Source organism: Vibrio sp. 1874 (genome assembly GCF_033344395.1).
Lineage (GTDB): Bacteria > Pseudomonadota > Gammaproteobacteria > Enterobacterales > Vibrionaceae > Vibrio > Vibrio alginolyticus.
In genome coordinates, this window is the sequence record NZ_JAWPOR010000003.1 from 346,029 (window position 1) to 403,699 (window position 57,671).

Consider the following 57,671-nt stretch of genomic DNA (forward strand, 5'->3'; position numbering starts at 1 on the left):
TGTTGCAAAGACGCCTTGGGTTCTAGAGAAGGCTTCGCCTAAACGTGTGAATGAACTGAATAACTTGGAAGAACAAGTAATAGATGGTGCTGATGCGCTGGTGAACAATGCGGTAGAATGTGGTGATCTTAAGTTTTCTCCCGCAATTGGTTCTGATGCTATTGTATTCGCCAACTGGTCTATTGCATTCGGTTCAAACGCTTTGGCGCAAAATGCATCGAACAGTCGATGTATTCAGCGAATTCAAGACCCATTCTCAGTACTGCACAACGCGAATATGTTACTTGATGGTTTAGGTTGGTCGCCTTTATCTACAGAATGGGACTACCGTAAAACCTGGCGTCGAGTGGAGCAGGAGTTATTTAGTGAAGAGCTTGCTTATTTAGAGTCAGTGAATCGCTGATAAACAGGAAAGGCCAATCTGACGTTATGGTTGGCTTTTTTATCGCACCATTGTGACGAATCGTCATTAAATCTCGAAGGTTGGCGTTCAGCCAATGATCACGAGAAGCATAGGAAGTTACTAAAAACTAACTTATGTAGCCAAATTCATTCGATCTAAAGTTTGCATGTCGAGTTTGTCTGGTTATTTACAGCATTTGCTGTTTTTTTTAGTTTTTAAATTTGACGAAACGTCACAAAAGGAGAGTGTGATGCCACATCACAACGTTCAACAATACGCCCGTTCAGGGTGGGGTAAGCTACCAACGAATTACAGTGTATTGGTGATGCTTGCTACCGTTTTATTGATTGTCATAGCAACTATTGGAGGAAAAAATCTTTACTTTAGAGGAGATTACGACATCTTCTTTGATGGAACAAATGAGCAGTTACTTGCGTTTGATGAAATTCAAACCACCTTTGCAAAATCTGACAGTCTTGCTTTGGTTATAGCGCCAAAGAGCGGCACTGTTTTTACTCCTAGCACATTATCTCTTATTCAGCAGATCACTGACGAGGCGTGGCAAGTTCCATACTCGACCCGCGTTGATTCCCTCGCCAACTACCAGCATACCGAAGCGTTTGAAGATGATCTTCTTGTCGAAGATTTACTGTATAGCGAATATGAATTGACACCTCAACGAATAGAGAAAGTCAAAAGTATTGCGTTGAGTGAGCCGGTTTTGAAAAGTTCACTGATTTCTGAAAAAGGAGATGTCACGGTCGTAAACATTACGGTCCAACTCCCTGAAATAGATAAAACTGCTGAAGTACAAGAGGTGGTTGCTTACATAAACGGAATGATTGAACGTTATCAGCAAGTGTACCCAGACACGGAATTCCACAAGGCTGGTATTATTGCAATGAACTACGCGTTTATGACCGCAGCCCAAGATGATAGCGCAACATTAGTGCCTACTATGTTACTAGTGATATTGGTGTTTCTGACCATCATGTTGCGCTCATTGCTTAGCGTCATCGCGACGCTCATCGTTATTATCGGCTCGGTTATGGTGACAATGGGCTTGTCAGGATGGGCTGGTATGTTCTTAAGCACGGCGACCGTTAATGTGCCTACCTTGGTGATGACGCTTGCCGTCGCAGACTGTGTACACATCATCGCGACAATGCGTCAGTCTATGCAAAACGGCTTTAGTAAAGCCCACTCTATTGAGCGAAGTATTGCGCTCAATTTCATTCCTATCTTGATTACCTCCATTACCACCGCGATCGGCTTTTTAATGATGAATATGTCGGATTCTCCAATCCTGAGAGATTTCGGCAACCTATCAGCCCTTGGCGTCATGGTTGCTTGTTTCCTTTCCATCACGTTACTTCCCGCCTTGCTTAATATCCTTCCGGTTACGGTGAAGTCGGATACTTCTGATGAAAGAAAGCACTTTATGGATCATTTAGGAGATTTCGTGGTGTCAAAGCGACATGCTTTATTGCCGTTGTCGGTGCTTGTTATTGTCGCGAGTGCGAGCTTGATTCCACTGAACAAAGTCAATGATGAATCCGTCGAGTACTTTGGCCATAGCAATGAATTTCGCCGAGCGGCTGATTTTATGGAAGAGCGAATCAGTGGCATGGCGAACATCAGTATCGCGATAAAAACCAACGAATCGCAGGGTATTGCGGATCCTAATTTTCTCAATACCGTGGGTAAATTTACTGACTGGCTAAGGTTGCAGCCAGAAACGGACCATGTTGCGACCTTGAGCGATGTTTATAAGCGCCTAAACAAGAACATGCATGGAGATGATCAGGCTTATTACTCGCTCCCTCAAGACAGAGAATTAGCGGCTCAATATCTGCTGCTTTACGAAATGTCACTACCGTATGGTTTAGATTTGAACAACCAAATCAATGTAGATAAGTCGTCGATCAAGATGGTTCTCACCGTGGAGAACTTGGGCAGCGTCGAGCTTGTTGATTTGGAAAATCGCATTTACCAATGGTTTAACGAAAACGCGCCTCAATATGATGTTGTTGCTTCTAGTCCTTCATTGATGTTTGCGCATATTGGTGAAACGAATATGGCCAGCATGCTGTCAACCTTGCCCATTACTCTTGTCTTAATCTCTGCATTACTGATCTTTGCCTTGCGTTCGTTCAAGCTTGGCTTAATTAGTCTTGTCCCGAATATTGCTCCTGCGCTTATTGGTTTTGGTATTTGGGCGCTGGTTTCTGGCGAGATTAACTTGGGATTGTCTGTCGTTGTGACATTAACGCTTGGTGTTGTTGTCGATGACGCCGTTCACTTTCTTTCTAAATATCAACACGCTCGTAAAGATGGCCACAGTGCGGAGCAAGCGGTTCGCTACGCCTTTCGCACCGTGGGGCGCGCGCTTTGGATTACGACTGTCGTGCTTGTTGCTGGTTTCTCTGTTCTGGCGATGTCGAGCTTCCGCTTAAATGCCGATATGGGACAGTTGAGTGCCATTGTTATCTTCATTGCTCTTGTTGTGGATTTCATCTTTCTACCGACTCTACTGATGTTGTTTGACAAAGGCGTTTACGACGAGGTGGAGCGCCGAAATAAGCTTAAATCAACTGACTCTCAAACCAAGACTGTTACTCAGTCATAACGAATTAAAGGATTGAACATGAATTTAGTAAAAAATGCCTTAAAAGTATCAGTACTTTCTGTCTCGCTTATTATGAGTCATGCGGTGTTGGCGGATGAAGCCAAAGGACTAGAAATTGCCCAAGAGCGCAAAGCCCGTGATGAAGGGTGGGGGGATTCTGTTGCTACGATGCAAATGATTCTGCGAAACGCGCAAGGAGAAAGCAGCACACGTTTAATGCGCTTACAATCACTCGAAGTTGATGGCGATGGTGACAAAGGGCTCACGATATTTGATGAACCGAGAGATGTAAAAGGCACGGCGTTTCTTAACCATTCTCATACGGTGGGTGCCGATGACCAATGGCTTTACCTTCCTGCACTGAAACGTGTGAAACGTATTTCCTCGCGTAACAAATCAGGTCCTTTTATGGGCAGTGAATTCGCGTATGAGGATCTCAGTTCCTTTGAGATTGAAAAATACCGTTTCAACTACCTAAAAGATGACAGCATAAACGGGCAAGATGTTTTCGTCGTAGAGCAAATTCCGACCGATAAGAACTCAGGTTATACCAAGCAAACGGTATGGTTAGATAAAGCGCATTATCGTCCACTTAAAGTTGAGTTTTACGACCGCAAAGGCTCTTTGTTAAAAACGCTTTCTTTTTCCGATTACAAGCAATATCTCAACCAATATTGGCGAGCGCACACTATGGCGATGACAAACCATCAAACAGGAAAAAGTACTGAGCTAACGACTAGCGAAATGCGTTTTAACACTGGATTACAAGACAATGACTTTCATAAGAATGTGTTGAAGCGAGTGAGGTAGTGGAGGAAAAATGAAGCGATTAAATGCTGGGTTGTTGCTTAGTGCAGCAGCTTTTTTTTACTCGATGCCTCTGACTGCCGTCGAGCTCGCAGGACAAGTCAATATTGAGCATCGTCAGTTTTTTGAAACGGGCTCTCAGGGTCAGAGCAAAGCGCAAACGTCATTGGTTTTGCAGCCAGAATTTTACTGGGAGATGCAAAATGGTGATGCAAACTTTACTTTCACACCTTTCTATCGTCTGGATGGTCTAGACGATGAGCGAAGTCATGGTGACATACGAGAGGCACTTTATCTGACTCATTGGGATGATTATGAGCTTCGAGTTGGGATTAGTAAGGTCTTTTGGGGAGTGACTGAATCAGCCCATTTAGTTGATGTAGTAAACCAAACAGATGCCATTGAAGCCGTCGATGGTGAAGATAAACTCGGTCAGCCGATGTTACATTTTACCTCTTTCAAAGACTGGGGCACCGTCCACGCAATGTTGTTACCTTACTTTAGGGAACGAACGTTTGCGGGTACAGATGGCCGCTTGAGAACCGACCCCGTTGTCTCTGATGATGCTATCTATGAGTCAAGCAGAGAAGAGAAGCACGTAGATGTGGCTTTTCGATATTCGAAAATGCTTGGCGATTGGGACGTAGGCCTGAGCTATTTATATGGAACAAACCGGGATCCTTACTTTCGTTTTGAGTACGGAGAATTAAAGCCTTACTACGCTCTGATGAGTCATGTCGGTCTGGATGTGCAAGGAATCGTTGGCGATTGGTTATGGAAACTGGAAAGTATTTATCGAGATAGTGCTGATAATCATGTCGGTCTTGTGACGGGCTTTGAGTATACCTTCGTCGGTGCATTTGACACGGTTTGGGATGTGGGGGTTATTGGTGAGTACCTCTATGACAGTCGTGGGAACAACGCACAAACTATCGGTCAAAATGATGTGTTTGCAGGTATTCGTTGGGCGCTCAATGATGAGGACGGAACGGAAGTATTGACGGGAATTACGAAGGATTTAGATAACGATGATGTTTACAATGCTAAGTTAGAAGCATCGAGCCGAATATCGAATCACGTTCAGTGGCAAATTGATGCTTGGTTGTTTAAAAATGAAACACCAAATGATTTGCTCTACTTCGCTAGAGATGACGATTTTATCGAGCTATCTATTCAATACTATTTCTAAAACAAAAGGGCACAACTAAACGGCAGATTAACTAAAGATGACATTTTTGACGTTTTTGTGCTCTTTTTATTCAATAACCTCTTCTTTTCGTAATTCAATTTGGCATTGGTGCCCGGTTTGGCTACTATGTACAGCTATCAAAAAACCAATCACTCCCTTATGGACACTACCTACAGGTAGATGAGGAAACGATGCAACATCTAGAAGAGATCATTGCTAGCGCGAGCACTGCAATTGAAGCTGCCGAATCGCTAGTCGCACTTGATGAAGTGCGTGTTCAGTATCTGGGTAAAAAAGGTGAGCTAACTGCTCAACTTCAAAGCCTAGGCAAACTACCACCAGAAGAACGCCGTGAAGCTGGTCAAGAGATCAACAAAGCGAAAGGCGTAGTTCAGCAAGCTATCGCAGCTCGTAAAGATGCACTACAACGTGCTGAGCTTGAAGCGAAACTAGCAGCAGAAACAATCGACGTAACACTACCAGGTCGTCGTATTGAAAACGGTGGTTTACACCCAGTAACTCGTACTGTAGAGCGTATTGAGAAGTTCTTTGGCGAACTTGGTTTTAACACCGAGGCTGGCCCAGAGATCGAAGATGCATTCCACAACTTCGATGCGCTAAACATCGCAGCTGATCACCCAGCGCGTACTGACCACGATACTTTCTTCTTCAACCCAGACTTGATGCTTCGTACTCATACGTCAGGCGTACAGATCCGTACGATGGAAAATGGTAAACCACCATTCCGTTTCATCGCACCAGGCCGTGTATACCGTAACGACTACGACCAAACGCACACGCCAATGTTCCACCAAGTGGAAGGCATGCTGGTTGATGAGAACGTAAACTTTGCTCAGCTGAAAGGCATCCTGCACGATTTCCTATGTAACTTCTTCGAAGAAGAAGTAGAAGTACGTTTCCGTCCATCTTACTTCCCATTCACTGAGCCTTCAGCTGAAGTAGACGTGAAAGGCAAAAACGGTAAATGGTTAGAAGTGCTAGGCTGCGGTATGGTTCACCCGAACGTGCTACGTAGCGTAGGTATCGATCCTGAAAAATACTCTGGTTTCGCATTCGGTATGGGTGTTGAGCGTCTAACAATGCTTCGTTACGGCGTGAACGACCTACGTGCGTTCTTCGAGAACGATCTTCGTTTCCTAAAACAGTTCAAGTAATCCAGAGGGTTCATCAACATGAAATTCAGCGAATCATGGCTTCGTGAGTGGGTAAACCCTGCGGTTACTACTGACGAGCTAACTCACCAAATTACAATGGCCGGTCTAGAGGTAGACGACGTTCTTCCTGTTGCTGGTTCTTTTACTGGCGTTAAAGTCGGTCACGTTGTTGAATGTGGTCAACATCCAGATGCAGACAAACTGCGCGTAACTAAAGTTGACGTGGGTGAAGAAGAGCTTCTAGACATTGTTTGTGGCGCACCTAACTGTCGCCAAGGTCTGAAAGTAGCAGTAGCAACAGTTGGTGCTGTTCTTCCAGGTGATTTTAAAATCAAAAAAGCGAAACTACGTGGCCAGCCATCTCACGGCATGCTTTGTTCGTTCACTGAACTAGGTATCGACGTTGAGTCAGACGGCATCATGGAACTAGCAGAAGACGCAGTAATCGGTACTGATTTCCGTGAATTCCTAGGTCTAGACGACGTAACAGTAGACGTAGACCTAACAGCAAACCGCGCTGACTGTTTCAGCATTCGTGGTCTAGCTCGTGAAGTTGGCGTACTAAACCGTGCTGACGTGACTGAGCCATCAGTAGAAGCAGTTGCCCCTTCAATCGACGATAAAGTGTCTATCGAAGTGAAAGCTCCTGCTGCGTGTCCTCGTTACCTAGGTCGTGTTATTAAGAACGTAAACGTTCAAGCTGAAACACCACTATGGATGCAAGAGAAACTGCGTCGTTGTGGTATTCGCTCTATCGACCCTGTAGTAGACATCACTAACTACGTTCTTCTAGAGCAAGGCCAACCAATGCACGCATTCGATCTAGCGAAGATCGAAGGTGGCATCGTAGTTCGTATGGCTGAGCAAGGTGAGAAGCTAACGCTTCTTGACGGCAACGAAGCAGAACTAAACGCAGATACACTAGTAGTTGCTGACCATAACAAAGCACTTGCAATCGCAGGTATCTTTGGTGGTGAAGAGTCTGGTGTAACAACTGAGACTAAAGACGTTCTACTAGAGTGTGCATTCTTTGCACCTGACCACATCCGTGGTCGCGCACGCAGCTACGGTCTGCACACTGACTCTTCAATGCGTTTTGAGCGTGGTGTGGATTACGCACTACAAGTGAGCGCAATGGAGCGTGCAACACAGCTTCTTGTTGAAATTTGTGGCGGTGAAGTAGCACCTGTTGTTGCAGTAGAGTCTGAAGCAGACTTACCTAAGCCAAACAAAGTTGCTCTACGTCGTACTAAGCTAGACAACCTGCTAGGTCACCACATTGCAGATAGCGACGTAGTAGAAATCCTAGAGCGTCTAGGTTTGACTGTTGAAGCTTCAGAAGAAGGTTGGATGGCAGTAGCGCCAACATGGCGTTTCGATATCGCTATCGAGCAAGACCTGATTGAAGAAGTTGGCCGTATCTACGGTTATGACAACATTCCTAACCAACACCCAGCAGCAGCACTTAAGATGCACAACCACGTTGAAGCGGATCTTCCACTGAAACGCGTTCGTGATCTTCTTGTTGATCGTGGTTACCACGAAGCAATTACATACAGCTTCGTTGAGCCTGAGCAACAAAAGCTAGTTGTACCTGGTGTTGAGCCTCTAGTGCTTCCAAACCCAATTTCTGCAGACATGTCAGCAATGCGTCTTGGTCTTATCCAAGGTCTGCTGAACACGGTTGTTCACAACCAGAAGCGTCAACAGCCACGCGTTCGTCTATTCGAATACGGCCTACGTTTCATCCCATGTGAAACTGCAGAAAACGGCATGCGCCAAGAGCCTATACTTGCAGGTGTTATTGCTGGTACTCGCGGTGAAGAACATTGGGATATCGAAACTAACACGGTTGATTTCTTCGACCTTAAGGGCGATCTAGAAGCGATTCTAGAGCTATCTGCGAACGAAAAAGCGTACTCTTTCGCTGCACTGTCACCTGAAAGCAAAAAAGCTAACCCAGCTCTTCACCCAGGTCAATCTGCGGCAATCATCGTAGACGGCAAAGAAGTAGGCGTGATCGGTACCGTTCACCCTGAGCTTGAGCGTAAGTTCGGTCTAAATGGTCGCACTATCGTATTCGAAATCGAATGGTCTGCAATCAACAGCAAAGTGATCCCAGAAGCGGTAGCACTTTCTAAATTCCCTTCAAACCGTCGTGATATCGCGGTAGTAGTGGATGAAGCTGTTGCATCTGGTGACATCGTTAACGCTTGTCTAGAGCAAGGTGGCGAGTTCCTTAAAGATGCGAAACTGTTCGACGTTTACGTAGGTAAAGGCGTTGAAGATGGTAAGAAGAGCCTAGCAATCGCTCTGACTCTACAGTCACTTGAGCGTACGCTTGAAGATGCAGATATCGCTGGTGCGGTTGACGCTATCGTTGCTCACGTTTCTGAGAAGTTTGGTGCGTCTCTGCGTGACTAATCTCGCGTAACGTATCTTCTTAAGAAATGAAAACCCTGCCAGTTTGGCAGGGTTTTTTATTTTTAGGATTACCTTATCGTTGTTCAAGTTCCTTACTGCTCGCACCACCCCTCATTATTTTAAAATACTAGACCAAACTAGGGATGGCCCTTACCCGAGATTAGGAACGTATTGTTTTTCAGCTAATACACGCTAACGATAGCTTATTGGCGGTTAGGCAGCGAGTGAGAGGGTATAGCTAAGCAGAAGAGGCAGCGTAAGAATGCTGAAAAAGTTGCCAAATAGTACCATTGATGCCACCTTCATGGGTTCTATATTCAGTCTTTCCGCAAATAGGTAATTCATGACGGCTGGTGGCAGCATTGTGAAGAGCACCATCATTTGCAATTGCATCGTTGGAAGGGGAATTAACCAATAAATAAGTGCAAAAGCGACAGCACCAGTTGCCAGTGACTGCACGGTACACAACACACCAATCTTTAAACCGTCCAACCGTAAATGACACATTTGTGCCCCCAGAGATAAAAGCATCACGGGTACGGCCGCTTGCCCAAGTAGAGCAGTGGTTTCGTATAAAGGCGCCCATGCACCCACATTTGACACGTTGAGAAACAGAGCCAACGACGCTGCTAAAAAGATTGGCATCTTGACTATTTGCTTAAAAGGGTTGCCATGACTAAGCAGCATTACGCCTAAGCTGATATGCAAGCATGCTGACACGACAAATAAAAGCACTGCTGAGGACAGCGCAATTTCTCCAAACGTATAGGTAAACAAAGGAATAGCTAGATTTCCGCTATTGCGAAACATATGTGGTGGCGCCCAGGTTTTAAACGAGAGTGACGTCCATCGACATACCGGGAGCATGAGTAGTGCGGGAATTAAAACCGCGACAATTGCCGCCAAAAGAAGCGGCCCCTGATTTGAATCGAGCGGCATGCTAACGAGTGACGAAAATACCAGTGCTGGCGTAAATACCTCAATATTAATGCGGTTTATTGGGCGAAAGTCAGGCTTGATGTAACGACCGACCAAATAGCCAACTCCGACAAGAGCAAAAACAGGGAAAAGAATATTTATGATTTGATTAATCATGGTCGCCTAGAAGCAGTGTAAGAAGCTAATGAGGAAATACACGAACTTCCACATTATCAATCTTTGTATATGGCGTCATCGTTAAACAGCGAGAAGCGTGGGTTTAATCAAGCTTTCTAAGCACAGTTGCAAAGTACAGGTGGTCATACCTTTTAATCTAATTGTTACGTATCGAGTTACATACAAATCACTGAATTTACGACAAGTTCTATGTCAAGTGTCTGTTAAATAACCAATATCTGATATTTTTATTAAATAGTGTTTAATGTTGATATTTAAACTAATTTTAGTTTTATAGTCTGGATGTTTTTCCTGATAAAGATGAAACGAAAACAAAAATATCAAATTTCTGGCGTTTAACAATAATTTACGTAGTGCTATTCCTTTTGTTCGCCAAGAAAAAAGTTGGCGAAAATCATAAGCTTGTCATACACTTCCTGATGTAACCCCGATATGTTGTTGAATTGGTAGGGTAAAACTGCTCTGGCGCTACACTAACGTAGCATTGTTTAACATAGCTTTGAGGAAAGTTTTATGGCGCTCACAAAAGCCGAACTGGCAGAAAACCTGTTTGATAAATTAGGATTTAGTAAGCGGGACGCCAAGGAAACGGTGGAAGTGTTCTTTGAAGAGATTCGTAAGGCACTGGAAAGTGGCGAACAGGTAAAACTGTCAGGTTTTGGTAACTTTGATCTTCGTGACAAGAATGAACGACCTGGTCGTAACCCGAAAACTGGTGAAGATATTCCAATTACTGCTCGACGTGTAGTGACTTTTCGCCCGGGTCAGAAGTTAAAAGCTCGTGTAGAAAACCTGAAGAAAGTACAGTAAGCCGAATAAATGGATCACGCTAAGGCGTGGTCTTTTTTTGCGTAAAATTCGTGTGCATACAAATGAAAACCACCGCAATGCGGTGGTTTTTCTGTTTATGAGAGACGCTTAATGATATCGGTTACGCCGCTTCTAGATGCGTTGTTAAGTATGGTTGCCATGCTTGTTGGTACAAGTTCTTAGACTGTGTACGCATGTTGTGAATAGAGGCAAGCTCTATTTCGCTTAGCTCACGTTTTTCCAACATCGCTTGACGTTCTAGTTTCTGGATTTTTTCGTATAGGTCGTGTTCGGGACCGCTTTTTACATCTGCGATTGCTTTCAAGTGCAGTTGAACTTCGGCTACTAGGTTTGTTTTTGGTAAACGAACGAGCAAGTTCAAGTCTCTATATCCTGAAGGGCCAGGTTTTTTGAATCGATTTTTTACTTTCACAATCGTTGTTTCACGCTCTAACGTTTCATAAATGGAGACTAAGCTCGCGACGTCTTCAGCAACAATCGTTGCACGTGCTAGGTCAGTAATACGTTCAACTTTCCCATCTAACTCTAAAGCTATCTTTTCTTCTGCTCGTTGTTTGGATTTCACGCCTGCGAAGTATGGCTGAGCGTCATTAAGAAGTGCGGTACTCTTACAGATAGTTTCAAGTTCAAATTGTGCTTGGTGAGCTTTGCTGTAAAGAATGTCGAAGTCAGAATATGGCTGAGTTGGCGTGATGTCGATTGACTGAATGCCATATAAACCGCTAAGGCTGTGTTTAAAAAGTTTCGAACAAACTTCGTTTTGGCTGGTTGAACGATTTTGTTCGCCACTAGGCGCAGGGGTAATTGGAAGTGCGGCAAATGCCGGTGCACGGCTAAGTACCAAAAGCATCAATGCTGTAGTACGAAGAAATAAGCTCATTCACTCTCCTTAACTTGCTTGTACTTAGAAAATAGGGAACATAAAGGTCGCTAAGTTCGGCAAATCAGGTACTAACTTATAAATGGGGCCATTACGAAAGATTCCAAGGTTTTAGTTTTATCTTGAAGTAGAATCGTGCGTTAGATCACCATTTCTCTTTTCTTTATTCTGATTATCAGATAAAGGCGCGTCTCCTATGAGACCGATTACATCCTATCACCGCAGTATTAACCAAAGATGAACGGCATAGACAAATTGAAAAAAAACGTTAGTCTTACCTCTCAAAATGAAAACAGCCGACAAGTAGAAAGTAAAATGAGAGACCAAGAATTTTGGCATAACAAATGGGCCAGCAATCAGATCGGGTTTCACTTGGAAGATGTAAACCCGCTATTACCAGTATATTGGAAACACACTAATCCAAAGCGTGAAGATAAAGTGTTAGTTCCTTTATGTGGAAAGTCAGAAGACTTGATTTGGCTAGCGATGAAGCATGATTCGGTTGAAGGCGTTGAGCTAAGCCATATTGCTGTGCGTGCCTTTTTTGCTGAACATTTTTACACGCCAACGGTAACGCCTCTTAATGGCATGCACGAGCTTTATCAATTTGATGAGCTCTCTATTTATACTGGGGACTTTTTCACTGCACCAGTATCTCAAGCCGATATCATTTATGATCGCGCCGCGTTGGTTGCTTTACCGCAAGATATGCGAGAGGAGTATGTAGAGCGTCTCAAGCAACTTTTGAACCCAGGCGGTCGTATTTTGCTTGTTACACTCAATTATCCTCAAGAAGAGATGGCGGGGCCTCCATTTAGCGTGCCGGTCGGAGAGATTGAGCAGTTATTTTCAGGTTACAAAGTTACTTGTTTGAACGTAGATGAAGCTGACGAGAATCATCCTAAAATTGCGAAAAAAGGCTTAAGTCGCTTCTCTGAAGAAGTGTACTTAATCGAGAGTGAATAGGCTCTCTTCGGTTTGGAACACGAAATAGCGCAGCAATTTGAGCTGCGCTATTTTTGTATGAGTGGTTCGTATTTAATAAATGATATTCACTTTTGAAGCACTTTCAACAGCATCTTGAACGGCTTCTTCGGTGGTTTTTCGTCGCGTAAGGACAACACCTAAACGGCGGCGACCATCGATTTCTGGCTTACCGAATAGACGAACTTGTGTTTGAGGTTGAGCTAAAGCTTTGCTTAGGTTTTCAAAGCGAATGTTTGTGGAAGTCCCTTGTCCAAGAATAACAGCAGACGCAGATGGGCCATGTTGCACAATATTATTAATTGGCATTCCGGTAAACGCGCGCACGTGGAGAGCAAACTCAGACATTTCCTGCGAAATCATTGTAACCATACCCGTATCGTGAGGGCGAGGAGAGACCTCATTGAAAATGACTTTATCGCCTTTGACAAACAGCTCTACACCAAAGATGCCGTAGCCACCGAGCGCGTTTACCACTTTCTCAGCCGTGTATTCAGCTGCTTTTACTGCGTTTTCTGACATAGCTTGCGGTTGCCATGATTCGCGGTAGTCGCCATCTTCCTGACGATGACCAATTGGAGCACAGAAATGCACACCGTCAACGGCTCTGATGGTCAATAAAGTGATTTCGTAATCGAAGTCGATAAAACCTTCCACGATAACGCGACCTGCACCCGTACGTCCGCCTTCCTGAGCGTAATCCCATGCTTTTGTAACGTCGTCTTCGGTCTTGATAACACTTTGCCCTTTACCTGAAGAGCTCATCACAGGCTTCACCACGCACGGAATACCCACATGCTCAACCGCGGCTTTGAAGTCTTCAAAGTTATCTGCAAAACGATAAGGTGAAGTCGTCAATTCCAGTTCTTCTGCTGCCAAACGTCGGATACCTTCACGATTCATTGTTAGCCTGGTTGCCTTAGCGGTTGGAACAACATTCAGTCCTTTCTCTTCAAGCTCTACCAGTTTGCCGGTTGCGATGGCTTCAATTTCTGGTACGACGTAAGTAGGTTGTTCCTTCGTAATAACTTCTTCTAAGGCGTTCCCATCTAACATGTCGATAACATAACTACGGTGAGCGACTTGCATCGCTGGAGCATTGGCATAGCGATCACAAGCAATCACTTCTAAACCAAGTCTCTGGCATTCAATGGCGACTTCTTTACCGAGTTCGCCAGAGCCTAAAAGTAATACACGGGTAGCATTTGCGCTAGTTGCAGTGCCAAACATAGTGTTCCCTTACAAAATAGAGTGATGAGACAGAAATTGCAGGAGATCATACTGAAGTTTTATGACAAAGCAAACGTTTGCTTTTGGTTTTTAGGTAATAAAAAAGCTCTACATGTTGTAGAGCTTTTTGTTGAATTTGTCGTTTATACGTTGACAAAACTAAGCGGAATATCTGGATTCAACGCTTCCAACGTTGATTGCGTATCGGCTAAATGACTGATCTTACCTTCTGAGTTCTCTACCAATGCAGCGGCTTTGATGCTGTCAAAGGTTTCACCCGCAAGTAAAACTTGGATTAGCGCAACTTGTAACGGCGGCAAGCTAGGATTGAACGCTGCATTTTCTGCATAAGCGCCTTGGAATACACGGCCGCTAGTCATCTCTAATGCTAAACCACTCAAGTTGTTGGTGTATGGTGAGTGGCTCATGTTCATCGCTTCAACTGCACTTTGGATGAGTGCGCCTTCATCATCACATGAGAACTGGTGTTTAACTTCTGCCATTAAGCCGGACTCGATACCGAGATCGTTTGGTCCAAAGGCTTCAGGCAGGTATTCATGAAGTGACTTTTCTTCGCGTTCTGGGAGCTGGATTTTAAGCTCGTTTGCGGTAGATAACTCATTCATGAACTGGCGGCAGTGACCACATGGGCTGAAGTTGATAGTGATATCCTTAACACCACGTTCGCCTTTCATCCAAGCATGGCTAATCGCAGACTGCTCTGCGTGAACCGTTTGACCCAACTGTACACCAAAGAATTCCATGTTGGCACCGAAGTAAAGGCGACCTGAAAGACCACGAACGATAGCGCCGACATAAAAGTCAGAAAGGGGAGCATAGGAGTACGCTGCGGCAAAAGGAAGTAGCGCAACACGAAGCTCTTTGTCTGATAGACCGGTAGCTGAAAGCAACTGCTCAAATTGTTGAACTGAAAGCGTAGCATCAAAATCATCAGCTTGGATGATAGGAGCAAGTTGTTTGGAAAGTGCTTCTGGAGCGCCTGCTAGCGCCTGTTCAATGCGACTTTTCATGTTGAATCCTTGTTATTGCATGGACAGTTATTCTATGTGAAAGATAGAAATGTTCCGTGCGTTAGATCACGATAAATAATGCAATTGATAATTCTGTTACATAATTAGAGTGAGCTCACACATGTATTCGATTGCACAGGTGTGAAGCGTTATCTCCGTCTCACAATTAACCATATCAGTATATATTCATATGACCAAGGAGCAGGAGTATGTTACCAACGCGACTTTTACCGCTATGCTACTTTATACCTACGTAATCTAGAGCGAGTGGTAGCAGCTAGAATGCTAATGCTATGAATGTATATCTCGATCAAGTCCCTTCACGATATTACTGGGTGAGGTTGCTAGATAAGATAGGGTTTTGAAAAGGGTAAGGAAGAAGCGGAAAGGCTACGGTCTGCCGGAAGGAGGGCAGACCGAGAGCGCTTAACTATTGATATAGCCAGACAGCCAAAGCAAAAAAGCTTGGAGCCAAAATAGAAGTTATGATCCCACATAAAACCAATGCGAGTGATGAGAACGCGGCATCTATGGGCTGTTTCTCTGCACAAGTAGCGGTGCCTAAGGCATGAGAGACTGTACCCATTGTCAGACCACGTGCAATCGGGTGTTTAATTCCAATTAAGTTGTAAATTGGGTATGCCAAAATCGCGCCCAATAAACCAACAATCAGAACCAAGATCGCCGCAACGGCGGCTTCACCACCGAGGTGACTCGAAATTTCCATTGCTATTGGCGTAGTGACGGATTTACCCACTAGACTTGCGATTAAACTGATATCTGCTTTGAAAGCGACTGCGATCAAGGTGGTTGTCATCATCGACATCACACTGCCTACTGTGCAAGCAAAAGTGATGATTCGCCAGTTTGCTTTAATCTGTGGTAGTTGTTCATATAGCGGGTAAGCTAGAGCAACTACGGCTGGTTGAAGTAAAAAACTGATCCCTTCGTTATCCGCATAATACGTTTCAAACGGTACATTTAAGTAAGTAAGCAAAGGAATGAGCACTGCAATACTGATCAGCAAAGGATTTGCTAGAGGATTATTCACTTTGATTGCGATTTGGCGCGCGACAAGAAAAACCGCAATGGTAACAACTAACCACATATCAGTGTTTCTCCTGTAGCAAGTAATCCAGCAGCCAAGCGAGGCTGACCAGTACAATGAGTGAGCCGCCAACCGCGCTAGCGATGATAGGGAGAGCATTGGCGAGTAGTAGGTCGAAATGCTGCATTAATCCCACGCTGATAGGAACGAACAATAAGATCATATAGCGGATAAATAGCGTGGCGCCCGGTTTGACCCAGTCGACTTTTACAAGCCCAAGAGTCATGGAGAAAAACAGTACGAGCATACCGATGACACTTCCTGGAACGGAAACGCCAGTGAACTTTTGAATGGTAATTCCGATGCCAAGTGCTCCCATGATGAGGAAGATTGAAATGAGCAGTTGGATCAGTTGTAAGAATCGTTCTTTAATCATTTTGACAGTATATAAACAACAAGCACACCATAAGGTGCGCTTGTATTAGGAGGAGTTAGGAAGCTAAGCTCTCTACATAACGGTACACGGATTTTAATATCGCAATCTTCTTTTCGTCACTTTCATGTTCGTGAACTAAGTTTTCTAAATTCAGCATGTACTCTTCAATTTGGCTTTCAAACACTTCTCGACAGTGTAGTGCCCAGCGTCTTTGTTCTTGCTCGTCTAGTGTGCCTGGGAAGTTACGCGCACGATAGCGGAACAATAGAGGTTTAATACGCTTGTCATCAAATTCAATGTCTAATGCAGCAAGATTATTCGGGTCGGTTTCTCGAATGATATCCATAGCTGCGCGATCAGCCGGAGAAAAGAACCCGTCGTAAAGCTGTGTATCGACGTCATCACTTTTATCGAATTTACGCTCGACTGAAAAGAGGCTAATCAGCTTTTCTCTAATTTCAGGATGTTGGCGCAACAAAGCGAGATTAGCGAGACATTGCTGGCGATCAATGCCAATAGACTCCGCATTTTCAGCCGTTAACGTTTTTGCAGGGGCGAGAATAGGGCATTTGTTCAAATGAACTAGTTTAACTGGCACTGGTAGCAATTCACCAAGATCTTCGCGCTTAGTGTAGAGTCTTTCGTGCAGCTCTTCTGCGGATAGTTCAAGAATAGGTTGAGGGTCTTTCGCTAAATCGATGGTGATAACGGCGTTATTATTGGTTGGATGCCAAGCAACAGGCACAATCCAGCTAGTGTACTGGCATTCGCGCCCTAGCATGCCTGAAACGTGCATCAACGGTGTCATGTTGACGATGTCGACTAAATCATTGAGCTTGCGCTTTTGGCGCATAGAAAAAAAGTAATCAAACAATTTTGGTTGCGCTGCTTTTACTTTCTTTGCCATTTCGATAGTCGCAACCACATCTGCCATGGCATCGTGCGCGTTACTATGCTCTATGCCGTTAGCCACAGACAAGTGTTCTAATTTAAAGCTAGTGAAGCCATCTTCGTTTTCTGGCCATTCTACGCCTTCTGGGCGAAGGGCATGGCACGCGCGTAGTACATCGAGTAAATCCCAACGTGAGTTACCGTTTTGCCAACTCCATGCGTATGGATCGATAAAGTTGCGATAACAAGTATAACGGGTCACTTCGTCATCAAAGCGAATGCTGTTGTAGCCTAAACTGGTAGTATTTGGTTTCGCGAGTTCAGCGTGAATCTTAGCGATAAACTCTGGCTCAGAAAGGCCTTCTTGAACCGTTTTTTGCGGAGTAATACCAGTAATAAGTGCAGCTTCAGGAGACGGAAGATAATCAGCAGGTGGCTGGCAGTACATGACTAAAGGCTCGCCGATGATATTAAAGTTTTCATCTGTACGAACACCAGCAAACTGGCTTGGGCGATCTTTCGCGGGGTTGGTTCCCCATGTCTCATAATCAAAGAAGAAAAAAGTGGGCTGATTATCTTGGTGCATTCTGCTTACCGTTTACAAAACCGATGACAGTATTAGACCATTCAACGCCTTGACTAGCAACGAAAGATGCAAGTTGAATTTTTGAAAATGAAAAAAGCCGATGGCGAACCATCGGCTTGATATTTTACGTTTTATCGCTTTGGAAGGAATTTGAGTTCTATGCTCGTGTTTCTTCCAATGTTGCTTCACTTTCTGGTGACTTCAGCACTCGGCTAGCAATTGTACCCGCAGTCATTGAGCCTGAAACGTTTAGTGCGGTACGTGCCATGTCAATCAATGGTTCAATAGAGATAAGCAGCGCTGCGATGGTCACAGGTAAGCCCATTGCAGGAAGAACAATCAAGGCTGCAAACGTCGCACCGCCGCCGACACCTGCAATACCAAATGAGCTGATGGTGATAATCGCAATCAATGACAGGATAAAGTGTAGATCAAGTGGGTTTATGCCCATTGTTGGAGCTACCATCACTGCAAGCATTGCAGGATAGATACCCGCACAGCCGTTTTGGCCGATAGTGGCACCAAACGATGCTGATAGGTTTGCAATCGCTGGTGGTACGTTAAGCTTGGTGATTTGCGCTTCTACGTTTAGTGGAATTGTTGCTGCTGAGCTACGAGATGTAAACGCGAAGGTCAGTACAGGCCAGATTTTCTTAAAGTATTCCGCAGGGCTAACGCCAACAAAAGAGACCAATACGCCATGAACAACAAACATCAGTGCGATAGCAACATAAGACGCCACAATAAAGCCAAGTAGGTTTAGGATGTCGCCTGCGCTTGATGTCGCTACCACTTTTGCCATCAGTGCTGCGATGCCGTATGGCGTTAGGGCCATGATCATCTTCACTAATCGCATAACGATAGATTGAGCAGCTTCTACGAAAGTACGAATCGGTGATTCCAACTCTGCTTTTTCTATCATCACTTTACGAGCGGCGATACCGGTTAACACGCCGAAAATCACTACAGCGATAATCGATGTCGAGCGAGCACCTGTTAGATCAGCAAATGGGTTGGTTGGAATGAAACTAACTAGCATTTGAGGAATAGTTAGGTCACTTACTGTACCGGCACGGCTTTCTAAAACGGCGATACGAGCGGTTTCACGCGCACCTTCAGTTAACCCTTCTGCTGAAAGGCCAAATGTCGTTGTCACCAAGATACCGATAAGTGCAGCAATTGCAGTAGTTACTAAAAGAACAGAGATGGTCAGGCCAGAAATTTTACCTAAAGATCCACCTTTCTCCAATTTAACAACTGCAGAGATCATCGATACCAATACTAGTGGCATGATGACCATTTTCAGTAGACCAACGTAGCCACTGCCTACAATGCCTACCCATTCAAGTGTTTGAGCAATTGCGCTGTTGCCTTCACCGTGAATGAGTTGCAAAGCAAGACCAAAAAGAGAACCGGTAACAAGACCGATCAAAACGAGACGTGAAAGAGTGTGTTTCTTTTGTTGCTGATTAAATAGAAAGAACAATATTCCAACAAAGACGGCTAGAGAGGCTATCACTGCAAAATTCATAATTTGACCTTATCAACCAGCCGATGTGGCGGTTGTTTTTTATACGGGGTTTTATACGGATTTATTTATGGAGCGTAAGATAACGCTCGTGATATAACTTTAAAAATGACAAACGGGTATTAGCTAGATCTAAAATGAATATAAAAACGAGATCTAAGTCGTGTGAGAGTGTGAATTAGCACGTTAATTGTACAAAATGGTTATTCGTAGTGATGCAGTAAGTCACGCATTTCTTTCCTTTGTAAGTAAACCACCGAGTCTTCTTGATAACTGAAAAGTTGATAAATCATCGCTTTGGCGACATCTTCTGCTCGAATAGGTAAAAAGTTGGACAGTTTGCCTAGCATAAGTGGGCGAATTACCTTAAACAGAGTTTGTACTAACTTCTCGTCCATTCTTGGGTTTTGACGTTGACCAACAAGCGGGCCTGGGCGAACAAATACGATTTCCTCAAAATCCATAGCTTCGATTCGTTGTTCCATTTGTCCTTTACAAGCTAAGTAATGGGATGGCGATTTACTATTTGCACCGAGGCTAGAAACAACCGCAAGGCGTTTGACTCCGATTGTTTTCATTTGTTGGGCGACTTTGCACACCAGATCAACATCTACTCTACGCAAATTATCCTTACTGCCTGCTTGCTTAAGGGTCGTGCCTAAACAGATAAAGCCGATGGTTGGTGTTGGTTGGTTCTCATCCCATTGGTGGATAGAAAGGTCTGCATCAATGAGAGGAATAAGCTTGTTGTCCACATCTAGGACGCCATCGAGTGGGCGGCGAGAAAGATAATATAATGTTCCAACACCTGATTGATTTATGAGGTTTGCAATGACTTTTGAGCCTACTAAGCCAGTTGCACCGGCGATGATTGCGCAGGTGTTGTTATCCATATCTTTTCTCCTATATGGGAACATAGTCTAAGCTATTGTAGCGGATTTCAACGAGTTACTTATAATCTCGTGCAAGAAAGGTGAGACGCTCTGCGAACTCGGCAGACTATCCTGAGATAAACTTGATTAGCGCTGCCCCAATTGGATGCAAGTGTATACAATAGTGGGCGCGCAAAAACTGTCGCTGAACAAGACCTCTTGAACAACAGAACACCTCTCACCCAGACAACATCAAAGGAACGTAAAAAATGGATGACTCTTTTGCTGCGGAGATACAAGCACGCATAGATAACAAAACCAAACCCGTCGGTTCTTTAGGCTTATTGGAAAAGGTGGCACTGCAGTTAGCTCTTATTCAAAGTCAGAATAAACCTCAGCCAGTTGATTCCATCGCTATCTGCAAACCAAGCATGCTGGTATTTGCTGGAGATCACGGCGTTGCAGAGGAGGGCGTGAGCATTGCGCCAAGCGAAGTCACTCAGCAAATGGTGGCTAACTTTCTCGCTGGCGGCGCAGCCATCAACTGTTTTTGCGACATTAATGGCATTCAACTCAAAGTAATAGATTGCGGCATGTTGGCTCCTATTGATGTGCTGGTTCCAGAATTTAAATCCCATCCCAACTTGGTTGAACAACGGTTGGGTAACGGTACGGCTAATTTTTCTAAACAATCAGCGATGTCCCCAGAACAAGTGGCGTTAGGTTTAGAATATGGTGCGAAGATTGCTGAGCATACCATTTTGCATGGTTCAAACCTCTTAATGTTCGGCGAGATGGGCATCGGTAATACCAGTTCGGCCTCAGCACTGTTATCGGCGCTGAGCTCATTAGATATTGATTATTGTGTTGGCGTTGGCACCGGAATCAATCAACAGCAGTTGAGCCGCAAATATAAACTGGTAGCACAGGGGGTAAACCGATGTCGAGGTCTTGAAACCAAAACGATTCTCGCACAGGTTGGGGGCTTTGAAATCGTACAAATGGTGGGCGCTTTTTTAGAAGCCAAGCGGCTTAAAACTCCAGTTTTAGTGGATGGGTTTATCGTATCGGTAGCGGCTTATATTGCGACGTTGTTAGACGAAGAAACGCGTGAATACATGTTGTTTGCCCATCGCTCTGAAGAAAATGGACATAAATTTGTATTGGAACATCTTAAAGCAGAACCTCTGCTCGACCTTGGTTTACGGCTAGGGGAGGGAACAGGAGCCGCTCTTGCCTTACCCTTGTTAAAAGCTGCCGCCCAGTTTTACAACAAAATGGCGAGCTTCGAGAGTGCAGGAGTTACAGTATAGTGTCAGTCCCTGATAATTCTGAGAAAGTCACGCCGTCATCGTTAAGATACCAGTGGGAGTTATTTCTATTAGCTACCAGTTTTTTTAGCCGCTTACCCGTGCCCCAAGCGTTGCCTTACAGTGAAGAACGCATGAATCAGGCAGGCCGTTACTTTGCGTTAGTTGGTCTCGTGCTTGGAGCACTTTGCGCTTTGGTATTCTCGCTCACCTCAATTTTTTTCCCAGAGTCGGTTGCCATAGTATTAACGATGGTGTTTAGCTTATTGTTAACTGGGGCTTTTCACGAAGACGGCTTGACCGATATGGCGGATGGCATTGGCGGTGGCATGACCGTAGAGCGACGCCTCTCTATTATGAAAGACAGTCGTATTGGCACTTATGGTGCCGCCACTCTCATTATGGCGTTATTGGCTAAGTATGTTTTTTGGAGTGAACTGGCTAACTTGCCGCACTTTTGGTTGGTCATTGTCGTCGCTTACACCGCAAGCCGAGCACTAGCAGCGACGCTTATTTATGACATGCCTTATGTCAGTGACAGTGATACGTCGAAAAGTAAACCGCTAGCAAGTCGCCAGTCTTCTCTAGAAGTCTCCATTTTGTTGTTTACTGGTGGCGTAACATTGCTTGTGCTTGGTTTCGCGGATGCGATCTTGATATCGCTTGTTCTCGTGGTATTTCGTTTGATGTTCAAACGTTGGTTAACCAAGAGAATTGGCGGCTTTACGGGGGATTGCCTTGGCGCAGCGCAACAGTTGTCGGAACTGCTTATTTATCTCACTATGATTGGGTTGTATCACTCCTCATGAAGCAATTGATACTCGGTGGCGCGCGCTCTGGGAAGTCGCATTTGGCAGAAAAAACAGCTAAGCAATTATCGGTCGCTTCTCATCGATCATTACACTATGTTGCAACCGCGCTGCCATTTGACCAAGAAATGCGAGAGCGAATAGCGCATCATCAAAAGCAACGCGGGGGCGAGTGGCAAGAGCATGAATGCCCCCTTCATTTATCTGAGTTACTGACAAATTTCGCTACCACCGATGTTGTATTGGTCGACTGTTTAACCTTGTGGCTCAACAATTGGATATTTGAGTTAGGTGATGAATGTTCCCATGAGAAGCTAGAAGCAGAAATTGAAAAGCTTATAAAGATGGTACGTGGCTCAGATGCGACGTTAATATTCGTCTCTAATGAGGTTGGAATGGGCATTGTGCCTTTGGGGGCGGTTAGTCGTTATTTTGTGGATAATGCAGGACGGATGAATCAAAAACTAGCCAGTGTTTGCCATCGCGTTACCTTTGTTGCTGCTGGTTTGCCGTTGGTTCTTAAAGAGTAGGATGGAACAAAATGAAAACACTCAATATCTATCTTGTGCGTCATGGAAAAGTAGACGCTCCACCAGGACTCCATGGCCAAACAGATGTAAAAGTTACGCCTGCTGATCAAGAGAGTATTGCTCGGGCTTGGGCTGAGAGTGGACGAGGTGTGGGTGGAATAATTTCTTCTCCACTTTCACGCTGTCAAGAACTGGCAAACATCATTGCTGAACAGCAATTATTACCAGTAATGACGGATGAATCTTTACAAGAGATGGCATTTGGTGATTTTGATGGTATGCCTTTTGATCTGCTCACTGAGCAGTGGAAAAAGCTAGATGCTTTTTGGCAATCGCCAGCACAACATACGTTGCCGAATGCTGAGAGCTTAAGCACATTTTCTGAGCGCATATGTCGCGTTTGGTCTCAAATCATCAACGATATCAATGACAATCTACTTATCGTCACGCATGGTGGCGTCATTCGTATGATTCTTGCTCATGTATTGGAGTTAGATTGGCGTAACCCAAAGTGGTATTCGACGTTGTCGATAGGAAACGCTTCTGTCACGCATGTAACAATTACCATAGATGAGCAAATTTACGCCTCGGTGCGTTCGATTGGCGTACCTCTTTTAACTCGTTAATTTATAAATATTAAAATGCCCAGAACGATATTGCTTACGGGCATAGTCACGGAAGATGTCAGTGGAAGCCCATCTGCTAGGTGCAGGAAGCGAAAATTGACTCAGTTACATAAAAAGGAAATATAGAAATGACAACGCCGAGTTGGGATTTGTCCATCGTTTATAACGACCTTTCTGACCCACGAATTCAAGACGATATTGCTCTTGTGGAACAATGTATTGATCTTTTGAATAAACAATCAGTAGATTGTGGCAACGTAGAGATCATGCAAAATGCGATTTTGACCAATGAAGCTGCGAGTCGTTTAGCGGGTACAGTTGCAAATTTTGCGAGTTGTTATGCTTCTGTTGATGCAACAAACGCCGAAGCGAAATCGTTACTTGGTAAAATGACCCGCATCTTTTCGGAGCTTTCCCAAGCGTTCAGTCCCTTTGATTTGACATTAACTCATGCCGACGAAGAGTTTATCTTGCGCGTGTTAGACCATGAAAATCCTGATATCAGTGGGCAAGCTTTTTCTATCTTGAATTCTAGAAAGTTGGCGGATACTCGTCTTAGCAACGCAGAAGAACAGTTACTGGCTGCGATGAGTGTGGATGGCAAATCGGCTTGGGGTAACCTATACGATAACCTGACTGGCTCATTGAAAGTGAAGCTTGAGTACACAGATGGTAATAGTGAAGAGCTTGGGTTTTCTCAAGCGGCAAGCATCCTTTATGGTTCTGAATTCGAGCGTCAAGAAGCCGCGTGGCGTGGCGTACAAGATGCAATGCAAACGCACCAAGAATCATTCGCTGCGATTTTGAATGCGTTAGCAGGATGGCGCTTAACTGAAAACAAAAAGCGTTCTACGAAGCGTGAAGTTCACTTCCTAGAGCCGAGTTTGCATGGTAGCCGAATCCAAGCTGAAACTTTAAATGCGATGATGACAGTAGCCAAAGACAGTCGAACTATTGGTCAGAAAGCAGGTTTATTGATGGCGCAAGTACATGGTCTGGATGAGATGAAACCTTGGAATCATCTGGCGGCTATGCCTGCTTTGAGCGGTGAAGCGAAGGTTTACGACTTTGATGAAGCGATTGATGTTATTTGTGAAGCATTTGAAACAGTAAACCCTGAGATGTCGGAGTTTGTCCGTTTGATGGTACAAAATGGTTGGATTGATGCCGCGCCAAATGCTAACAAGCGTCTTGGCGCATACTGCACCAAACTGCCAGCAACGCGAACACCACTTGTGTTTATGACTTGGAGTGGCAGCCGTTCAGACCTTATGACTCTGGCACATGAACTTGGCCATGCGTTCCATAACTGGGTTATTCGTGATTTGCCACTTTGCCAAACTTACTACCCAATGACGTTAGCAGAAACCGCCTCTATCTTTGCAGAAAACATCGTTCGTGATCATTTGATTTCGAAAGCGGAGAGCGTTGATGAAAAGCTCGAAATGTTGTGGGAAGAGTTGTCATCTGCGCTAGCTTTAATGATCAACATTCCGGTTCGCTACGAGTTTGAAAAATCGTTCTATGAACGCCGCCAGGATGGAGAGTTAACCGCAGATGAATTCTGTGAGTTGATGTCAGAAATTTGGAAAGAATGGTATGGCGACGTAATGAGCGAACCGGATCCGTACTTCTGGGCAAGCAAGCTGCACTTTTCTATTGATAGCGTGAGCTTTTATAACTACCCATACCTATTTGGTTTCTTGTTTAGCAAGGGTATCTATGCACAGCGAGAAACCAAAGGCGAAGCGTTTTACACCGATTACATCAATTTGCTGCGCGATACAGGCTGCATGATGGCGGAAGATGTCGTCGAAAAGCACCTGTCGATGGATTTAACCCAGCCAACGTTTTGGCAGCAGAGTGTTGAGCTAGTGCGTGAAAAAGTCGATGAGTTTGAGCGTTTGCTCGCACAGCGCGGCTAAGTTTTTCGCAGTGTTGATGCATAATCTGCTTTATAGCTACAAAAATTTGATCAAATCATAATGATCTTAATCAGGGCTGTGGTAAAGTTCACAGCCCTAACACTTTGTAATTGTTTGAAAATTAAACGCCTCAATGCTTGATTTGAGTGCCTGGCGCGAAAAGGCATCGGATTTTCGAGGGAAATAGTGATTTCTACTCATAAGTGAGATCGCAGCAACAAAAATCCTTTGTACAATTTATTAACATATCCGCCGTGCTATTAAGGAGTAACGCATGACGAAGTCTCTCTTTCGCCAATCGTTTTTAACTGACACGTTAGATGTTCATATTGATGTTGCACCAGCGGAGCAGGTGCTTTCTAACGGTGTAAAACTTAAACTCTATCAGCGTGGTGTATTAGAAGTAATCCCTGCGAATTATACTCAGGATACGAAGAACATCATCATCTCTTGTGGGGTTCACGGAGATGAAACCGCACCGATGGAGCTGGTGGATTCCATTATTCAAGACATAGAATCTGGGTTCCAGACGGTCGATACCCGTTGTCTGTTCATTATCGCTCACCCAGAATCCACTCTGGCGCACACGCGATTCCTCGAAGAAAATCTCAACCGTCTGTTTGACGAAAAAGAACACAAACAGACAAAAGAGCTTGTTATCGCCGATACGCTTAAGCTGCTTGTTCGAGATTTTTATCAGGATACCGACCCGACAACACGCTGGCACCTTGATTTACACTGCGCGATTAGAGGCTCGAAGCACTATACGTTTGCAGTAAGTCCTAAGACTCGTCATCCTGTGCGCAGCAAGGCATTGATCGATTTCTTGGACAGTGCACACATTGAAGCTGTGCTCCTGTCAAACTCACCATCGAGCACGTTTAGCTGGTACAGTGCCGAGAACTTTGGTGCGCAGGCTCTCACGATGGAGCTTGGACGCGTGGCTCGTATTGGTGAAAATGACCTCGATAAACTGACCGCGTTTGATTTGTCTTTACGTAATTTGATTGCGGAAACGAAGCCAGAACACCTACCAAAACCATGCATTAAGTATCGCGTAAGTCGCACAATCGTTCGTTTGAACGAAGACTTTGACTTTATGTTCGACGACAATGTTGAAAACTTCACCTCATTTGTTCACGGCGAAGTGTTTGGTCATGATGGCGACAAACCATTAATGGCGAAGAATGAAAACGAAGCGATTGTCTTCCCGAACCGCCACGTCGCAATAGGTCAACGTGCAGCTCTGATGGTTTGTGAAGTGAAAACCCGTTTTGAAGAGGGTGAGTTGGTTTACGATTAATCCAACATTGCTTTGAGAAGTTAATTGCAATTTACCGAGGCTTAACTGTAAGGTTAAGCCTCGTTTGTTTTTATCGGCCGCTATGGATTTTCAACAACTTATCCTGAACAAGGAACGACGCTGGCAACGTAACCTGATGGTTATGTCGATCGTGCTCGCTGTACTCTCTGCCATTCACTTGATGGTCGGAGAAATTTTCTTTTCTCCTTTTCAATCCTTATCTGCATTTGAACAGAAGTTATTGCTGGACTTGCGTTTACCGAGGCTAGTGTCTGCGGCAATTATTGGTGCTGCGTTAGCGGTATCTGGCGCGACGTTACAAGTGTTGCTTGGGAACGTGTTGGCTGAACCTGGCGTGCTTGGTATCTCTGGTGGCGCAAGCTTAGCAATGGTCTTAATCATGTTCGCGTCACCTGTTCTTCCTACCCCGATTGTTTTTATGCTGGCAGCGATTGCAGGCTCGATGGTATTCACGTTTGTTTTGGTGGCGATAGCAAGGGCAATGCACCTGACGACGGCTCGATTGCTTTTGGTTGGGGTCGCATTGGGTATTTTATCGAGCGCGATTGTGACCTGGGCATTTTACTTTAGTGATGATCTCAGTTTACGCCAACTGATGTATTGGTTAATGGGCAGTATTGGCGGTGCAAGTTGGTATCAACATACCGTTACTTTGGTGATGTTACCGGTGCTTACCTGGTTATGTTGTAAAGGCAAGTCGCTTGATAAATTGATGCTGGGTGAGATTCATGCGACCCAATTGGGTGTCGATGTGCATCAAATGCGTTGGAAATTGATCCTCGCCATTTCTGTTTTGGTGGGTAGTTCAGTCGCTTTGGGTGGCATCATCAGTTTTGTTGGTTTGGTGGTGCCGCACTTGTTGCGTTTGGCTTTTGGTACGGAAAACCGTTATTTATTGCCACTTTCTGCAATATCTGGTGCTGCGTTGCTTGTATTTGCTGACATCGGCGCAAGACTGTTATTGGACTCCGCAGAGTTACCTTTAGGTGTCATGACAACATCGATTGGCGCACCTATTTTCATCTGGATGCTGGTGAAGAGTCATGATGCACGTTAAACATATGTCGGTTGGTAGTCGATTATTGCCTCTTTCTTTTGAATGCAAAGCTGGCGAAATCGTACATATCGTTGGGCCTAATGGTTCCGGTAAGAGTACTTTATTGGCTGCGATTTCTGGTACGTTAAGTCACCGAGACGGTATGAGTGGTGAAGTGTACGTTGGCAACAAAAACTTGCTTACTTTACCGTTGTCAGAGCAAGCTCATGTTCGAGGTTATTTGTGTCAGCAATCGCGCCCAGCGTTTAATGTTGATGTGTTTCAGTATCTCGCTTTATCTCTGCCAAGTGGTGCTGAGATTGCGGATATCAAAGTGCGTGATGCCGTCAATATGGTGGTGGAGCTGGTACAACTGCAAGATAAGCTTCATCGCAGTATTCAAACATTATCCGGTGGTGAGTGGCAGCGTGTCCGATTAGCAGGTGTATGTTTGCAGGTGTGGCGTACCATTAATCCTTTTTCGCAGTTTTTAATTTTGGATGAGCCAGCAGCACCGTTAGATATTGCGCAAGAGGGTCTGCTCTATCAATTGATTAACGCTATGGCGGCGCAGGGAATTGGAGTATTGGTTGCTAATCACGATCTCAATCGCACATTAAAGCACGCAGATAAAGTATTGCTGCTTAACAACGGTGTGCTGCACTCATCAGGAAGTGCCGATACTGTGCTAACGGAAGAAGCTCTCGGGGAAGTGTTCAATACTCAAGTCAAAAAGGTCATCGTAGATGAGCAACCTTATTTAATCTTTGATTAGTATTTAGGGACAATAAAAAAACGACCTACTTGAGGTCGTTTTTTTAATCGAGAAAGCCAAACTCAACGCTTACTGAGTTAGCGGTTTTAGATCTGCTGGGCGGTAGTAAACAGATTTGAGTACTTTGCCTTTACGAATGGTTTTACCTTCCGATACGAAATCTTCGGCGCATTTCGCGATGATGTATTCACCTTTCTGCACCGCCATCAACTTGATGCCTTGTTCTGCGTAGAATGCTTCTGTTTCTGAGTACTCTTGCTCGTTACGGCATACTTTGCTCATGTTGCTTGAATGTACTTCATCCCAGCAAGGAATAAATTCGATACCACGGTTTACCGCAACGTTTAATAGAAGATCAATTAAGTAGCTGATCGCCAGGTTGTCTTCTATTTTGCTGTGGCCAAGATGAACGAGACGGCCCATTAATACATACACGCTGTCTACGATGGCATCTGCTTGCTCAGTTTTACAATCTGCTTCTGCTAGCTCTGTTAGCTCTTCGATCGCCAAAGAGGTGTGTAGTGTGTCTGCTTGCGTATCAAGGCTTGCAGCGTCTGCGACTGGTAAGTCGAACGTACTACGGAACTCGGTGATATCACGGTATAAGTGATCAAAAATCTCTTGGGTTAGCTTTGACAGTTGCATTCTAATTTCCATTGAATCGATTGAAGCGGCAATGATACCAAACCGTACTTTGAACCCCAAGGGCATTGCATCTAACTGGTGATAAATCTGCCTTTGGGAATGTTGGTGCTTAACGAAATAGGTAAGGGAACAGCTTTTTACGTTCTTCCTCTGAAAGGGAGGAAACACGAGCGATGTTCGTATCGGGAATGGATTCAGGATCAGGATAGTGTTTTAGTACCTTTTCCATACTCTCTTCGCGAATCAAATGGAAGATCGGGTAAGGAGAACGATTGGTCAGGTTTTCGTCGTCTTCAGGCCTAGCGCCGCCAAAACAGTAATCAGGATGGAAAGTCGCTACTTGGAAAATACCTTCCCAGTTTTGCTGCTTAATTAATCCTTCAACCCAATCTATGCAAAAGTTGTAGTCCCAGAAATCTTGTAGCATGTTGGGAACCACAACCAACGTGGTCTCAAGCTGTTCGGGTTCTGTGTTACTCAGCTCAATCAGCTGCAATAAAATATCTTCAAGAAGCGTTTCTTCTTGAGTCGCTTCACTAACAAAGATTTTTATTTGTTTATTACGTTGCGGCTTGGCAGCAAACGGACAAAGGTTGAGCCCGATTACTACATCGTTGAGCCATTGATCGACCTGTTGAGTGATCGCTTCGATATCTGTGTTTTGTGTTGAACGCGTTGACATACGACTTTCTGGTTTTTATTAAAGTAGCGCAAGCATAGCAGAGTTGGTTATCCAAGTAACCAGAGAGGTATTACGCAAATGAGCGTACCTTAGCTACTCTTTAAACTCGCAGCGTCAGGTGTTTGGTCAGTATGCTTTCTTTCGGCAATGTGTTTCAAATACGCAATTGCAGCAAACATCGCTAGGTAGACTGCGCTTCCTCCCATAAGAACACTCGACCAACCACCATGTTGCCAACAATAAAGAAGTAAGAATCCTCCTAAGCTACCGCCTACGTAGTAGTGTACTAAGTAGAGCGCTGTCGCGGTGGCTTTGGCGCGAGTGGCGTTCTGACCGACCCAACCGTAGGCGAGGGTATGAGTAAAGAAGGCACCAAAACTTATCAGCAACAACCCAAATAGCATTGCAGTCAAGCTTTCAACCGCCGCAATCCACATCCCCGCCATGCTCACTATCGCGCCTAAGAACATACCGAGGATTGATGAATAACGTTTACTCCAGTGGCCTGCGCAACGAGAGGAGAAAGTCCCTCCCAAGTAACAAATAAAGATCAGTGAGGCCAACCCGACGGGCACATTGTGAGGTTCACTCACCAGACGGAAACCCATGACGGAGTAAAGGTTGACGAACAAAGCAAAGTTGAGTCCTCCTATCAGCATTGCGAACCACACGCGTTGGTTTTTAAAATGACCAATAAGCGCACGATTTTGATGGCGCAAGCTGCTTGATGACGGGGTGAAGTTGCGCTGTGTTGGCAATAAATAGTGAACGCCAATGACACCAAGAAGAGTGAACACCATCATAACTTCAATGGCGACATCAACACTGAAATTGTCCGCCAATAAGCCGCCGCTAATACGCCCTGCAATACCGCCTAATGAGTTAGCCGCAATGTACGTTCCAATTGCCATCGAGAAAGCGTGCTTGTCGAGCTCTTCTGCCATGTAAGCCACGGCGACTGCAGCAAAAGCTGCGAGCGCGACACCGATCAGTGCTCGACATACCACCAAAAACAGAAATGAGTCACCAAATAGCATCAAAGCGGAAAGGGTAGGAATCGAAAACAGACCAGCCATCATGACTGGCTTTCTTCCCACTGATTCTGACAACACAGCCATTGGAACGAGGCTAAAAGAGAGAGCGAGTGTTGAGGCCGCAAATAACCAGTTCACTTGCGTTTCTGAGATCGTGAAAATTTGAGCAAAAGTGGGCAGCATTGGCTGTAGTAGGTATAAATTTGAAAAAACCAAGAAGGAACCAAGCGCTAGCGAGAGTGTAATGCGTTTGTATTCCGGTGTGCCAAAACTGACCATGAATCCTGCCTAATGTGAGCAAATGGAGAGACTGTGATCAATCTATCAGTTCGTTGTAAATTAAAAAAATATATTAAAAATATGGACACCATATATTTTTGATCTAATGGAATCGAAACAACTTAAACATTTTCTGGCGGTCGCTGAACATGGAAACATTACCCATGCAGCGAAAGCCCTGCATATTGCCCAGCCCGCATTAAGCATTTCTATCAAAAAGTTTGAGCAGTCTTTGGGCGTTACCCTATTTCGCCGTGATGATAAAAAAATCAGCTTAACGAAAGAGGGCGAAACGTTACTTGTGCATGCTAAGCGGGTGATTCAACAGTTGCACGACGCGCAGCTCGCGATTGATGAGCTGAAAGGTTTAGCGAAAGGCGAAGTAAGGCTCGGGACGCCATCAATGATGGGCAGTTATTTTTTTCCACGAATTGTGATGGCGTTTAAAAGCCAGTTCCCGGAGTTAAAATTGACCTTGGTCGAAGCTGGGACTCAATCGATTCGTCGTATGCTGCTCAATGGTCAACTCGATATTGGTGTGATCAGTTGTGATAATGTGCCTGATGATCTAGAAACTGACCATTTGTTTACTAGCCAAATGGTCGCAGTTGTTTCACCTGAGCATGAGTTAGCCCAGCGACACGCTCTTACTTTTGATGAGTTCTTTGAACACGATTTGGTTATGTTTCAGCATGGCTATTTTCACCGCGAATTTTTGGATCAGGTGAGTGAGGAGCATGGGTTTACCATGAAGTCATCATTCGAGACCAACTTACTGCCTTTGATTTTGAGTATTGTAAAACAAGAGTTTGCGATTACCGCGTTACTGGAATTGGTGACTCAACATGAGTCGGGCGTTGTTGGCTTACCGTTTGAACCACCAGTGACGCTGGATCTGGCACTTGCTTGGCGCAAGCAGGGGTACTTATCAATAGCAGATCGAACGTTTATCGACTTTATCAAGCGCTACGTTTAAACGCAGCGCAGATTCATCGTCCGAGCACTAGTCGCCTTTGTACATCTTCTCGAAGTTCTTTGGGTTCCAGCCAATCATTACCCGATCACCAATTTTTAAAACTGGCACTGAACGAGCACCAAGCGCATCAAGTTCTTTGCGACCGCGTTGCATCTTAGCATTGCACAAACGATAGTTAATATTTTTCGAATCCAGATAACGTTGAGCATCTTTGCAGTGAGGGCATTTGTCTTTGACATAAAGAACGACACGTTTCATTGAATTTCTCTCCATTATCATTGGGAGGCGAAGTTTAACGGCCTTTCACCATAAATGAAAGGCGAAAGCTAAGGTGAAACTGTCTTTTATCTCAGGTATATTGAGCGCCTTTATTTTGTCATAACAGACGTTAACTCTATGCATCCGTCACTTCGATACATTCAGGGCTACCCACAAAACATCGTAGAGCAGGTGAGCTCATTGATAGCGAGTGGCAAGTTTGTTCCTTGGTTCGAAAAGCGTTGTCCCGATAGGCACCAAATCAAAAGCGAAAGGGCGCTCTATGAGTACGCCATGGCAATCAAAAACCGCTACATGAAGAAAGCCGCGCCAATCAGTAAAGTTGTCTACGATAAGAAAATTCACGCGGTAAACAACGCGCTTGGTTTGCACAGTGTAATCAGTAGAAACCATGGCGGTAAGCTGAAGTCGAAAAACGAGATTCGCATTGCCAATGTATTTAAGGATGCGCCCGAGCCACTATTAAGAATGATGGTGGTACATGAGTTGGCGCATACTCGTGAGAAAAACCACGACAAGGCGTTCTATCAGCTATGTTGCTATATGGAGCCTGAGTATCACCAACTCGAATTTGATGCTCGTTTGTTTATGATTTACCTCGATTTAAAAGCGAATTTGAATGAAGAACAATAATCACAACGCGAAGCAAGCAAAGCCAAAGACTTCAATGGCGGGTCAGAATAAAGACGCGAATAAAGCCAAGCCGAAGCGTGTTAAAGACAAAGTTGCGCGCAAATCCTCGCAGCCTGCAGGAAAGAGCGAAGTCGAGTTCATAAAAATAGCGAAGAATGGTTTGCATGAGCGTAATGTTCATCGAGGTCGTTACGATTTTAAAAAACTCGTGGAAAGTGAACCACAGTTAAAGCCATTCGTTATCAAAAATCCGAAAGGGGAAGACTCCATAAACTTCTCTGATCCTAATGCTGTTAAAATGCTCAATAAAGCATTGCTTGCTGCGTATTATGGTATCGAGTTCTGGGACATTCCCGACACCTACCTTTGCCCACCGATTCCGGGCCGCGCTGATTACATTCACCGAGTGGCAGAACTACTTGATGGTGAAGTAAAAGGTCAGTACGCGCACCAAAAAGTGAAAGCGTTGGACATTGGCGTGGGAGCAAACTGTATTTATCCGATTGTTGGTGTAACAAAATACAGTTGGCACTATACGGGCAGCGATGTCGATCCAAAATCCATCCAATCGGCTCAAACGATCGTAGAGCACAATCGTGTTTTGACGGGAAAAATTGCACTGGTACAGCAATACAATGATGCCAATATTTATCGAGGTATCATTCAACCGAATGATCGTTATGATGTGACGACATGTAATCCGCCATTCCACCGTTCGGCGGAAGATGCCGCTATGGGCAGCCAGCGTAAAATCGATAATCTAAAAGCAAACCAGCGCAAGAAAGGGCTAAAACCTCAAACCGCACAAGTAAAGACAAGTAAACCTGCGTTGAATTTTGGCGGTCAAAACGCTGAATTGTGGTGTGAAGGCGGAGAAGCGGCGTTTATCCGAAAAATGGCGAATGAAAGCCAAGCTTTTGCCGCGCAGGTCTTGTGGTTTACAACACTTATATCCAAAAAAGACAACGTTCGCCCGATGCGTAAGCAGCTTGAAAAATTGGGTGTGAAAGCCGTTTGTGTGGTTGAAATGAGTCAAGGGCAGAAAGTGAGCCGCTTTGTAGCTTGGTCATACATGGATAAGCAACAGCGCAAAGCATGGATTGAACTAAAGTAACGTTGACCGTTTCACACTGAACAATAAAGTAGGAAGCCCGCTGATATCAGCGGGCTTCTATTTTGGGAGATCTAAAACTTAATGATGGGCTCACAATCTAGTGAACTGAGAGAGACAAAAGTATCTGTTTTGGCATAGTACAAGCCACAGGTTTCACCTCTTATCTGCAACGTATATTGGTCTGGAAGATCCGCATAGCTGCCATCCAACAGTTGATTGTTGTTCCCTTTTACTCGTCCTTTTTCAATCAACAAATGCGGTGAGGATTCAAATACGTTATTTGCGATTCTAGGTGCTGGTGTCCCTTGGATTTCTGCGATCGCGTTTTGAATCTCTATGACTGTTTCCGGAGAGTTCTTTTTACTCAATGCTTCAACGGGTTCTTGTGACATAGCTTGGCATCCTATCAAAGAAATCGAAGTGCCTAAGAAAAGCGCAACCCGAATCAGCATTCGTAAAAAGTTAGTTGATCTCAACATGAATTGCCTCTGTTCGTAGCGGAGAGCGAAGATCGCTTAACTCTGGAGATGAAATGTTACGCGGCATGGCGTTGAAACTTGAAGGGGATACTGGCGGACAGGTTCCAGTTTCCATGTAGTTTAGTGCCGCAGAAAGCATACCTTCAGATGGATCGCCTAATGGTTTTGTTAGGTCGTCATTGACCCAGCAACCTTCCACTCTGTTGTTTAAGCCTAACTCGGTATTGATTTGGCTCTTTGGAGTAGGAATAAAACCATCAGCGAAGTCGCCAAATTTTTTCTCGTTCGCCGACTTGAACTGAATAGTGTAGTACATAGTGCCGCAGTTTTGTTCTGGTGAGAACCCATACGGTTTACCTGTGGTTGTTGAGCCTATTTGGATAACCTCCACATCAATGCCGCGCAAAGCGTTGATCAACAGTTCACTTGAGGAAGCCGTGCCTCCTGAAGTCAGTACATATACGCGCTTTTTGTTCAGTGTCGGAAGCACTTGGTCCGAATATTTCTGTGCTGCCCAGTCTATTGCTAGATTCGTAAAGCGATAGATGTTATCCCCATCTTTAATGGTACGCATCACTTTGTCATTATGAATCAACTCACTGAAGACTCGGTTCTGACCAGCACCGCTTAGCATGTAGCCTACTTGCGAGGACTGAAGGACTAAGCCACCGCCGTTGTAACGTAAATCAACGACGATCTCGTCAACATTCTCTGCTGAGAGCGTACTGAACGCCTCAATAAGCGGGGCTTGAGCGCTTGGTTCAAAGGAGTTGTATTGCAGATAGCCGATCCGCATACCATTTTGTGTAATCACTTTGGCATTTTTAACTGGAGAGGTCATGACATCAGAGGCGGTAAGCGTCACGGTTTTCTCTAGACCGCCAACACTCTCAAATGTGAAGGTGTAATCTTGATTGATGTCAGGGTTAAAGAGCGTTTTATTAATAAAATCAATGTCGGACTGACTACCGGTGTTAACCACATCAATATTATTGATTTTCAGAAGCTTATCACCACGAGCAATGCCGCTTCTATCAGCTGGCGAGGCTTCTTCAGTGTAGGAAATACGAACGTCTCGAGGTTGTACGCCACGTAGGAATGCCCAGTTAAAACCAAATCCAGCAACTAAACCGGATTGCGATGATTTCATATCATCCTCATAAGGGACGGTAAAATGGAAGCGATCTTTTGGTTTACCCGTCGCGGTAGTAGCAGAGGTGACCAGCGTATTGAAGTAATCAGTAACAGTTTTGTAGTTTGCTGGATTATTATCAGGAACCTCGTCATACCATAGATACGTTTCGTTAGTAAAAGCTCTTAAAAAGAGTTTTTCGTGTAATGCAGAGCCCAATTTATCTGGATAGGCGGCATAGTTGTCATATGGGTCCAGTCCGACGCGGGGCGTTTCACATTGGTTGATAAACGTTTTCGACGGTTGGCTAAAATCATGAACTTTCCACGTTGGACCGTTTGCACTGCTAGTGGACGGAGTAGGTGATGAGCTATCACTGCCACCACCGCCACAGCCTTGTAATAATGCGAGAGTGACTGCCGTTGCTAAAGAATACTTAAATTTCACTTTTCTATGTCCTTATAAATAATAGAATTATAATTATGTGTTTTGCTTTTGTTTTTATTAGCTAGGTGAATGTATTAATTTAATTTGTTCGTCTGCAAATTTATAGTTAAATAGTGTGAGGTAAATAACGTAAAAAAGTTGTCTTTTATACTTAAGCTAAATTAGTCATTACTTAAGTTTTCTGTCTATTTCAAAAGAGCTAACAAGACAATTAATAAGTGTGAAATTAAGACAAGTTCTTAGTTGACTAAGCGACGCTTGCTAAATAAAAAATCAGAATTAGATTCAGGAAACGCTTTGAATCAATAGTTTGGTAGGGATATATGATGTTATCTCGGGGGTGTTTGATTTATTTATCTGATGCTTTAACTTAATTTAGTGAGTTGAGCGACGTGCTTTAATAAGCTTCCGTCAATGTTAGGTAAATCATCAGCGAAAAATATCTGAGCACCGGGAGTGCAGCGCATTAATATATTTGTTAGTTCACCTTCATTGTTGGAAGTGTTAACTGCGTTAAGTTTCGCTAATTTATTACAAAGCTCGTCCTCTATTTGCACTTTCTGCTCTTCGGTGAGCCTAATGCGACCTATACATACGCCTGGGTTGATATCATGAGAAAGCGAATCTTGTTGAAATCGCTCTTTGAATAAGGTGTCTAATGCCGTACCTTCTTCCATAATAAATCGACGACCAGAACGATAAAACAAGCCGTCTCCGAAGTTTTCGACATATCCTAGAATTTCCGCGATACGTAAATAGAATCGTAAGCTTGTATCAGAAAGCCCGTAAGTTTGGGCTATCTCTTGCGGTTTAATATCACGAGAAGTCAGCATATAAATAAAATCAAGTAAATAAGGATGCTCAACGAAAAGGGCGCTCTCTTCATCTGTTAGCATTTGCTCGTTTTGGTGCTGAAGCTCGTTGGCTAAGGTTGCGAGTTCGATGAGATCGGTATTCAGGTAGTTCAGATAAATAAGTACTTTATCCAAACCTAAAGCTGGATTATGTAGGTGGCGTTTAATACTAGATAAAGGGATGCCACTTTTCTCTGACAAGGAATTGTAGCAAAGCCCTTCTTCTTTAATCTTTTGTCGTAGCGCTGCGAGTAAAAACTTTGGTCCAACATTCATCCTTGAATATCACCTTATTCGTTATTCCGTTTACTGGCTGATATTTTGCCTTTCAAGCAGCAGGTTTCGAATCGCTGTGCCCGCTTCTAGAATGTGTTTTTTCAGCAGGTACTTGGCGCCTTCGATATCGCGATTTTGGCACATTTCAAACAAGTTTAAGTGCTCTTCTTCTGCCTTTTTAATGCCTGTAGTAAACAATAGCTGCATGCGTATGTATCGGTCACACTTTGTGTTCAGGTTGTAAATGACGTCCATAGTTTCAGGCATGTTGGCTGGCGCATATAGGGCTTTGTGGAACTCGTAGTTGTAGTTGCTCCATTCTTCTACTTCGTCGCCACTGTTCACTACTGACTCGAAACGTTCGCGAACTTCGCGCGCGCGTTCAAGGTCAGCGTCTGTCATATTTTGAATCGCACGCTCTAAAATGTGGCACTCCACGACAGCGCGCAGTTCAAATAGCTCATTGATTTTCTCTGGAGATAGCTCGGTGACCGTCGCACCTTTGTGAGGTTCAAAGCTAACGAGTCCTTGTGCTTCCAATTGAACTAACGCTTCACGCACAGGAATTCGGCTAACATTAAACTCTTTTGCTAACGCATCTTGACGTAAAGGTTGACCAGTTTTTAACTCGCCCTTCAAGATCTGAGTTCGAATTGCTTCCTCAACGAGCTGAGTGCGCGTTTTAAAAACAGGTTTCTGTGACATTGAAGTCTCCCGTTAAATTAATATTGTATCCAATCCATTTTACTTTAGTAGTTTATTGTTTTTCTGGCACAAACCAACTAGGAAAGAAGGTTTTGAGAAGTAGAGTGAAATAAAAGGCATCAGTTGATGCCTTTTTGAGCCATTTGTTGATCTTATTGGGACACACTGCCATCTATGGCGCGTTGGATACCTAGTGGGTTCGACGCTTTTAATGAATCCGGCAATAAAGATTCTGGCAAAGCTTGATAAGCGACCGGACGCAACCAACGATGAATAGCCTCCGCACCGACAGATGTTGAGGCAGAATTGGTTGAAGCCGGATATGGTCCACCATGAACCATAGCGTAACCAACCTCGACGCCAGTTGGCCAACCGTTGAATACAAGGCGTCCGGCGATTTCTTCCAAACTTGGCAGCAGTTGCTTGGCTTGTTCTTCGTCTTCAGCGGTAGCGTGAAGGGTTGCGGTGAGCGAGCCAGTCAGTGAATCACTCAGTTTCAACATGTCATCGAAATCTTCACAGATTACGATTAACGATTGAGGACCAAATATTTCTTCCTCCCATTGCGGGTTTTCACGCCAGTTTTTACTGTCCGTCACGAACAGTGCTGGTGAGACATTGGTCGCTTCTGCTTGTTCAGAACGAGTGACGTTAATGCCTGTTTCGGAAGCTCGCTTATTCACTTCGGATTCATACGTTTCTCGGATTCCTTGAGTTAGCAAAGTGGCCGTTGATTGTTGTCGAATTAGCCCTTGAGCGGTCTCGATAAAGGCTTGCGTTTCTGGGCTATTCAAGACAAATACAACGCCAGGTTTAGTACAAAATTGTCCACAGCCCAAAGTCATAGAAGCTACAAACTCTTCAGCCAATGAGGCGTTTGCTCGTATGGCTGAAGGGAGAATAAATGTTGGGTTAATCGCCCCTAGTTCACCATAGAATGGGATTGGCTCTGGTCTTTGCTGAGCTAGATTGAACAGCGCACGGCCACCACCGACGGAGCCTGTAAACCCAACCCCTTTAATTTTTGGATGGGTAACGAGTGCTTGGCCAAGTGCGCGTTTGTTGCCTTGCAATAGCGTGAAGATGGCTTGCGGTAAGCACTCTTTCTCCAGTGCAGCCTCAATACACTCTGCAACAAGTTGACTGGTGCCAGGGTGGGCGGTATGGCCTTTTACAATCACAGGACAGCCAGCTGCCAGTGCCGAAGCCGTATCACCACCTGCCGTAGAAAATGCGAGCGGAAAATTAGACGCACCAAACACGGCGACAGGGCCAATTGCGATTTGTTGACGGCGAATATCTGGTTTTGGCAGTGGTTGACGGTTTGGGTTTGGCGTATCGAAAATTGCTTGATGGTGATTACCCGATCTCACAACCTCGGCAAATAGTCTTAATTGGCTCGCTGTACGTCCTATTTCACCGCTTAAACGTGCTTCGGGAAGGGCAGTTTCCAAATGAGCACGAGCAACGATTTCTTCACTCTTCACTTCCAATTCAGAGGCGATAGAGCAAAGTAAGCTCGCTCGCTTTGCATTGCTTAGTTGGCGAAACTCACGCGCAACGCTTTGGGCGGCTGAGGCGGCTTGATTAACTTCTTGCTCTCCATGTACCGGAAACGCTATAGGTAGAGGCTCACCAGTAAAGGCGTTGACTGCGTAAAAAGTGGTTGGTTCTTGTGGGTTCATCATTCTTCCTTACTATCCTTATTACTTCACTTCAAATCCGTACGCATATGGGTCTTCATCGTCTACCCATATCGTGTTGTGACCGTATACTTGTGCCCATCCTTCAATGCTTGGCAAAATAGCGGCTTTGCCATTCACTTCGGTAATGCCTTCTATACGTCCTTGAAATAGGCTGCCGATGATACTTTCGTGAACAAAGTCTTCCCCTTGATTGAGCTTGCCTCTTGCATGCCATTGCGCCATACGTGCACTTGTTCCCGTACCACATGGCGAACGATCCAACGCTTTGTCGCCGTAAAACACAGCATTTCGAGCGGTGGCGTTTTCTTGAGTGGACTCTCCGGTCCATAGCACGTGAGAAACACCGCACACTGTTGGATCTTCTGGATGTACGCACTCAACCGCTCGAGATACCGCTTCGCGAACTTTTGGTGAAAGCATCAAAATTTCATCTGGAGAGTAGTGTTCAAGTCCGGCGTAGTTTTCTTGAGGATCGACGATTACGTAATAGTTTCCGCCATAAGCAACATCGACAGTGAGCTCACCTAAGCCCTCTATGTCCACGGTTACGTCTTGGTGGGCAAGGTAAGCTGGTACGTTAAATATCTTCACCGACGTGACCTTGTCACCTTTTGTTTGGTAGTGCACTGCGATTTGTCCTGCTGGGACATCAAGTATCAAACGGCCTTCTTTTTTGGGAGTGATAAGGCGATTCTCGATAGCGGTAGTGACGGTTCCAATGGTGCCGTGGCCACACATTGGTAAGCAGCCACTGGTTTCAATAAACAGAATTGAAGCGTCTGCGTTATCGCTGCAAGGAGGCAAGACAACGGACCCCGACATCATTGAGTGTCCGCGAGGCTCAAACATGAGTGCCTGACGAATCCAATCATAATGCTCAAGAAAGTATTGGCGCTTTTCGCTCATGGTATTGCCTTCGAGTGGAGGCACACCGCCTGCTACCAGCCTAACTGGGTTGCCGCAGGTGTGGGCATCAATACAGAAAAAAGTTCCTTGTCTCATTTTTCGCTCCTTGCTGAAAAAATGGTTGAATTAAACAATAGTGATGTTAACGTAATGTAAAATATATTGTATACAATCTACGTTTTCAAGTGTGACTCGGAGCATATTTATGTTGGTCAAGGATGAAACCAAAAAGGAAAGGATCGCCGTGATAGGTGCGGGGATTATTGGCTTATCAATTGGATTGAAGTTGCAGCAACAAGGTTATCAAGTCACGATTTTTGATCCCAATGGCGTGGGGAATGGATGCTCTAAGGGAAACGCAGGTCATATCGCGACTGAGCAAATCTTCCCTCTTGCAACGCCAGCGCTGCTTCCACAATTACCTAAAATGCTGCTAGATTCCAAAAGTCCGGTTTCGATCCGTTGGCAAGATATTCCAAACACAATCGGGTGGATGATTCGTTTTCTATTACAAACAAAGCCATCAGCCGCGGAGCGGGCAAAAAACGCGATTAAGAGTCTTAACGAGCGGTCAGTGGCAAGTTGGCGTGGCGTGCTTGATTCAATCGGAAAAGCACATCTAATAAAAATGAATGGTTCATTGCTCACTTTTGAAAACGAGAAACTGTTTCAGAATTATCAAAGCACGCTTAACTCACTGGCTAAAAACGGTGTGGCGTATCAAGTTTGGACACAAGAGGCGATTCGAGAGCGGATACCTGATCTCAGTCATAAGGTTCGTGTCGGCGTCTTTTTTCCCGATACAGGTCATACGCTAGACCCTTATCAGCTCTGTGTTGAGCTAAGTGAAGCTTTTGAAGTTCTTGGCGGTAAGGTTTTACAAAACGGTGTATCTGCGTTGGCGAAAAATGGCGAGGTGCTGGTTGAGTCTCAAACGTATTCATTTGACCGAATCATTGTTGCCGCTGGTGTACATTCTAAGCCTTTGATACGGCAACTAACCGGAGTCAAAGTGCCTATTCAAGCCGAGCGAGGTTATCACCTAATGGTGGATGACAAGCGTGATGTACTGCCATTTCCTATTAGCTCTGCCGATAGAAAATTCATCATGACTCCGATGTCTGGTGGGCTACGCTTGGCAGGCACTGTTGAGTATGCCGATGTAGAATCACCACCCAATATGAAACGTTCAGAAATGCTTTTTCAGTTAGGTGATGAGATGTTTGAATCGGGGTTACATCCACTCAGGCAAGGAGAAAAGTGGATGGGGAATCGGCCTTCAACAGTCGACTCGTTACCGGTTATTGATAGCATTTGGGATGGAAATGTATTACTGGCATTTGGCCACCAACACCTTGGATTAACTCAAGCGGCGATTACGGCAGATCTCCTTTTAGAGCTTATCGAAGGAAAGCCGACATCGATTGATCTTTCACCTTTTTCATTACAACGATTCGCCTGAAAAAATTTAATATTAAATATTGTATAAAATATATTAAATGCTAATGTTAACTTAATTTTAACAAAAACTGGTATCCAACAGCCGTACTCGGATGCCTCCAGAAAAACAACCAAAAGGAGTAAAACATGTCACGAATGACCAAAGCACCATTGGCGCTGTTGATTTCAGGAATGCTGTTGGGGACCTCTGCTTATGCTGAAGACAAATTGACGGTCGTATCTTGGGGTGGTGCATTCACCAAGAGCCAAGTGGAGGCATATCACAAGCCTTTCATTAAAAAAACAGGTGTCGAGATCGTATCCGAGGATTTCAGCGGCGGATTAGCTGAAATTAAAGCGCAGGTGGAAGCGAACAATGTGCGCTGGGATTTGGTTTCTCTCGACAAGCCAGACATTGTTCGTGGTTGCGCCGAAGGGTTACTAGAACCAGTGAGCCCAAGTATTTTGCCTCCGGGCGCAGATGGAACACCAGCACAAGAGGATTTTATTGATGGTGCGATTCACGAGTGCGCAATCAATACCATCGTAGTGTCCACTGTATTAGCGGTGAACGAAGACGCGTTTAAAGGTAAGGCTTTGCCTAGCAAGTTGACCGATCTCTTTGACCTAAAAACTTTTCCAGGTCGACGTGCATTGCAAAAACAGCCTCAGGGTAATCTTGAGTGGGCACTATTGGCTGATGGTGTAAAGCCAGAAGAGGTCTACAGCCTGCTCGAAACCGAAGCGGGGCGTGAGCGTGCTTTTGCTAAGTTGGATACGATCAAATCAGAAGTGCTGTGGTGGACAACAGGTGCCCAGCCACCTCAAATGCTTGCAGACAAAGAAGTGGTGATCGCCTCGGCGTTTAACGGCCGAATCCACAATGCCCGTAAGGATGAAGGTCAACCATTTCGGATTATATGGGACCGTCAAATGGGTTACATGAATGGATGGGCGATACCTAAAGGGAGTGAGAACACAAAGCTTGCATTGGACTTCATTGCTTTTTCTTCAGGAACAAAACCATTAGCTGATCAAGCTAAGTACGTTGCCTATGGGCCTACGCGTAAGTCGTCTTCGGCGGAGGTGAACCCAGACATTTTAGCGAACCTTCCTACCGCACCTCAAAACTTCCAAACCGCCTTCCTGATTAACGATGAATGGTGGTCAGACTACGCGGATGAACTAAATGAAGAGTTCAATACCTGGCTGCTTAACTAGGCGTTAATTTTTGTATGGGGTCGAGTTTTCATCCATAAGCGAGGTTCCGTACTTTCCTCAACTGTATTTATGTTTTCGGAGAAATGATGAAAGTCATCGAAGCACAGCAAGTCGCGCAATGTTTAACAATGAAGTCTCTTATTGAAACGATGCGTGAAATGTACTCGCGGCCAGCAACAATACCTCAACGCCGAGTCATGCCCTTAGAAGAGGGAGAATACGAGGCGTTTGCGCTACTTCCAGCTTGGAACCAGGAGTTGATTGCGGTGAAAGCCTTTACGTATTTCCCGCATAACCCTGAGCAAGGCAAAGATACGCTTGCATCTAAGCTGCTTGTTTTTAGACGAAACGATGGTGAGCCGCTCGCACTCGTGGACGGTAAAGTTTTAACGTTTTGGCGCACCGCCGCAGCTTCTGCGTTGGCAGCGGACTATTTGGCGCGTCCCGATGCTGATCGTCTGTTGATCTGCGGAACGGGCAATCTTGCGCCTTATTTTGCGTGGGCATACGCTGCGGTTCGCCCACTTAAGCAGGTTTATATTTGGGGGCGTAACTCAGATAAAGCCGAGGCGACGGTAGATGCCATTGTGTCATCTTCAGAGTATCAGTCGCTTCCTGATGAGCGTCGGTTTCGCGTTTCAGTCGTAGAAAAAGTGGACCACGTTATCAAACACGTTGACATCATCAGCTGTATTACTGCATCAGCAGAGCCTTTGTTTAATGGCGCAGACGTGCAGCCGGGCACCCATATTGATTTGGTCGGTAATCATGACTTGGACAAGCGTGAATGCGACTCCGAAGCAGTGCAACGAGCACAGGTGTATGTTGATAGCCGTATTAATGTATTAGCCGAAGCGGGCGATCTTCTCATTCCAATTCAAGAGGGCGTATTCACGTCAGACGATATCAAAGGGGAATTACCGCAGCTTTGCGCCCAACAAATCTCAGGACGTCAAAACGATGAGGTCATTACTTTATACAAATCAGTTGGCAGTGCTTTGGCTGATTTGGCCGCTGTAAAGGCGGTGTTGTTAGAAAATGGCATAGATAGCCATGTCTGAGCATTTTCGCTCGTTCATTTAAATTGCATACAATATACATATAAGGAAAGTAGTTCATGAAAATTGATTGGAAAGGTGTTTATCCGGCGGTCAGTACGCAATTTCGTCAAGATCAGTCAATCGACTTAGACGCAACGCAAACTGTTATAGATAACCAAATTAAAGATGGTGTGAATGGCATTATCTGCTTGGGTACCGTCGGTGAGAACTGCGCGTTGTACCCGGAGGAGAAACGCCAGGTCTTGCAAGCGGCAAAAGAAGTCGTAAATGGCCGTGTGCCTTTGATTGCTGGTACAGCAGAGTCTATTACCACAGCAGCTGTTGATTACATGCAGGATGCGTACAAAATTGGTATCGATGGTTGTATGGTGATGCCTGCCATGGTTTACCGCACGTCTGAGAGCGAAACGTTCGAATATTACCGCACGCTAGCAGAAGCAACGCCAGAAATGCCAATCATGATTTACAACAACCCGGTTGCTTATGGTGTCGATGTAAACCTCGATATCATGGCGAAACTGGCTGAGTTTGAAAGTATTGTAGCTATCAAAGAGTCGACCACTGATACTCGTCGTATCACCGAGCTTTACAATAAATTTGATGGCCGCTTTACCGTGTTCAGTGGTGTTGATGACATCGCTCTTGAATCATTGATGCTAGGTGCGACCGGCTGGATTTCTGGTTTAACCAACGCATTCCCAGAAGAGTCCGTTGCGATTTATAAACTGGCAAGCCAAGGTCGTTATGCTGAAGCGTTAGAGATCTACCGTTGGTTCTTACCCCTACTGCGTTTAGACACCATTCCTACGCTGGTTCAGTGCATAAAATTGGCCGAGCAAGTCTGCGGACGTGGCTCTGAACAAGTTCGTGCGCCACGCCAACTCTTACAAGGTGAAGAGCGTCAACAAGTCATTCAAATGGTTGAACATGCATTAGAAACCCGCTTAGACCTATCCAAATACAATCTGTAATTGTGCTGTTTAGTAGAGCGTTAACTGACGCTCTACTCATTCGTAATATTCAAAAAATGAGAAGAGGGAAGTCATGAGCACGGAAAACAAGGACTATGTCAGCTTTCAACACGTTAAGAAAACCTACGATGGCACGAATTTGGTGGTGAAAGACTTCAACTTAGATATTGCTCCTGGAGAGTTCGTTACTATGTTGGGGCCGTCAGGATCGGGCAAGACCACTTGCTTGATGATGCTAGCAGGCTTTGAAACTGCGACCGGTGGAGACATTTATATTGATGGCGTTCCTGTCAATCATCTCGCGCCGCACAAGCGCGATATTGGTATGGTGTTTCAAAACTATGCGTTGTTTCCACATATGACCATTGCTGAGAATCTTGCGTTTCCTTTAAAGGTGCGAAAACTCGACAGTGACACGATTCAAAGCAAAGTTCAGAGTGTATTAGAAATGGTCGAGCTTGAGCATGTTGCGACTCGATACCCGAAGCAGTTATCAGGTGGTCAACAACAGCGTGTTGCGTTAGCGCGAGCATTAGTGTTTGAGCCTAAACTCGTTTTGATGGATGAACCACTAGGCGCGTTAGATAAGCAGCTGCGTGAGCAAATGCAGATGGAAATTAAACATTTGCATGAAAAGCTTGGTATCACCATTTTGTATGTGACGCACGATCAAGACGAAGCTCTCACTATGTCCGACCGTATTGCGGTTTTTAATCACGGCGAAGTGCAACAACTCGCGACACCAACCGAGCTTTATGAATCTCCGAGTAATACGTTTGTTGCGCAGTTTATCGGAGAAAACAACCAACTCTCAGGTTTAGTCAAAGAGTGGGACGGAAAGTATTGCCAAGTGCTCGTTGGGAAAGAGTTATTTACTGCGAAACCTGTCAGAGTCTCTGAGCAAGGGCAGAGAACAACACTTTCCATTCGACCAGAAAAGATTGTTATTCAACCAGAGAAAGCGTCTTGTGAGAACCAAGTCTCGGGCGTCCTACGAGAATTGATTTATCACGGTGATCATTATCGTCTGGTCGTCGAAGTAGAGAGCGTTGGTCACTTCATCGTTAAAGTACCTAACGATAATCGTAAACACTTGCAGTTAACGCCTGGCTCAATTTGTCGTATTGGTTGGCAAAGTGACGATTGCCATGCTCTTGATGGGACACAAACTCAAAGTAGCGAGGTAGCAGCATGAGTCGAGAGCTAACCGCATTAGATTCTGTATTGGAAATCGAACGCCAAGTTCATGAGCAAGAAACCAATTTGAAAGCGCAGTTGCAAAAGGCCGAGCGCCGAAAAAAGCTTCGCTCCATTATGCTCACAACGCCATTGGTGTGTTTTATTCTGCTTACGTTTGCTTTTCCTATCCTCGACATGCTTTATCGAAGCGTGGATAACCGAGAAATATCCCTGTCACTACCACAAACTATTCAAGCCTTAGAAAGTTGGGATTATCAAGGTCAGCCTCATCAAGAAGTCATTGAGGCATTCTCTGTTGAAGTACTTGCGCTTTATCAAAGCAAAGAGCTGCCGAAAATAGCCAACCGGATGAATATTGAAGAGTCTGGTATGCGCAGTTTACTCATGAAAACCGGCAGAAAGTTGTCTCGTTTGACGTCGCTGCCGAGCTCGGTGACACAGTTGGCTAAGCTGGATAAGCGATGGACTAATCCTAAATATTGGGCGGCGTTTAAGAATCTTAGTGGCGCATTAACATTCAGTCACTATCTTGCAGCGCTAGACTTGCAAGTGAATGAGTTTGGAGACATTGAGCCCCAACCAGAAAAACGCCAAATATACGTCGACCTTTTCTTTAAAACTTTTTGGATGTCTATTTCAATCACCTTAATTTGTTTGGTGATGGCGTACCCCGTTGCTTACCTGCTTGCCAATTTACCTGATAAGCGCGCGAACTTACTTTTAATTATTGTGCTGCTGCCATTTTGGACATCATTGTTAGTCAGAACCACGTCTTGGATTGTTCTGCTGCAAAACCAAGGGGTCATTAATGATCTCCTTATTTGGTCGGGTTTTACTTCTGAGCGAATTCAGATGATTCACAATACCTTCGGAACGGTGGTGTCTATGGTGCACATTCTGTTGCCTTTTATGATCCTGCCTCTGTATAGCGTAATGAAAGGAATTAGCCCAACTTATTTCCGTGCCGCTCGTTCTCTAGGCGCGACGCCTTTCATTGCGTTCATCAAAGTTTATATGCCGCTTACGTTACCGGGGATAGGTGCGGGGGCCTTGCTTACTTTCATTCTTTCTATTGGCTTCTACATTACGCCCGCTTTGGTTGGTGGAAGAAGCGGACAGATGATCTCCAATATGATTGCCTATCATATGCAGACATCACTGAACTGGGGGATGGCTGGCGCATTGGGTGGACTGCTTTTGTTCGTTGTACTGGTTCTGTTTTATATATTCAACCGTGTGGTTGGTATTAATAACCTTAAGGTAGGAGGATAACCATGGCATTACCAAACTATGCATCAAAAGTAGAGCGAGTTGCTTACGCAGGTTACTTAGCTTTTTGTGGGTTGGTGCTGTTCTTTTTAATCGCTCCAATTCTGACCATCATCCCGTTATCGTTTAATGCAACGCCTTACTTTACTTTTACCGAGGGGATGTTAAACCTTGATTCGGAAGCGTATTCTACTCGCTGGTATCAAGAAATGTTTACTAGTGATCAGTGGCTGTTGGCGCTGAAAAATAGCACGTTCATTGCTTTTATGGCGACACTCGTTGCAACAGGGCTGGGAACTCTGGCGGCGTTGGGTTTAGCAAGTAGTAACTTGCCTTTTCGCAATACGATTATGGCGCTGTTGATCTCGCCCATGATCGTACCAGTCATTATCTCTGCTGCTGCGATGTACTTTTTCTACACACGCCTTGGCTTATCACAAACTTATTTAGGCGTCATTTTGGCACACGCTGCGTTAGGTACGCCTTTTGTCGTCATTACCGTTACTGCGACGTTAAGCGGCTTTGACCATAGCTTGGTAAAAGCGGCGGCTAGCTTAGGAGCAAACCCTGTTTATACTTTCAGACACATTACCTTTCCTCTGATTCGTCCGGGGATGATTTCTGGCGGCTTGTTTGCTTTTGGCACTTCGTTCGACGAGGTTGTGGTGGCGTTATTCCTGACTGGGGCAGAACAAAAAACCGTTCCTAGGCAGATGTGGTCAGGAATTCGAGAGCAAATCAGTCCGACTATATTGGCGGTCGCTACGTTGCTGATTTTTATGTCGGTGTGTTTGCTCGTGACTTTAGAAGTTCTACGTAGGCGTAATGTACGCATTCGAGGCATTCAAGAATAACCAAACTTTTTCTTTGTTGCTCGCTACGCACTTTTGTTTAGGTGCTCCTCAATTTTTGACCAAATGCGCCTCATTGTAGGCGCTTGTCTTTTGTGTTTATCATCAGCGATGACTGACATGCCACTCCTGTAGATTAATGCCAGCCTGCTCGAAACGTGCCAAAGGCGACTTGTTTGATCGCTGATACCAACTAGCTGGCATGTTTGGTTTAAGTCGGGCTTTCTCTTCCTTGCTAATCACAACATAGTGCAAAAACGCATTAAGTGTGGTTACCATCACGTTAAACGTCATTTCCCCATCTTTGCTGATGGATTTCAATAACCCAACGACGGTTTCCTCAGAGACTAACGGTTCAACCACCGCCTTTTTTCGCTCTTTTATTGATGTTGAAGCGGGCAGTCTTGCACGTGCCGTCTCCCAACAAACTTTGTTGGTTTTACTGACAAGGTTGTGCTTGTAGCAGTAGTAACTGAATAAAAAGCGTGGCAGGTTTTGCCAGCGTTCGGCTTGGACTTCTAACCAAAGATGTTGTAGCTCAATATCAGCGTCGGTCATAGGAGTTGTTTAGCAAAAAGAAAAGAAACCATTTTATCGCTTTTGTGAGGAGCAATAAAAGATATTTGAATGGAAAGATAAACAACTAGTTGATCAATATTACTAAAGCAAATCGATTTCTGGCAAGCTCGTGCAACGGCAACTCGAGTACCAAAAACTGACACCGTCACGTTCAGTTGTTAACAAAATGTTTCATCTTGTCTTGCGAGTAGATTATATGGAGATGCTCTTGCAGTAATAAGGGCAGTGGCGATGCAAAAGACGTAATGCATTTAAGGAAAACTCAATATAGAAGAAATTAGATGGAACTGAAGACTTTGAGTGTCGCGATTGCGACAACATTAACCAGCACTGGCGTATTTGCGTTAAGCGAGCCAGTTTCTCAAGTTACAGAGCAACATGCACATTCGGCTCATACACACGGTGTTGAATCCAATCGAGTTGAATACCAACCAACCGCAACTCTCCCTATTCAGCCCTCCAAGGCAACTCGAGTACAGTCACTTGAAAGCCTTGATGAGTCGAGCACTGCTTGTGATTTGGAAGCATTGGTTACCGAAAGCAGTAACCAATTGATCAGCGAAATTTTAAGTCAGGGCGCGACGTGCGTGAACCAGTTATTCTCTGCTGAAAGTCGGATTCAGGAGTCGGTATTTAGCTCCGATCATATGTACAACATTGCGAAGCGCACTACGACATTGGCGAAGGGGTATACAGGTGGCGGGAGCGATGAACTCGAAACGTTTTTCTTATACTTGCGCGCGGGTTATTACGCCGAGTTTTACAATGACAACATCTCATTTATTGAATGGGTTACCCCAGCGGTGAAAGAATCCGTGGATGCGTTTGTTAATACCGCAAACTTCTATGAGAACAGCGACCGTCACGGCAAAGTGCTTAGTGAAGTCATCATCACTATGGATAGTGCGGGCTTGCAGCACGCGTACTTACCGCAAGTGACCCAGTGGCTTACACGTTGGAATGATCAATACGCCCAGCACTGGTATATGCGCAATGCAGTTAACGGTGTTTTCACTATTTTGTTTGGTGGGCAGTGGAACGAGCAATTTGTGCAAATAATTGGCAACCAAACGGACCTTGCCAAAGCTTTAGGCGATTTTGCTCTGAGGGCATCATCAATCGGTGCTGAAGATGAGTTCATGGCCGCGAATGCGGGGCGAGAGCTCGGGCGTTTGACCAAGTATACGGGTAACGCGAGTTCTGTTGTGAAGAGTCAGCTGAGTCGAATCTTTGAACAGTATGAAATGTATGGTCGGGGTGACGCGGTTTGGCTTGCGGCGGCGGACACTGCCTCATATTACGCAGATTGTAGTGAGTTCGGAATTTGTAATTTCGAAACTGAGCTAAAAGGCTTAGTGCTATCGCAAACTTATACTTGTAGTCCAACAATTCGAATATTGTCCCAGAATATGACGCAAGAGCAACACGCGGCCGCATGTTCTAAAATGGGTTACGAAGAGGGTTACTTTCATCAGTCATTAGAAACTGGTGAACAGCCAGTAAAAGATGACCACAATACTCAGCTCCAAGTCAATATCTTCGATTCAAGCACCGATTATGGTAAGTACGCAGGGCCAATTTTCGATATTAGTACTGACAATGGCGGTATGTACTTGGAAGGCGATCCTTCCCAGCCGGGGAATATTCCCAACTTTATTGCTTATGAAGCCTCTTATGCGAACGCGGATCACTTTGTCTGGAACTTAGAGCACGAATACGTGCATTACTTAGATGGTCGATTTGATCTCTATGGAGGGTTTAGTCATCCAACTGAAAAAATAGTGTGGTGGAGTGAAGGCATTGCAGAGTATGTCGCTCAAGAAAATGACAACCAAGCAGCACTTGAGACGATTTTAGACGGCTCGACATATACCTTAAGTGAGATTTTCGAGACTACTTATGATGGGTTTGATGTCGATCGAATTTATCGTTGGGGGTACTTAGCTGTACGTTTTATGTTTGAAAATCATAAAGATGACGTAAACCAAATGCTGGTGGAAACACGCCAAGGGAATTGGAGCAATTACAAAGCAACGATCACCCAATGGGCGAATTTATATCAAAGTGAGTTTGAGCAGTGGCAGCAAGCCCTTGTCTCAAATGGTGCACCTAATGCAGTCATAACCGCAAACAACAAGGGGAAAGTCGGTGAAAGCATTACATTTAGCAGTGAAAACAGTACAGACCCAAACGGGAAGATCGTCAGCGTCTTATGGGACTTCGGTGATGGCTCGACAAGTACACAAACCAAGCCGACGCACCAATATGGGAGTGAAGGGGAGTATTCGGTCAGTCTAAGTGTGACAGACAGTGAAGGCTTGACGGCAACCGCCACTCATAGTGTTGTTATCTCAACGTTGGGCGGTAATGACACATTGCCACAAGACTGCGCGGTGCAAAGTAAAGTAAGCGGTGGGCGCCTAACAGCAGGAGAGCCTGTTTGCTTGGCAAATCAACAAACCATTTGGCTAAGCGTGCCAGCGGTGAATGAGAGCTCAAATCTGGCGATAACGACGGGGAATGGTACGGGCAACCTAAAGCTTGAATACAGTAACTCTGGTTGGCCGGATGATACTAATCGTCACGGGTGGTCAGATAATATTGGTAATGGAGAGTGTATTACGTTGTCAAATCAGAGTAACTACTGGGGCTACGTTAAAGTCTCTGGTGACTTTGAGAATGCCGCCATCGTCGTTGATTTTGATGCTCAGAAGTGTCGTCAGTAGGGCATTTTAACTGCATCATTTTAATTTAATTGATCGCCTCGCTAACATTGCGGGGCGTTTTTGTTTTTCACGCCGTTATCTCTATAAAAAAAACCAGCCCGAAGGCTGGCAAACAAGGAGTTTGAGATGAAAATGAAAACGTTATAAAGCTTGCTGATATCCTATTTCTCAATAAGTTGGGTTGTGCGTTGAAGCCAGTTTTTATCTTGCGTATCAAGAAAAGGGCTAAGTGCTTGATAGACTCGTGAATGGTAATGATTGAGCCAGTCTAGCTCTGCTTGATCTAGCATTGATAAATCAAGGGCGTTGGTCGCAATTGGAGCAAGAGTGATGGTCTCAAAACCGTAGAACGTGCCGAACTCATTTTGTTCTACTTCTACAACTTTAAGAATGTTCTCTATTCTTACCCCGTACTCACCTTCGCGATAAACGCCTGGTTCATTAGTAATGACCATACCCGGTTTTAGCTCAACCTCATGGTGGCTTTGCGAGAAATTTTGTGGGCCTTCGTGAACATTCAAGCAAATGCCTACGCCGTGTCCAGTGCCGCACTTGTAATCAATACCATGTTGCCATAAGACGCCACGCGCCATGATATCAAGATTGGCACCCGTAGAGCCTTTCATGAATCGAGTCTGAGTCAGTCGGATGACCGCTTTGAGCACCAAGGTATAATCTTTGCGCTGCTTAATGGTCGGTGACCCGAAGTGGAAAGTACGGGTGATGTCTGTTGTCCCGCCAAGGTATTGGCCACCAGAATCGACGAGAAAGAAGTTGCTTTCATTGACTGCGGCATTGCTTTCTTCATCGGCGGCATAATGCATTTTTGCCCCGTGAGCTGCGAAGCCTGCGATAGTGCGGAAACTGTCACTCACATAATGTCGGGTTTGACGGCGATAGTGATTCAGTTGTGCCTCAGCAGACAATTCTGTAACGAGTCCGCTTGGAACTTGCTCTTCGAGCCAGTTCATAAACCTTACGATTGCCACACCATCATCTGTTAATGCCTGTTCTAGGCTAGTTAGCTCAGTCGCATTTTTTATGGCCTTCATTGCCGTTACAGGGCAAGCCATTGGCTTTAGATTCACATTCCGTTCAATCGAACTCACCAATAAGCTGTCTGTGTGGGTCGGGTTAAAAGCGAGCGATAATCCCTCACATTGCTGATTCAAATACTGACTTACGTAGTTGTAATGGCGAATGTGTACACTCTGCTTGGTGAGCGCTCTTTCAACGTCTTGAGGCAGTTTGGCTTTATCAATAAACAGTGTCGCAAGTGATTGCTCTACAACTAGATAGGCTTCAGAAACTGGGCAGTAATTCGTATCACCACCTCGAATATTCATTGTCCACATGACATCATCTAGCGTTGACACTAATAAGCTACCTACTTGGTTCTCGGTTAACCAAGAACGGATTCTCGCTAACTTATTTTCTGTGTCAACGCCAGCAAAAGCGGTGGGGTGCTCGAATACGGGTGCACTTGGGCGAGGTGGTCTTTCAAGCCAAATCGGTGTGAGCAAATCTAGGTCGAGAATGATCTTAATGTTTTTCGCTTCAAAGGCTTGTTTGAGGCCTTGATAAAAAGCGTAACTGATGGCGCGCCCGTCAACCGCGACAATACTGTTTTCTGGGAGCGTGGTAGCCAGCCATTTGGTAATTGTCGGCGTTTCTGGTTGTTTGGCTTTAAACAGTTCAAGTCCTGTGCCGTGTAACTGTTCTTCAGCTTGAATATAGTAACGACCATCAGTCCACAGGCCACCACCTTGTTGGGTAATGACGACATCGCCTGCTGAGCCGGTAAAACCTGAAATCCAGCTTCGCGCTAACCAATGAACCGCGGAGTATTCACTGTTATGTGGGTCATTGTTGGTCACGATATATGCAGACACGTTGTGAAAGGACATTGCCTCACGCAATAACGTAAGGCGTTGGTTTACTGAGTTAGTATTGTTCATTAAATGGTTCCTAAAGTCATATTTGAGCAATAGATATGATGCTGCTCCGAGCCTGTTTTTATTGGGTTCTGTTGCCCGCATACTTCTGTTGCTTCTGGGCATCGAGTACGAAAAACGCAACCGCTCGGTGGATTAAGTGGAGAAGGAAGGTCGCCGGGCAATAGTTGTATTTCACGGTCACGTGCTAATTGCGGATTAGCTATCGGGACAGCAGATAACAGTGCTTTGGTGTAGGGGTGTTGTGCATCATCAAATACTTTATCGTAACGTCCTACTTCCATAGGTTTACCAAGATACATCACCATAACGCGGTCGCTGATATGGCGCACCACGCTTAAGTCATGCGCAATCATCACCAGTGTTAACCCCATTTCTTGTTTAAGATCATCTAGAAGATTGATGACCTGAGCTTGTATGGAGACGTCTAGCGCACTAACGGGTTCATCACACACGACCAAATCTGGATTGAGAATTAATGCTCTGGCAATGCCCACACGCTGGCATTGACCTCCGGAAAATTCATGTGGATAGCGGTTTCGCTGGCTCGCCAAGAGACCCACTTTATCCATCATAGCGATGACACGCTTTTCTACCTCTGCCCGTTTAAGTTGTGGCTCGTGGGTGAGCAGTGGTTCGGCGATGCATTCTGAGATGGTTAATCTCGGATTCAAACAAGCGGATGGGTCCTGAAACACCATCTGAAATTCTCTGCGTCGAGAGGAAAGCTCTTTTTTACTAAACCCGAGCATGTCTTGACCTTTCCAAGTCAACTCGCCATGTGTAGGTTCAGTTAAGCGAAGTAAGGCGCGTGCAAGTGTTGATTTTCCGCAGCCTGATTCCCCCACAATGCCAAGTGTCTCACCTCGGTAAACATCTAAGTCGATACCATTGACCGCTTTCACGATTTTACGTCGACTTGGAATAAGATGACGTGAAACAGGAAAGTGGACGTTTAAATCACGAGCAGACATGAGGACTTCTTTTTTATTCATAACGCCTCCTTAAGCTTTTATTTGAATGGGAGTGATAACACTGGGTGCTTTAACGTGACAGGCAATGGACTGGCTCGTGTTTAATGGAGAAAACCGTGGGGTTTCGTATTGGCAACGCGTCTCTCGATGCTCGCACCGCTCTCTAAACGGACACCCTTTATGGTTAATCAACGCACTTGGTGGGTTACCTGGGATGGTTGGTAAACGCGGCATATCTTCAGTGATAGAAGGAATAGCCTTTAGCAGACCTTGAGTATAGGGGTGCGCAGGTTGAGCGAACAATGTCTCGGTATCGGATTGCTCCATTTTTTGACCACCATACATGACCAATACGCGATCACACATCTCGGCGACGACGCCCATATCGTGAGTGATCAGTAAAATTGCGGTGTTGAACTCTTGTTGTAAGTCTCGTAATAGCGTCAAAATTTGAGCCTGAACGGTTACATCTAATGCGGTGGTTGGTTCGTCTGCAATTAACAACTCGGGCTTACACAACAAGGCCATCGCTATCATGATTCGCTGACGCATTCCGCCAGATAGCTCGTGAGGGTATTGATTCATCCGAGTTTCGGGAGAGGGAATACGCACCGCATCTAACATGTGAATCGATTCAATTTTTGCTTGTTTTCGGCTCATTCCTTTATGAATCATGAGAACTTCACAAAGCTGTTTGCCAATTTTCATGAATGGATTGAGTGACGTCATCGGATCTTGAAAGATCATTCCGATTTTCTCTGCACGGATGCGGTTGAGCTGCTTTTTAGACATCGCGAGTAAATCATCACCGTGGAACATCGCGCTGCCAGACACGGCGCCGTTGTCCGCGGTTAACCCCATTAATGCGAAAACAGACTGGCTTTTTCCCGAACCTGATTCCCCAACAATCCCAAGAGTTTCGCCCGCTTTAATCGAGTAGGAGAGATTACTGACCGCTTGCACTTGCCCATCTGGCGTATCGAAGCGCACGTTCATGTTTTCAATAGATAGCATGGGTTTGTCCTTATCGGTCTTTCGGGTCAAGAGCATCACGCAAGCCATCGCCGATGAAGTTAAAACAAAAGAGGGTGGCAACTAAAAACAGAGAGGGAAAAAGCAGCATCCACAATGCAACGTCAATTGTTTTTGCGCCTTCGGAAATCAGGATCCCCCAGCTCGTGTCTGGTGGTTGAACACCAAGCCCTAAGAAGCTTAAAAACGATTCGAACATAATGAATCCTGGTACCATTAAGGAGGAATAAACCATCACGATCCCAAGAACATTAGGCAGAACATGGCGTCGGACAATTGTCAATTTAGAAACCCCAATAGAGTGTGCGGCTTCGATGAATTCTCGCTTTTTTAGACCGAAGGTGACACCACGTACAACACGGGCAATGCCCAGCCAAGATACCATTCCGATCACGATAAAAATCAGGTAGATGTTGTTGCCAAAAAGGGTAACAAACAGGATAACCATAAACATAAATGGCACCGAATCGAGCACCTCAATAATGCGCATCATTACGCTATCGACAACGCCGCCAAGATAGCCGGAAATACTTCCCCAAATCGTACCAATAACAACGGCGACTAAGGCGCCGACAAAACCCACCAAAATAGAGAGCCTGCCGCCTTGCATCGTGCGAGCAAAGACATCTTGCCCGAGATCATCGGTACCAAAGTAATGGCCACTGCTCAGTGAAGGTTTCCCTAGCTCGTATGGATCGATGAGCACTTCCCAGTCAATTTCATCATGGCCAAAAGCGGCAAGAGAGGGGCCGAAGGTGATGCATAAGGTAATGAACGCCAAAACATACACTGATGTCATCGCGGCTCTGTTTTTACGAAATCGAGTCCATGCATCCTGCCAAAGACTGCGACCTTTGACGGCTTCAATATTGTCGACGACTTGATCTTGAAGAGCTTGTGTATCCAGTTTTTTTATCGTTAACATGCCGTACTCCTAAACGCGTATACGAGGGTCGATAATCGTATATAGCAAGTCGACCACAAGGTTAAAGAAGATAGTGAGTGAAGCGACAATCAGAGTAATGCCCATTACTAGGCCGTAGTCGCGGTTGAGAGCCCCAGACACAAAGTGTTGTCCCATGCCACCTGTACCAAAGAAAATGTCGATAATTACCGAGCCTGTCACGACAGACACAAACGCAGGGCCGAGCATCGCAACGACGGGAATCAGGGATGGTCGCAAAGCGTGATGGAATAAAATGTAGGTTGTGGACAAACCTTTGGCTTTTGCCGTTCGAATGTATGGTTGGTTGAGCGTTTCAATCATTGCGCCACGCATGACGCGTGCAATACTCGCAATGGAGCCAATCGCTAGGCTGAGCACGGGAAGAACAAGAAAAGCCAGCTTTCCTCCTTCCCAACCACCAGCAGGGAACCAGCCGAGCTGAATAGCGAAGATCATGACTAAAACTGGAGCAAGCACGAAAGCCGGAACCACAACTCCAGTCATCGAAAGTGTCATCAGGCCGTAATCTAGGCGGCTATTTCGGTTCAATGCCGCAATGGTGCCAAGCAACATGCCAAGTGGAACGGAAATACAAAAGGAGAGCACGCCTAATACTGCTGAAACTGGCCATGATTGTGCGACGAGCTGTGTAACACTGAAGTCTTGATAAACGAAGCTCGGACCGAGATCTCCTTGTATGAAATTACCAATGTAAATCCAAAACTGAGTAAGGAAGGGCTGGTCCAAATGGAATTTTGCTTCGATATTCGCACGTACCACCTCTGGCATAGGCCGTTCCATATCAAATGGCCCCCCTGGTGCAATGTGCATCAGCCAAAATGATACGAGTGCGATGAATAGAAGCGTGGGGATAGCGATAGCTAATCGCTTAACAATGTACCAA

Annotated in this window: 52 protein-coding genes (2 of these 52 cut by a window edge); 27 read left to right on the top strand and 25 right to left on the bottom strand. The window is 45.0% G+C overall.

What is annotated here, in order from left to right; all coding sequences use genetic code 11:
* From R8N46_RS08955 to pheT, 6 genes are all read left to right on the top strand, one after another.
* Window positions 1-403 carry the 3' portion of a TetR/AcrR family transcriptional regulator gene (locus tag R8N46_RS08955; RefSeq protein WP_005377913.1) on the top strand. Its footprint begins 386 nt before the window's first position, so the window shows 403 of its 789 coding nt (coding positions 387-789); its start codon lies off the left edge, out of view; its stop codon occupies window positions 401-403.
* A 250-nt stretch (window positions 404-653) separates the two neighbouring features.
* Window positions 654-3,032, top strand: a complete 2,379-nt coding sequence (locus R8N46_RS08960; RefSeq protein WP_165401693.1) for an efflux RND transporter permease subunit — start codon at window positions 654-656, stop codon at window positions 3,030-3,032.
* 18 nt (window positions 3,033-3,050) lie between these two features.
* Window positions 3,051-3,842, top strand: coding sequence for an outer membrane lipoprotein-sorting protein (locus tag R8N46_RS08965; protein WP_025766823.1), 792 nt, complete (start codon window positions 3,051-3,053; stop codon window positions 3,840-3,842).
* Between the two features lie 10 nt (window positions 3,843-3,852).
* On the top strand, window positions 3,853-5,028 hold the full coding sequence (locus tag R8N46_RS08970) for a hypothetical protein (protein WP_213972296.1): 1,176 nt from the start codon (window positions 3,853-3,855) through the stop codon (window positions 5,026-5,028).
* Between the two features lie 191 nt (window positions 5,029-5,219).
* Complete coding sequence (pheS, locus tag R8N46_RS08975; protein ID WP_005385470.1) at window positions 5,220-6,203, top strand: phenylalanine--tRNA ligase subunit alpha; 984 nt, start codon at window positions 5,220-5,222, stop codon at window positions 6,201-6,203.
* Window positions 6,204-6,221: 18 nt separating this feature from the next.
* Window positions 6,222-8,627 carry a phenylalanine--tRNA ligase subunit beta gene (gene pheT, locus R8N46_RS08980; RefSeq protein WP_213972297.1) on the top strand — a complete coding sequence of 802 codons (2,406 nt, stop codon included), beginning with the start codon at window positions 6,222-6,224 and terminating at the stop codon, window positions 8,625-8,627.
* 213 nt (window positions 8,628-8,840) lie between these two features.
* Here pheT and R8N46_RS08985 read toward each other — a convergent pair whose 3' ends face one another.
* Window positions 8,841-9,722, bottom strand: coding sequence for an AEC family transporter (locus R8N46_RS08985; RefSeq protein WP_149191887.1), 882 nt, complete (start codon window positions 9,720-9,722; stop codon window positions 8,841-8,843).
* A 534-nt stretch (window positions 9,723-10,256) separates the two neighbouring features.
* Here R8N46_RS08985 and ihfA point away from each other — a divergent pair.
* Entirely contained in the window at window positions 10,257-10,553 is a 297-nt protein-coding gene (gene ihfA / locus R8N46_RS08990) for an integration host factor subunit alpha (protein WP_005377899.1), read from the top strand.
* Window positions 10,554-10,674: 121 nt separating this feature from the next.
* Here ihfA and R8N46_RS08995 read toward each other — a convergent pair whose 3' ends face one another.
* A complete protein-coding gene (locus tag R8N46_RS08995; RefSeq protein ID WP_213972298.1) occupies window positions 10,675-11,454 on the bottom strand; it encodes a phosphoribosylglycinamide formyltransferase in 780 nt (259 codons plus the stop codon).
* A gap of 315 nt (window positions 11,455-11,769) precedes the next feature.
* On the opposite strand from R8N46_RS08995, the gene R8N46_RS09000 reads away from it, so the two are divergent.
* Complete coding sequence (locus R8N46_RS09000) at window positions 11,770-12,420, top strand: thiopurine S-methyltransferase (protein WP_213972299.1); 651 nt, start codon at window positions 11,770-11,772, stop codon at window positions 12,418-12,420.
* Between the two features lie 72 nt (window positions 12,421-12,492).
* Here R8N46_RS09000 and purT read toward each other — a convergent pair whose 3' ends face one another.
* The 7 genes from purT to R8N46_RS09035 form a co-directional block, all read right to left on the bottom strand.
* Complete coding sequence (gene purT / locus R8N46_RS09005; RefSeq protein WP_085569562.1) at window positions 12,493-13,668, bottom strand: formate-dependent phosphoribosylglycinamide formyltransferase; 1,176 nt, start codon at window positions 13,666-13,668, stop codon at window positions 12,493-12,495.
* A 143-nt stretch (window positions 13,669-13,811) separates the two neighbouring features.
* Window positions 13,812-14,699 (bottom strand): cytidine deaminase, encoded by an 888-nt coding sequence (cdd, locus tag R8N46_RS09010; protein WP_017633940.1) that lies wholly within the window; start codon window positions 14,697-14,699, stop codon window positions 13,812-13,814.
* 430 nt (window positions 14,700-15,129) lie between these two features.
* Window positions 15,130-15,807: an LrgB family protein gene (locus R8N46_RS09015; RefSeq protein ID WP_005377888.1), complete on the bottom strand. Its 678-nt coding sequence runs from the start codon at window positions 15,805-15,807 to the stop codon at window positions 15,130-15,132.
* A gap of 1 nt (window position 15,808) precedes the next feature.
* Window positions 15,809-16,183 carry a CidA/LrgA family protein gene (locus R8N46_RS09020; RefSeq protein ID WP_005377887.1) on the bottom strand — a complete coding sequence of 125 codons (375 nt, stop codon included), beginning with the start codon at window positions 16,181-16,183 and terminating at the stop codon, window positions 15,809-15,811.
* Window positions 16,184-16,238: 55 nt separating this feature from the next.
* Window positions 16,239-17,660 carry an exodeoxyribonuclease I gene (gene sbcB / locus R8N46_RS09025; protein ID WP_085569561.1) on the bottom strand — a complete coding sequence of 474 codons (1,422 nt, stop codon included), beginning with the start codon at window positions 17,658-17,660 and terminating at the stop codon, window positions 16,239-16,241.
* Between the two features lie 157 nt (window positions 17,661-17,817).
* Complete coding sequence (locus R8N46_RS09030) at window positions 17,818-19,191, bottom strand: L-cystine transporter (RefSeq protein ID WP_025766775.1); 1,374 nt, start codon at window positions 19,189-19,191, stop codon at window positions 17,818-17,820.
* Between the two features lie 200 nt (window positions 19,192-19,391).
* Window positions 19,392-20,081 carry an NAD(P)H-binding protein gene (locus tag R8N46_RS09035; RefSeq protein ID WP_053350419.1) on the bottom strand — a complete coding sequence of 230 codons (690 nt, stop codon included), beginning with the start codon at window positions 20,079-20,081 and terminating at the stop codon, window positions 19,392-19,394.
* Between the two features lie 248 nt (window positions 20,082-20,329).
* On the opposite strand from R8N46_RS09035, the gene cobT reads away from it, so the two are divergent.
* From cobT to btuD, 8 genes are all read left to right on the top strand, one after another.
* Window positions 20,330-21,373 (top strand): nicotinate-nucleotide--dimethylbenzimidazole phosphoribosyltransferase, encoded by a 1,044-nt coding sequence (cobT, locus tag R8N46_RS09040; RefSeq protein WP_115385891.1) that lies wholly within the window; start codon window positions 20,330-20,332, stop codon window positions 21,371-21,373.
* Window positions 21,373-22,179, top strand: coding sequence for an adenosylcobinamide-GDP ribazoletransferase (locus R8N46_RS09045; protein ID WP_115385892.1), 807 nt, complete (start codon window positions 21,373-21,375; stop codon window positions 22,177-22,179). The genes cobT and R8N46_RS09045 overlap by 1 nt, the downstream gene beginning before the upstream one ends.
* Window positions 22,176-22,709: a bifunctional adenosylcobinamide kinase/adenosylcobinamide-phosphate guanylyltransferase gene (gene cobU / locus R8N46_RS09050; protein ID WP_025766771.1), complete on the top strand. Its 534-nt coding sequence runs from the start codon at window positions 22,176-22,178 to the stop codon at window positions 22,707-22,709. Before R8N46_RS09045 ends, cobU begins: the two co-directional genes overlap by 4 nt.
* 11 nt (window positions 22,710-22,720) lie before the next feature.
* Window positions 22,721-23,335 carry an alpha-ribazole phosphatase gene (gene cobC, locus R8N46_RS09055; protein WP_115385893.1) on the top strand — a complete coding sequence of 205 codons (615 nt, stop codon included), beginning with the start codon at window positions 22,721-22,723 and terminating at the stop codon, window positions 23,333-23,335.
* 128 nt (window positions 23,336-23,463) lie between these two features.
* Window positions 23,464-25,260, top strand: coding sequence for a M3 family oligoendopeptidase (locus R8N46_RS09060; protein ID WP_115385894.1), 1,797 nt, complete (start codon window positions 23,464-23,466; stop codon window positions 25,258-25,260).
* A gap of 274 nt (window positions 25,261-25,534) precedes the next feature.
* Complete coding sequence (locus tag R8N46_RS09065; protein ID WP_005377878.1) at window positions 25,535-26,563, top strand: succinylglutamate desuccinylase; 1,029 nt, start codon at window positions 25,535-25,537, stop codon at window positions 26,561-26,563.
* A gap of 82 nt (window positions 26,564-26,645) precedes the next feature.
* Window positions 26,646-27,641, top strand: a complete 996-nt coding sequence (gene btuC, locus R8N46_RS09070) for a vitamin B12 ABC transporter permease BtuC (RefSeq protein WP_158156220.1) — start codon at window positions 26,646-26,648, stop codon at window positions 27,639-27,641.
* Window positions 27,628-28,395, top strand: a complete 768-nt coding sequence (gene btuD, locus R8N46_RS09075; protein WP_017820884.1) for a vitamin B12 ABC transporter ATP-binding protein BtuD — start codon at window positions 27,628-27,630, stop codon at window positions 28,393-28,395. The genes btuC and btuD overlap by 14 nt, the downstream gene beginning before the upstream one ends.
* A gap of 69 nt (window positions 28,396-28,464) precedes the next feature.
* Here btuD and R8N46_RS09080 read toward each other — a convergent pair whose 3' ends face one another.
* From R8N46_RS09080 to R8N46_RS09090, 3 genes are all read right to left on the bottom strand, one after another.
* On the bottom strand, window positions 28,465-29,040 hold the full coding sequence (locus R8N46_RS09080; protein WP_025766767.1) for a nucleoside triphosphate pyrophosphohydrolase family protein: 576 nt from the start codon (window positions 29,038-29,040) through the stop codon (window positions 28,465-28,467).
* A 109-nt stretch (window positions 29,041-29,149) separates the two neighbouring features.
* Window positions 29,150-29,722: a DUF1415 domain-containing protein gene (locus R8N46_RS09085; RefSeq protein ID WP_115385896.1), complete on the bottom strand. Its 573-nt coding sequence runs from the start codon at window positions 29,720-29,722 to the stop codon at window positions 29,150-29,152.
* Window positions 29,723-29,811: 89 nt separating this feature from the next.
* Window positions 29,812-31,035 (bottom strand): MFS transporter, encoded by a 1,224-nt coding sequence (locus R8N46_RS09090; protein WP_047100700.1) that lies wholly within the window; start codon window positions 31,033-31,035, stop codon window positions 29,812-29,814.
* A gap of 106 nt (window positions 31,036-31,141) precedes the next feature.
* Here R8N46_RS09090 and R8N46_RS09095 point away from each other — a divergent pair, with 106 nt between their 5' ends.
* Window positions 31,142-32,011, top strand: coding sequence for a LysR family transcriptional regulator (locus R8N46_RS09095; protein WP_109168432.1), 870 nt, complete (start codon window positions 31,142-31,144; stop codon window positions 32,009-32,011).
* 27 nt (window positions 32,012-32,038) lie between these two features.
* Here R8N46_RS09095 and R8N46_RS09100 read toward each other — a convergent pair whose 3' ends face one another.
* The gene (locus tag R8N46_RS09100) at window positions 32,039-32,269 is read right to left on the bottom strand and encodes a glutaredoxin family protein (RefSeq protein WP_005377871.1); all 231 of its coding nucleotides are present in this window, start codon (window positions 32,267-32,269) and stop codon (window positions 32,039-32,041) included.
* Between the two features lie 138 nt (window positions 32,270-32,407).
* Between R8N46_RS09100 and R8N46_RS09105 the strand changes: the two genes are divergently transcribed.
* A complete protein-coding gene (locus tag R8N46_RS09105; RefSeq protein ID WP_213972300.1) occupies window positions 32,408-32,923 on the top strand; it encodes a M48 family metallopeptidase in 516 nt (171 codons plus the stop codon).
* Entirely contained in the window at window positions 32,910-34,037 is a 1,128-nt protein-coding gene (gene rlmF / locus R8N46_RS09110) for a 23S rRNA (adenine(1618)-N(6))-methyltransferase RlmF (protein ID WP_213972301.1), read from the top strand. The genes R8N46_RS09105 and rlmF overlap by 14 nt, the downstream gene beginning before the upstream one ends.
* A 71-nt stretch (window positions 34,038-34,108) precedes the next feature.
* On the opposite strand, the gene R8N46_RS09115 is transcribed toward rlmF, so the two are convergent.
* The 6 genes from R8N46_RS09115 to R8N46_RS09140 form a co-directional block, all read right to left on the bottom strand.
* Complete coding sequence (locus tag R8N46_RS09115; protein WP_052484232.1) at window positions 34,109-34,429, bottom strand: hypothetical protein; 321 nt, start codon at window positions 34,427-34,429, stop codon at window positions 34,109-34,111.
* A 70-nt stretch (window positions 34,430-34,499) separates the two neighbouring features.
* Window positions 34,500-36,095, bottom strand: a complete 1,596-nt coding sequence (locus R8N46_RS09120; RefSeq protein WP_206959167.1) for a S41 family peptidase — start codon at window positions 36,093-36,095, stop codon at window positions 34,500-34,502.
* A gap of 365 nt (window positions 36,096-36,460) precedes the next feature.
* Window positions 36,461-37,225, bottom strand: coding sequence for a hypothetical protein (locus R8N46_RS09125; protein ID WP_005377865.1), 765 nt, complete (start codon window positions 37,223-37,225; stop codon window positions 36,461-36,463).
* 30 nt (window positions 37,226-37,255) lie between these two features.
* Complete coding sequence (locus tag R8N46_RS09130) at window positions 37,256-37,930, bottom strand: GntR family transcriptional regulator (RefSeq protein WP_053303155.1); 675 nt, start codon at window positions 37,928-37,930, stop codon at window positions 37,256-37,258.
* Between the two features lie 152 nt (window positions 37,931-38,082).
* Window positions 38,083-39,615, bottom strand: coding sequence for an aldehyde dehydrogenase (NADP(+)) (locus tag R8N46_RS09135; protein WP_213972331.1), 1,533 nt, complete (start codon window positions 39,613-39,615; stop codon window positions 38,083-38,085).
* Between the two features lie 21 nt (window positions 39,616-39,636).
* A complete protein-coding gene (locus tag R8N46_RS09140) occupies window positions 39,637-40,638 on the bottom strand; it encodes a 4-hydroxyproline epimerase (RefSeq protein WP_213972302.1) in 1,002 nt (333 codons plus the stop codon).
* Window positions 40,639-40,747: 109 nt separating this feature from the next.
* Between R8N46_RS09140 and R8N46_RS09145 the strand changes: the two genes are divergently transcribed.
* The 7 genes from R8N46_RS09145 to R8N46_RS09175 all read left to right on the top strand — a co-directional run bounded on the left by R8N46_RS09145 (window position 40,748) and on the right by R8N46_RS09175 (window position 48,558).
* Complete coding sequence (locus R8N46_RS09145) at window positions 40,748-42,004, top strand: NAD(P)/FAD-dependent oxidoreductase (RefSeq protein WP_213871600.1); 1,257 nt, start codon at window positions 40,748-40,750, stop codon at window positions 42,002-42,004.
* Window positions 42,005-42,129: 125 nt separating this feature from the next.
* Window positions 42,130-43,203: a polyamine ABC transporter substrate-binding protein gene (locus tag R8N46_RS09150; protein WP_017633955.1), complete on the top strand. Its 1,074-nt coding sequence runs from the start codon at window positions 42,130-42,132 to the stop codon at window positions 43,201-43,203.
* Window positions 43,204-43,289: 86 nt separating this feature from the next.
* The gene (locus R8N46_RS09155; RefSeq protein WP_005377853.1) at window positions 43,290-44,264 is read left to right on the top strand and encodes an ornithine cyclodeaminase family protein; all 975 of its coding nucleotides are present in this window, start codon (window positions 43,290-43,292) and stop codon (window positions 44,262-44,264) included.
* A 56-nt stretch (window positions 44,265-44,320) separates the two neighbouring features.
* Window positions 44,321-45,235, top strand: coding sequence for a dihydrodipicolinate synthase family protein (locus R8N46_RS09160; protein WP_145474130.1), 915 nt, complete (start codon window positions 44,321-44,323; stop codon window positions 45,233-45,235).
* A 73-nt stretch (window positions 45,236-45,308) separates the two neighbouring features.
* A complete protein-coding gene (locus R8N46_RS09165; RefSeq protein ID WP_054866064.1) occupies window positions 45,309-46,430 on the top strand; it encodes an ABC transporter ATP-binding protein in 1,122 nt (373 codons plus the stop codon).
* A complete protein-coding gene (locus R8N46_RS09170) occupies window positions 46,427-47,707 on the top strand; it encodes an ABC transporter permease (RefSeq protein ID WP_053350407.1) in 1,281 nt (426 codons plus the stop codon). Before R8N46_RS09165 ends, R8N46_RS09170 begins: the two co-directional genes overlap by 4 nt.
* Window positions 47,708-47,709: 2 nt before the next feature.
* A complete protein-coding gene (locus R8N46_RS09175) occupies window positions 47,710-48,558 on the top strand; it encodes an ABC transporter permease (protein ID WP_025766753.1) in 849 nt (282 codons plus the stop codon).
* Window positions 48,559-48,660: 102 nt separating this feature from the next.
* On the opposite strand, the gene R8N46_RS09180 is transcribed toward R8N46_RS09175, so the two are convergent.
* A complete protein-coding gene (locus R8N46_RS09180; protein WP_213972303.1) occupies window positions 48,661-49,113 on the bottom strand; it encodes a hypothetical protein in 453 nt (150 codons plus the stop codon).
* Between the two features lie 302 nt (window positions 49,114-49,415).
* On the opposite strand from R8N46_RS09180, the gene R8N46_RS09185 reads away from it, so the two are divergent.
* Window positions 49,416-51,860: a collagenase gene (locus R8N46_RS09185; RefSeq protein WP_213972304.1), complete on the top strand. Its 2,445-nt coding sequence runs from the start codon at window positions 49,416-49,418 to the stop codon at window positions 51,858-51,860.
* 161 nt (window positions 51,861-52,021) lie between these two features.
* On the opposite strand, the gene R8N46_RS09190 is transcribed toward R8N46_RS09185, so the two are convergent.
* The 5 genes in view from R8N46_RS09190 to oppB are tightly spaced (at most 10 nt apart) and all read right to left on the bottom strand, a layout consistent with a single transcriptional unit that may run on beyond the window.
* On the bottom strand, window positions 52,022-53,818 hold the full coding sequence (locus R8N46_RS09190; RefSeq protein WP_213972305.1) for an aminopeptidase P family protein: 1,797 nt from the start codon (window positions 53,816-53,818) through the stop codon (window positions 52,022-52,024).
* On the bottom strand, window positions 53,818-54,810 hold the full coding sequence (locus tag R8N46_RS09195) for an ABC transporter ATP-binding protein (protein WP_053303147.1): 993 nt from the start codon (window positions 54,808-54,810) through the stop codon (window positions 53,818-53,820). The genes R8N46_RS09190 and R8N46_RS09195 overlap by 1 nt, the downstream gene beginning before the upstream one ends.
* Window positions 54,811-54,819: 9 nt before the next feature.
* The gene (locus R8N46_RS09200; RefSeq protein ID WP_213972306.1) at window positions 54,820-55,803 is read right to left on the bottom strand and encodes an ABC transporter ATP-binding protein; all 984 of its coding nucleotides are present in this window, start codon (window positions 55,801-55,803) and stop codon (window positions 54,820-54,822) included.
* A 10-nt stretch (window positions 55,804-55,813) separates the two neighbouring features.
* Window positions 55,814-56,746 carry an ABC transporter permease subunit gene (locus tag R8N46_RS09205; RefSeq protein WP_213972307.1) on the bottom strand — a complete coding sequence of 311 codons (933 nt, stop codon included), beginning with the start codon at window positions 56,744-56,746 and terminating at the stop codon, window positions 55,814-55,816.
* Between the two features lie 9 nt (window positions 56,747-56,755).
* Window positions 56,756-57,671: the 3' portion of an oligopeptide ABC transporter permease OppB gene (oppB, locus tag R8N46_RS09210; RefSeq protein ID WP_005377838.1), read on the bottom strand. 5 nt of this gene lie beyond the right edge of the window; the window shows 916 of its 921 coding nt (coding positions 6-921); its start codon lies off the right edge, out of view; its stop codon occupies window positions 56,756-56,758.

What these genes read in the sequence shown, in the direction of transcription:
- ihfA (WP_005377899.1), top strand. Translation starts at nt 10,257, where the DNA reads ATGGCGCTCACAAAAGCCGAACTGGCAGAAAACCTGTTTGATAAATTA.
- R8N46_RS08965 (WP_025766823.1), top strand. Translation starts at nt 3,051, where the DNA reads ATGAATTTAGTAAAAAATGCCTTAAAAGTATCAGTACTTTCTGTCTCG.
- cobT (WP_115385891.1), top strand. Translation starts at nt 20,330, where the DNA reads ATGGATGACTCTTTTGCTGCGGAGATACAAGCACGCATAGATAACAAA.
- R8N46_RS09150 (WP_017633955.1), top strand. Translation starts at nt 42,130, where the DNA reads ATGTCACGAATGACCAAAGCACCATTGGCGCTGTTGATTTCAGGAATG.
- R8N46_RS09135 (WP_213972331.1), bottom strand. Translation starts at nt 39,615, where the DNA reads ATGAACCCACAAGAACCAACCACTTTTTACGCAGTCAACGCCTTTACT.
- R8N46_RS09090 (WP_047100700.1), bottom strand. Translation starts at nt 31,035, where the DNA reads ATGGTCAGTTTTGGCACACCGGAATACAAACGCATTACACTCTCGCTA.
- R8N46_RS09200 (WP_213972306.1), bottom strand. Translation starts at nt 55,803, where the DNA reads ATGCTATCTATTGAAAACATGAACGTGCGCTTCGATACGCCAGATGGG.
- R8N46_RS09095 (WP_109168432.1), top strand. Translation starts at nt 31,142, where the DNA reads ATGGAATCGAAACAACTTAAACATTTTCTGGCGGTCGCTGAACATGGA.
- R8N46_RS09125 (WP_005377865.1), bottom strand. Translation starts at nt 37,225, where the DNA reads ATGAATGTTGGACCAAAGTTTTTACTCGCAGCGCTACGACAAAAGATT.
- R8N46_RS09205 (WP_213972307.1), bottom strand. Translation starts at nt 56,746, where the DNA reads ATGTTAACGATAAAAAAACTGGATACACAAGCTCTTCAAGATCAAGTC.
- R8N46_RS09195 (WP_053303147.1), bottom strand. Translation starts at nt 54,810, where the DNA reads ATGAATAAAAAAGAAGTCCTCATGTCTGCTCGTGATTTAAACGTCCAC.
- cdd (WP_017633940.1), bottom strand. Translation starts at nt 14,699, where the DNA reads ATGAAAAGTCGCATTGAACAGGCGCTAGCAGGCGCTCCAGAAGCACTT.
- R8N46_RS08995 (WP_213972298.1), bottom strand. Translation starts at nt 11,454, where the DNA reads ATGAGCTTATTTCTTCGTACTACAGCATTGATGCTTTTGGTACTTAGC.
- R8N46_RS09140 (WP_213972302.1), bottom strand. Translation starts at nt 40,638, where the DNA reads ATGAGACAAGGAACTTTTTTCTGTATTGATGCCCACACCTGCGGCAAC.
- R8N46_RS09145 (WP_213871600.1), top strand. Translation starts at nt 40,748, where the DNA reads ATGTTGGTCAAGGATGAAACCAAAAAGGAAAGGATCGCCGTGATAGGT.
- R8N46_RS09060 (WP_115385894.1), top strand. Translation starts at nt 23,464, where the DNA reads ATGACAACGCCGAGTTGGGATTTGTCCATCGTTTATAACGACCTTTCT.
- R8N46_RS09065 (WP_005377878.1), top strand. Translation starts at nt 25,535, where the DNA reads ATGACGAAGTCTCTCTTTCGCCAATCGTTTTTAACTGACACGTTAGAT.
- rlmF (WP_213972301.1), top strand. Translation starts at nt 32,910, where the DNA reads ATGAAGAACAATAATCACAACGCGAAGCAAGCAAAGCCAAAGACTTCA.
- purT (WP_085569562.1), bottom strand. Translation starts at nt 13,668, where the DNA reads ATGTTTGGCACTGCAACTAGCGCAAATGCTACCCGTGTATTACTTTTA.
- btuD (WP_017820884.1), top strand. Translation starts at nt 27,628, where the DNA reads ATGATGCACGTTAAACATATGTCGGTTGGTAGTCGATTATTGCCTCTT.
- R8N46_RS08970 (WP_213972296.1), top strand. Translation starts at nt 3,853, where the DNA reads ATGAAGCGATTAAATGCTGGGTTGTTGCTTAGTGCAGCAGCTTTTTTT.
- R8N46_RS09100 (WP_005377871.1), bottom strand. Translation starts at nt 32,269, where the DNA reads ATGAAACGTGTCGTTCTTTATGTCAAAGACAAATGCCCTCACTGCAAA.
- btuC (WP_158156220.1), top strand. Translation starts at nt 26,646, where the DNA reads ATGGATTTTCAACAACTTATCCTGAACAAGGAACGACGCTGGCAACGT.
- R8N46_RS08960 (WP_165401693.1), top strand. Translation starts at nt 654, where the DNA reads ATGCCACATCACAACGTTCAACAATACGCCCGTTCAGGGTGGGGTAAG.
- R8N46_RS09175 (WP_025766753.1), top strand. Translation starts at nt 47,710, where the DNA reads ATGGCATTACCAAACTATGCATCAAAAGTAGAGCGAGTTGCTTACGCA.
- R8N46_RS09080 (WP_025766767.1), bottom strand. Translation starts at nt 29,040, where the DNA reads ATGCAACTGTCAAAGCTAACCCAAGAGATTTTTGATCACTTATACCGT.
- cobC (WP_115385893.1), top strand. Translation starts at nt 22,721, where the DNA reads ATGAAAACACTCAATATCTATCTTGTGCGTCATGGAAAAGTAGACGCT.
- R8N46_RS09000 (WP_213972299.1), top strand. Translation starts at nt 11,770, where the DNA reads ATGAGAGACCAAGAATTTTGGCATAACAAATGGGCCAGCAATCAGATC.
- R8N46_RS09020 (WP_005377887.1), bottom strand. Translation starts at nt 16,183, where the DNA reads ATGATTAAAGAACGATTCTTACAACTGATCCAACTGCTCATTTCAATC.
- pheS (WP_005385470.1), top strand. Translation starts at nt 5,220, where the DNA reads ATGCAACATCTAGAAGAGATCATTGCTAGCGCGAGCACTGCAATTGAA.
- sbcB (WP_085569561.1), bottom strand. Translation starts at nt 17,660, where the DNA reads ATGCACCAAGATAATCAGCCCACTTTTTTCTTCTTTGATTATGAGACA.
- R8N46_RS09015 (WP_005377888.1), bottom strand. Translation starts at nt 15,807, where the DNA reads ATGTGGTTAGTTGTTACCATTGCGGTTTTTCTTGTCGCGCGCCAAATC.
- R8N46_RS09085 (WP_115385896.1), bottom strand. Translation starts at nt 29,722, where the DNA reads ATGTCAACGCGTTCAACACAAAACACAGATATCGAAGCGATCACTCAA.
- R8N46_RS09165 (WP_054866064.1), top strand. Translation starts at nt 45,309, where the DNA reads ATGAGCACGGAAAACAAGGACTATGTCAGCTTTCAACACGTTAAGAAA.
- R8N46_RS09170 (WP_053350407.1), top strand. Translation starts at nt 46,427, where the DNA reads ATGAGTCGAGAGCTAACCGCATTAGATTCTGTATTGGAAATCGAACGC.
- cobU (WP_025766771.1), top strand. Translation starts at nt 22,176, where the DNA reads ATGAAGCAATTGATACTCGGTGGCGCGCGCTCTGGGAAGTCGCATTTG.
- R8N46_RS09105 (WP_213972300.1), top strand. Translation starts at nt 32,408, where the DNA reads ATGCATCCGTCACTTCGATACATTCAGGGCTACCCACAAAACATCGTA.
- R8N46_RS09160 (WP_145474130.1), top strand. Translation starts at nt 44,321, where the DNA reads ATGAAAATTGATTGGAAAGGTGTTTATCCGGCGGTCAGTACGCAATTT.
- R8N46_RS08985 (WP_149191887.1), bottom strand. Translation starts at nt 9,722, where the DNA reads ATGATTAATCAAATCATAAATATTCTTTTCCCTGTTTTTGCTCTTGTC.
- pheT (WP_213972297.1), top strand. Translation starts at nt 6,222, where the DNA reads ATGAAATTCAGCGAATCATGGCTTCGTGAGTGGGTAAACCCTGCGGTT.
- R8N46_RS09030 (WP_025766775.1), bottom strand. Translation starts at nt 19,191, where the DNA reads ATGAATTTTGCAGTGATAGCCTCTCTAGCCGTCTTTGTTGGAATATTG.
- R8N46_RS09115 (WP_052484232.1), bottom strand. Translation starts at nt 34,429, where the DNA reads ATGTCACAAGAACCCGTTGAAGCATTGAGTAAAAAGAACTCTCCGGAA.
- R8N46_RS09155 (WP_005377853.1), top strand. Translation starts at nt 43,290, where the DNA reads ATGAAAGTCATCGAAGCACAGCAAGTCGCGCAATGTTTAACAATGAAG.
- R8N46_RS09130 (WP_053303155.1), bottom strand. Translation starts at nt 37,930, where the DNA reads ATGTCACAGAAACCTGTTTTTAAAACGCGCACTCAGCTCGTTGAGGAA.
- R8N46_RS09035 (WP_053350419.1), bottom strand. Translation starts at nt 20,081, where the DNA reads ATGGATAACAACACCTGCGCAATCATCGCCGGTGCAACTGGCTTAGTA.
- R8N46_RS09180 (WP_213972303.1), bottom strand. Translation starts at nt 49,113, where the DNA reads ATGACCGACGCTGATATTGAGCTACAACATCTTTGGTTAGAAGTCCAA.
- R8N46_RS09185 (WP_213972304.1), top strand. Translation starts at nt 49,416, where the DNA reads ATGGAACTGAAGACTTTGAGTGTCGCGATTGCGACAACATTAACCAGC.
- R8N46_RS09190 (WP_213972305.1), bottom strand. Translation starts at nt 53,818, where the DNA reads ATGAACAATACTAACTCAGTAAACCAACGCCTTACGTTATTGCGTGAG.